Origin of the sequence: Cupriavidus sp. D384 (assembly GCF_001652915.1) — a bacterium.
Taxonomy (GTDB): domain Bacteria; phylum Pseudomonadota; class Gammaproteobacteria; order Burkholderiales; family Burkholderiaceae; genus Cupriavidus.
The window spans coordinates 1-56270 of the sequence record NZ_BBQI01000013.1 but is presented as its reverse complement, the minus strand read 5'-3'; the positions used below and the strand labels follow the sequence as shown (position 1 = coordinate 56270).

Below are 56270 nucleotides of genomic sequence, written 5' to 3'. Positions count from 1 at the left end.
TCCGCGCAAACAGGCGTGATGCGTTTCCGCCATGGCTGGTGACGGAAATCATTTCGCCGCCGCCTGTGCCAAACCGAAAGTAGTGAATCGTCCCGGCCGGCACATGGACAAATGTCCCAGCGCCGGCGGTCATCGCCGTGTCACCGTATCCGATTTCCACAACGCCCTTGATGACGTAGAACGATTCGTCCCAGTCGTGGCAGTGCGGTGGGGGTCCGCTGCCTTCGTGACCTTGCTGCAGGAAGACTTCGTAACCCTGTGTGGCGGCACTTGAAGCCAGGACCGTTATTCTCTCGCCTACGACGTTGAGGGCACGAGCATACTCGGCGGGGACGACCGCAAATGGCTCTGGCTTCATACTTTGCCTCCAGTCAGGTTTCACTGCCCCGGTCGAGTCGAGCCCGCGTTCGAACAAGTGTTGAATGGCGCGGGCTGGCATTTGCATTTGCCTTTGCCGTCGGCGTCGGAATCACTGGATCGTACGGGCAGACTGCATGACTGAGTGTAGGTGACACCCGTACCCATGGACAGGGCGCGAGCGCCGTCGGGTCGTCTCGAAAAACCTGGATCTCAATACTTGGTTTCCCGCTTTTCCTGGCGACCCTCTTGCTTTGTGTCGCGCTTGTCCTGCCTGCACTCGGCATTGCTCTTCTGGTTCTCAGCCCTGCAGTCGACCTTGCCAGAGCGTGCCTGCTGTTTGGCAGCCTGGTTTGCGTCCCGGCCTTGTTGACGCTGCTGCGATTGCTCGGTAGCGAGAGTAGCGCCAGCCATCACCAGCGGTACGGCAAAGCCGGCCAGCATCTTGCCTGCCCAACTCCAACGTCTGGATTTCACCATTTTCACGCTCCCTTGCTTGATTACGACTTTCCGCGAATGCCTGTTCGCGTGGCGCTGGGAGACGTTCCCAGACGCCGCTGCGATCACAGCAGACATTTAATATGAGGTTCGTATGGCACCCACTTCACCCATGGCTGGCTTCCTCCGGAAGTGACGCCTGCAGACCAGGCGATGCATCGGGGGATCGGGCTGACCAATTCTCCAGGCGGGCCAACCGGTACGCCGGCTCAGACCCAAGTCGAATCAAGCTCCTGCAGCAGATGTCCGGCAAGGATGTAGTCCCCGAGCCTGGCAGCCTTCTCTTCCAGGACCTCAAGTTCCTGCACGGGTAACGTTTTGAAGTCGAATTGACAGAACAGATTCCGCTGCCGAACCGTCAGTTTGGGGCGCCTCAAGCCTGCTGCGAGCGCCTCAGGGGATTTGACGGCAATGCTTTCGTGTCCGCGATACTCCACACGGATCCCCGCCTCTTCGCCCAGGCGCTTGAGCTCGGAGGTGTCTTGCCAACCCGTCTCATAGTCGAGATGAATGAGCCCAACCTCGGCAGCTTCGAGAAGATGAATGGCCTCGCCTTTCGTTGTCGCACGCGCTGTTGTCATGCTCTGTCCCCGGAATATGTCTCTGCATTGGCCCGTTAAAAATCTTTGCCGTCTTATGCTGCGGCCTGCAGGTATTTTTTGCCATACCTCCCCATGACTGCCCATCCGTCTTTTGGATGATCACGTCGATGCGAATGCACTTCTTGTTTCCATTTCGGTGGCGAAATTGGGTTCCAGTTCGGATAGGGTGGCTGCTCAAATGGGCCCAGATGGCGCCATGGGTTGCGCCGACCCGACTCGGCCTATGGCTTTCAACTGTGGAAAGCGGTCGCTCCCGACGGCTCACTTCAGGTGAAGGCAGCGCTGCTTTCCGGGTTGAAGTTCGTCATGAAGTCGATATTGAGGGCGCGGATATGTTCCGTCATGAAATCGATGAACACGCGGATACGTGTGGGCAGGTGCTGGCGGCTCAGGAAGCAGATGTAGTGGCCACGGTCGTCAGGGGCGTGTCGCGCCAGCGCGATACTTAATTCATGCCGCGCAACATGGTCGCGGATCTGGTAGCCAGCCATCTGTGCAATCCCCCATCCCTCCAGCACGGCGTGCAGTACGAGGTCTGCATCGTTGAACGTCATGCGCGCCTTGGGCATGAACTTGCGCACGATGCCGTCGACCTTGAACTCCCATTCAAAGATGCGGCCGCTGGCAAAGCGGAAGTTGATACATTCGTGGCGCGAGAGGTCGTCAAGTGACTCCGGAAGTCCGTGTCTGGCGACATAGGAAGGGGCGGCGCAGAGTGCCATCTGCATCGGGATCAGTTGCTTGGCGATGATGCTGGAGTCCTCGATCCGTCCGTTGCGAAACGCGACGTCGATTTGCTCGGAGGCAAAGTCCGTCGGCCGGTCGTCGAGCAGGAGATCGACGGCGATCTCCGGGTATGCCTTGACGAACCGGTCAAGCAGCGGTGCCACGACCTTGCGTCCAAATCCCACGGTGGCGCTGACACGCACCAGCCCCCGCGGCGGCCCTTGACGCAACTCCAGCATGTCGTTCATGGCTTCCACGATATGCGTGACGCCCTGATGACAGTTCTCGAAGAAGCGCCGACCTTCGTGCGTGAGCTGTGTTGTGCGCGTGGTGCGCAGGAATAGTCGTGTGCTCAGTTGCGTTTCGAGCTTCTGAACGTTGCGGCTCACGGCCGATCGGCCTATGCCCAAGCGCTCGCCAGCCTTGGCAAAGCTGCCTTCGCTGGCCACGGCCATGAACGCCATGATCCCCGCGTAGCTCGCGGCGAAGCTCGTCGATAGCGCGTCCGCGCGATTCGGCAGGCTGAGCCGGAAACTGCGATCTGATTTGTCCGCCTGTTGCGTCGATTCCATTTTCTTCCCCCCAATGCACATCACTGCCGGCAGTTGGCCTTATCACGGCCTGCTGGCCGAACATTCATATTCGCCTCGGCAATCACCCCATCCGCAAGTCTTGCTCCGGCAGCCAGGTGCGCGACGGGGTGTTGCGTTCCAGACGTCTTCGCAATTGGCGATATACGTTCCGGTTCCACCAAACGCGTGGCGACGGCCGGAGGGGAGCCGGCGGTGGTTTCGCAGATTCACGGCTACCTTGCTGTGGCTCCGGACGCTGCCTGAGGCTCGCGGGGCAGGCGTACCTGAAAGCATGCGCCGCCTTCGGCGCGGCGTTCCGCGAGAATGGTGCCACCGTAGTCGGTCACGATGCGATGGCAGATCGCCAGTCCCATGCCCATCCCTTCAGCCTTGGTCGTGTAAAAAGCATCGAACAGGTGCGGCTCGGCGTCGGTAGAAAAGCCGCAGCCGCAATCGCTGACGGCCACGATGGCGTCGTGCGCATCGGCCGACAGATCGATGATCATTTGGCGACTTTGCCGTGGTGTATCCGTCATGGACTCCATCGCATTGACGATCAGATTGACAAGGAGCTGATGCAGTGCGGTACGGTCGGCCACGACGACGATGTCATCACCGGGCAGTCGTGGCACGACGTTTATCCCTTGTTGCTGTAGGTCGTCGTCAAGCCAGTGCAGCGTGTCGCGCAGGATCTTCGCGAGCAGAACGGGCTGACGAGGTCTTGCGGTTGGCGAAGCCAGTGCCTTGAGATCGGCCAGCATGATGCCGGCGCGCTGCGCGTCGGCCACGAGCCGTTCGAGCGAGGCTACCGCCGCGTGCAGGTCGGGCGGATCCTGTCGCAGCCAGCGCAGCGCCGACTGACCACGCGTCGCCGCCGATGCCACCGGCTGCACCACATCGTGGACGATCATGGCGACGCAACGTCCCAGCACAGCCAGCCGGTTGGTGTGCAGCGCATCGCGTGGCCCGGACCCGGCGGAAGATCCTGCCCCGGTGGCGGCTCGCGGCGTCGCTGCTGTGGACACTGGCTCGGCAACCATGGCTATACGGTCAGTGCGGCCTTGGCCAACTCCGCACGGCCGGCGGATAGCTGCAACGCGACACGGGCTACCCGTGCGCCCAGGTAGGCCGAGGTTTTCAGGTCTGCTGCCGTCGCGCCGACATCTGCTCCGACGTCAGCATCGGACTGTGCAGCGGCTCCGAGAAAATACCCGTGCCGATTCATGCTCTCTTCGCTCGACGTGGAATTGTCATGTCCCGGCGGCAGGCCAAGATTTATCCAGTGCATGCCGAGTTGGGCGGCAAAGATGGCGAGTTGTTGCAGCGTATTGAGCTTGTCGCCTGAGCGCGATGCGGCGTTGGTAAAGCCTGCGGCAAGCTTGTCCTTCCAGGCGCTCCGGGGCAGGACCGTTTGCGCCGATGCATCCATGAATGCCTTGAACGGCGCCGACGCGCTGCCCATGTACGTGGGCGCGCCGAAGATGATGGCATCCACGGATTCGAGCTGGCGCCAGTGAGCATTGATGTCCTCCACGGGGATCAGCGTGCTGCGCACCCCCATCACACTACCGGCGCCGGCGTGTACCGCTTCGGCCTGCCTGCGCGTGTGTCCAAAGCCGCTGTGGTACACCACCGCGACGCAAACTGCATGTGTCATCTCTTTTCTCGCTATCTGATTGGCTGCCGGCATTGCTGACGGCCCCATGGGCCGACCTCGACTTGATGTTAATGAGCGCTTAATCGACCGTAAATGACAGCGTTCCCGGTTTTTCTGCCAGACTGCCAGTCGTCGGGGTCACGTCACGCGAACGCCGTTCAGGATTGGTGCATTCATGGAAACGGCGCCGCCCTCAGGGAGGTCTTGTGACGCGTCCGACTACCTTCTAGACTTGCGGCCACATTGCCCTGTCGCTACGCCACTCGCCGGCAGGCGCCGTCGCGGGATGCCCAGCCTATGCCGGTGGGTTGTGGGATGGCCACAGGATGTGACATACAAAAGCCGAACGATGACAGCACTTCCAATGCTTGATCCCGTCCCGCAGCATTTGCCTGGCATGCATCAGGTACAGCCTTCGAGCAACGTGCCGCGCGGGTTTCGCCGTTGTTGTTCGCTTCGAGGGGGCGCCGGCGCCGGCATTTGCCAGCCAGAGGCGGCGTATTCCGGAACTGACGAGGGACAGGCATGCCGGGCCGAATTCGCCGCAGTGCAGCGGCGAATACTGGCCGTCGTGATGCAACGGGTGTGCAGGCTTGCGCGGGATTGTCCCTTTGACATAGCATCGCTCGACTACCGCAATACCTCTCATGCTTCAACATCAGCCGCCCACCGCCTCAGGAAACATTGAAGACATGCCGCGCAACATTCTGTTCGTGGCGTATCCAGATGTCAGCCTGCTTGACCTTGCCGGACCCCAGACTGTGTTCTGGGCCGCGTCCAACTACGCCCGGGCGCGGGGGTTGGCAGGATATCGGTGTCTGACGACGAGCTTCTCAGGCGGTATGGTTGCAACGGTGGAGGGCACGTCGATGAGTTCGGTGTCCCTGGCGTCGTTCGACCTGCGGGTCATCGATACCGTGATCGTGCCGGGATCGCCGACAATCCTCGAGGTGGCAAAGAACGAGACGGCGTTGATCGAATGGCTGGCCAACGCGTCGGGCAAGATCCGCCGCATGGCTTCGGTGTGCAGCGGTGCGTTCCTGTTGGCGTTCGCGGGCTTGCTGGATGGCAAGCGGGCTACCACTCATTGGGCCATGCTCGACCGATTCCACGAATTGTTCCCCACGGTGGACCTCGACCCCGAAGCCATTTTCGTGCAGCAGCAGAACCTCTGGACGTCGGCGGGCGTGACCACAGGCATTGACCTGGCCCTGGCCATGGTGGAAGCCGACTACGGGCACGAGGTGGCACTCAATTCCGCAAAGGAGCTGGCGGTCTACATGAAGCGACCCGGGGGCCAGCCGCAGTTGAGCGAGATGCTGATTTCCCAGAGCCGGCAAGTGCCCGTATTCGAGTCCCTGCACCTGTGGATCGTGCAGAATCTCTCCACACAGGAGTTGTCCGTCGAGCAGCTTGCCGAGTATGTCGGCATGAGTCCGCGCAACTTCGCGCGCGTGTACAAGGATAAGACCGGCCGCACGCCGGCCAAGGGTGTGGAGCATTTCAGGCTCGAAGCGGCACGGCGGCAGTTGCAGGACCCGGGCAGGCCCATCGACGTCATCGCGCGCGAGTGCGGGTTCGGCAGCGAAGATCGCATGCGTGTGACGTTCCAGCGCCACTTCGGACTGTCGCCGAGCGAATACCGGCTGAAGGTCAACCGTTAGGGATGCTCCCATTCGCTGGGCGGCTCACCCCCGAATCCGATTGATGCAAAACAGGAAACACCGTGGATCTGGCACCGGTCTGGTGCCAGATCCACGCCGCACCTAGCATGTTGGAACGTGGACAAGCGCCACTTACCTGCATGGAGATGCATCATGAAGATTGTTGTCATAGGCGGTACCGGCTTGATCGGCAAGAAGGTGGTGGCGCGGCTGTCCGCGCAGGGGCATGACGTGCTGGCCGCCTCGCCCGGCACCGGCGTCAATGCATTGACAGGCCAGGGGCTGGCACAGGCGCTCGTCGGGGCGGAAGTGGTGGTCGATGTCGCGAACTCGCCGTCATTCGAAGACCAGGCGGTGCTGCACTTCTTCGAGACATCGGGCCGGAACCTCGCGGCGGCCGAAAAGGAGGCCGGCGTGGCGCACCATGTTGCGCTATCCGTAGTCGGTACCGACAAGCTGGCGCAAAGCGGGTACTTCCGCGCCAAGATCGCGCAGGAAGCATTGATCCGGGCAGCCGGCATTCCCTACACCATCGTGCGGTCGACGCAGTTCCTCGAATTCCTTGGGGGCATTGCGCAGTCGGCGGGGCAGGTGGAAACAATCCGTCTCACACCGGCATTGATCCAGCCGATCGCCTCGGACGATGTGGCGCATGCGGTAGCCGATGCGGCGCTGGCCGCCCCGCTAAATGGCATGGTCGACATCGCCGGCCCGGAACGCTTCCGTCTGAGCGACCTTGTACAGCGGTATCTCCAAGCGATCGGGGACGTGCGTACCGTTGCTGCGGATCCGACCGCACTTTACTTCGGCGCCGAGCTCCAGGAAGGCACGCTCGTCCCGGAAGGCGAGGCGAGGCTCGGACGCATCCGTTTCGAGGAATGGATTGCTCAACACCTGCAAAAGTGAGCCGGAGGCGATGATGGATCACGAGAGGTTGCAGCCTCCATCGCTGACACTGCTCGACAGATACCGGGGTGAGGGATTCACCTCGCTCTATACAACAACCGTTACGGTGTCCGGAGGAGAGGCCGCGCATGGCCGGGCCTCTGGCACTGCCAGGTCTGACGATGGCAATCTGATCCTCGACCTGCGGTTGCCTGCGGCGTTGGGCGGTCCAGGTAACGGGACCAATCCAGAGCAGCTTTTCGCCGCGGGCTACGCGGCGTGCTTTCACGGGGCGCTCAGTCTTCTTGCACAGCGCGCGCAGGTGGACATGACGCAGACGACAGTTGCCGTCGTGGTGTCGTTCGGCCGGGATCCGGCCGACGGCGGATACGCGCTGATTGCCGAGATTCGCGTGCGTATGCCCGGCGTGGAGCGGAATCTGGCCGAAGAACTCGTGCGCAACACTGAGCGGCTTTGCCCGTACGCCAAGATGGCCCGGGCAGGCATTCACAGCATCGTGAGCGTGATCGACTGATTGCCGGCGGGCTCGTCGTGCCGATCGGTTGCGATTGGTGTCCGCGCGGCAACAGACTGGGCACCCTGGCGACACTAGCCGCACGCCGCACCGCGCACTACGATGACTTCCAAGCAGGACCGTGGCGAGATTGGTCGCCACGGCTCCCGCGAGCGCATCCCTTACTGCTTCCACCGGAGAGTCATATGTCACAACGCTTGAATTACTTCCAGCAATCGCCGGAGCTGACAAAGAAACTCGTCGAGCTTGGCGCCCTGTTCCAGAAGACCACGCTCGAACAGCACATCCGCGAACTGGTGGAGATCCGTGCATCACAACTGAACGGCTGTGCGTTTTGCGTCGATATGCATATCAAGCAGGCCAAGATTCACGGCGAGCGTGAGCTGCGCCTGCACCATGTGGCCATCTGGCGCGAATCGACGCTGTTCTCGCCGCGCGAACGCGCCGCGTTGGCGTGGACCGAAGTGCTGACGAACCTGCCGGCGCATGGCGTGCCGGACGAACTCTTCGAGCGCGTACGTACCCAGTTCTCGGAAAAGGAGTTGTCGGACCTGACCTTCCAGGTCGGTGCCATCAATGCCTGGAACCGGCTCAACGTCGCGTTTCAGATGGAGCCCGGATCTGCCGACAAGATGTTTGGCCTGGACAAGGCTGGTCTGGAGTGATGCGATGAAGCGCATTCTTTCCGCCGCTGCTGCACTGGCCGTTTCGTGTGTGCTGCAGCAACCAGCCGCTATCGCTGCGGCGCCTGAGGTGAGGGTTACGCCGCTGACGACCGAAGCACTGCCCGAGTATCCCGGCAAGGAAGTGCAGATGATCGTCGTGGAGTACGCGCCGGGCGGGTACGACCCTGTGCATCGACACGATGCGCATGGCTTCATCTATGTGCTGGAAGGCAGCATCATCATGGGTGTGAAGGGCGGCAAGGAAGTCACGCTCAAGCCCGGTGACACGTTCCATGAAGGCCCGAACGACATCCATACTGTCGGACGCAACGCCAGCAACACCAAGCCAGCAAGGTTCGTGGTCTTCTTGATCAAGAACCAGGGCGCACCGATCCTGACGCCGGTGAAGTAATCGGCGCCATCAAGCCGGCAGGGCGCCCAACGCTCTCACGCGTCCGCCGCGCTATCCGTTCTCCATTCCGACCAATCCGATCTGCCAGCGCCTGACAGCCAGGCGCTGGCGTCGATCGTCCTGTGCATCCGAGATTGCGAGGTGATCGCCATGAAGCGAATCATCTTGATCGGGGGCGGCAAATTCACAGAGATACTGGAGTCCATCGTGAACGTCATGACATCAAAACCTAGCCGCGGCTGCGACGCTGTCGAACCGGTGGTCTGTATTGTCGATGACGATTCGTCCATGAACGATGCCCTGGCTGACCTGCTGCGATCTGTTGGCATTCGATCCCGCGCGTTTCTGTCCGCCGACGCCTTCCTGGCTGCGCTAGCGGCGCCAGTGCCGGGTTGCGTGGTGATGGACGTGCGTCTGCGTGGCGCCAACGGATTGGACGTGCAGCGCGAGATGATCCGACTCGGCGTCTGCCTGCCCGTGGTGTTCATCACGGGCCATGGCGACATCGAGATGACCGTCCGTGCGATGAAGGCCGGCGCGCTCGACTTCCTGTCCAAGCCGTTTCGCGACCAGGACTTTATCGACGCCGTGACCGAAGCGATCGCCGTCGATCGCAGCAATCGTATGGCCCTGCAATGTGGCGACGATCTGCGGGCGCGCTTTGCTACATTGAGCGGTCGCGAGCGTGAGGTGATGGCGATGGCGGTATCTGGGCTGATGAACAAGCAGATTGCGAACCGTATTGGCATCAGCGAGGTGACCATCAAGATCCATCGCAGTCGCGCGATGCGCAAGATGGCCGCTCGCACGTTTGCGGATCTTGTGAAGATGGCCGTGGAACTCGATGTGGTGGCGGATGGCGCTGCGTTGATGCCGCCCGCCGGCCATTTACGTGCGATGCCAGTCGCGATGGCCCAGGTGATGACCGCCTATTGACGGACAGCGCTTGCCTGGCTTTGCCCACGGGCGGCAAGCTCCGCTGCGACAACGTCCACAAGCCCATTTGCGCGTGGGTACTCGTCGCCCGAATCCGTGCCGGCCAGCCGGGAGCGCAAAAAAGCTGCCGCAGTTTCAAGGAATCTGCGGCAGCTTCATACCTATGCCCGGTCGCCTTGCCAGCCGCGCCTACATGATCACGGCTGGTGCTCGACTATCAGTCAGTAGTCCCATTGCACTGGAACGAACCGGAAACCCGCACCATTCTTTGCAATGTGACCGATGGATGGGAAGGCGACATGTGCTGCGGCCAGCAGTGCACCGGTCTCCGCAGCCTCGTTGAGCAGCGCGATACGCACGTCCACGGCCACTTCCGGCTCGTGCTCGAAGCCATTCTGCCAATCGGGATTCTCGAAGCCTACTTCGAAAATGGCGTCGCCTACGAATGTCAGCCTCTCGCCCTTCGATGCAACGTCCACGACGCAGTGCCCAGGGGTGTGCCCACCCGTCACGCGCGCCGACACACCCGCTGCGACTTCCACCGTCTTTTCGAACAGCACAAGGTTCTTGCCGTAGAGTTCCACGAACGTGGCAGCCGCCTTGCGCAGGGCAGGAGGGACAGCTTCCGGCATGACCGTCTTGCTGAAGTCCGGGTTTTTCCAGAATTCGACCTCTGCGGCCGCTACGTGAATGCGTACGTCAGGACGGAGCCTGGCCTTGACACCGTCGACGTTCAGCCCGCCGACGTGATCCATGTGCATGTGCGTAATCACGATATCGGTGATCGTAGCCAGGTCAATGCCTGCAGATTCCAGTCGCATCACCGACCGACCGGCGCGCGAGAAGTATTCAAATCCGTCACCTACGCCCGAATCGATCAGGATCAGGCGTTCGCCGCTTCGCACGAGCGCGATATTCAGTGCCCAGTCGAACATGTCACGTTGCAGAAAGCGGCTATCGAACCATTCGTTTCGATCTGATTGGCTCACATTGGTGGACATCGTGCTGGTGGGCAGCGGCAGAATGCCATCGCTGATCAGCACCACATCTACGTCGCCAACACGCACAGCGTAGCGGGATGGCACGAGTTCGCCAGAACCTGCTTTGCCAAGGTTGACGGTAACCGGCTGCACATTGCGGGTCGTTTCGCTCATTTTCTGAAGTCCTTCGAATGGGTGGATAAGCCGCAGGGCGCGGCAGGCATGGTCCGGTTTATTGCGCGGACGTCTTCCCAGACGGTGGCACGTCTTGTGCAACCATCGTTGCAAAGGAGTGTAGGCAGGAGGGGCCAGTGCCAGTAGATTCGCGCCGGCGTTCAGTATGTTGACCGAACGGAAACAATCGACGTCGGGTGGCAGCAGGGGGGGATAGATCGCCTTGCGAGAGGATTACCTGGAGGACTCGCGGCCAATAGCCAGCGCAGCGAGGCGTCGCAACCCAATCGGCGGCGTGCTCGATGTGGTGCGCAGTCTTGCTGGTATCCGGAGTGTCCAGCCTAATCCTGGTCGTCTGACGCGAGGGAATTCATTGATGACTGGCCGGATCGGAACGCCGTAAATCGCCAGGATTTGTTGATTGCCGCACCGTTTCGCGCGCCAGCGAAAGTCGCCGTGCAGGTGCCGGCAGCGATGGGCTGAGTGGGGAGTGGGAACACCATGGCTCGATACAGACCCGCGTCCTTGATGGCCGATGCAACCGAACCGGCCTTGGACTGCGCGGAATCAGCGGAACACCGACATCCGGGATTGTCGGAGGACCTTACATTGAAGTCGGCACGCTTCTCCAGGGTCGTGCCGTTCTTCATCTTCATGGTTTGAGCAAAGCCCATCATCGCCATGTGATGGGCTTCTTTTTGTTGAAATCCGAGTTTGGAAGCCCAGGCAGATGACTGACTTCAGGCGTTGGAAAGACCCAGAGTGCCTGTTATGTGGGATAGCCCACATAGCCGTAGTGCCGGGGTGCGTAGAGTCCAAAGTCCGTGTCGTGCTACATGCAAGTCACACGCTGAATGCTTGACTCCTGATACATATCGGTCGTTGGCCGGTATCCACCCTTTATCCGGTTGACGACAATGGCAAGAAACATGGTGCTCGTGACGGGCGCGCGCGGCTTCCTTGGCGGTTTCGTACTGCGACACTATGTGCGCGCCGGCTGGGACGTGATCGGGTTGGGCCGCGATGCGGCACCCGGGGCCGAGCCGGTGCCGGCCAGTGTGGCGTGGCACGCCGGCGAGGTGACCCTGGAGACGCTGACGTCGCTGGGCTTGCGCCCCGACCTGATTGTCCATTGCGCGGGCAGCGGCTCGGTGCCCGGGTCGTTCAGCGACCCGGCCGGCGACCTGCGGGACACGGTGCATTCCACGGCGGCGGTACTGGAATTCGTCCGCCAGCATTGTCCCGGGTGCGTGGTGGTGTACCCGTCCAGCGCGGCGGTGTATGGCAACGCCGCCGGCGCCCCGGTGGATGAAGACTCGCCGGTATCGATCCACGCGCCGGGTTCGCCCTATGGCACGCACAAGCTCATGGCCGAACAACTCTGCCTGTCGTATGGGCGCCATTTTGGCCTGTCGGTCGCCATCGTTCGGCTTTTTTCGATCTATGGCGAAGGGCTGCGCAAGCAGCTGTTGTGGGACGCATGCCAGAAGATCGAACGGGGCGACCACGTCTATGGCGGCACCGGCGGCGAGTGCCGCGACTGGATGCACGCAGAGGATGCTGCGCGCCTGTTGGCCGCCGTGGCGCCTTACGCCGAACCAGAATGTCCGATCTTCAACGGTGCCAGTGGCGAGCCCACCACAGTGCGTGACGTGCTGAACCTGTTGTATCGCGAACTGGGCGTACACGCGGCGCCACGCTTCTCGCAGCGCGCCCGCCCCGGCGATCCAACGAGCCTGCAGGCCGATACCAGCCGCGCGCTCGCCATTGGCTGGACGCCATCGATCGACCTGGAGCATGGCATCGCCCGCTATGCCCGCTGGTACGGTCAGGCCCTGCGCCAGGCTGTCTGAGCCCGGCGCGGTCCATTCAGCCGGGCGCGGGGGGCGATGCAAGCTCCAGCGCGGTGTGCAGCGTATCGGCCAGCAGGTCGGCCTGCGCCTCGCTGAAGACCATTGGCGGGCGGATCTTGAGGATGTTGGCATGCGGGCCGGTGGCGTTCAGCAGCACACCTTCGCGCCGCATGGTATTGACCACGTGCTGCGCAAGCGCGGTGGCCGGCGTCTTCCGCGTATCGTCCACCAGCTCTACACCTACGAACAGGCCCGCACCACGTACGTCGCCAATGCGCGCGTCACGCGCGGCAAGCTGACGCAGACGCGTGCGCAGATGCTCGCCCACCTTGCGCACGTTGGCGCCGAGCTGCTCCCGTTCGATGACATCGAGCACGGCCATGCCCGCCGCTACGGATACCGGGTTGCCGCCGAACGTGTTGAAGTAGCGGCATTGGCGCGCAAACGGCGCCAGCACATCGGGGCGCACGGCTAGACCGGCCAGTGGATGACCGTTACCCATGGGCTTGCCCATGGTCACGATGTCAGGCACCACGCCGTGCCGCTGGAACCCCCAGAACGCATCGCCGGTACGACCCAGTCCGGGCTGCACCTCGTCGGCAATGAACAGGCCGCCTGCCGCACGTACGGCATCCACGGCATCGCGCAGGAACCCGGGTGGATCGGTGTAGATGCCGTCGCTGGAAAACACGGTGTCCACCAGCAAGGCCGCCGGACGCATGCCGTGCGCGCGCAAGTCGTCGATCGCGCCGCGCACGCCGTCTGCAAATGCCACGCCGATCTGGTCTGGCGCCACGCGATAGCTGTCGGGCGCCGGCACGGTACGCACATGCTGGCCGAGCGTGATGTACTGACCCAGAGACGGCGATGCTACCGCAATCGATTCGGTCACGCCATGATAGGCAAAGCGCGTCACGATGAGTCCATCATTCCCGGTGCATGCGCGCGCAATGCGCATGGCCAGGTCATTGGCTTCGCTGCCGGTGCAGGTGAACATGGCGTGCCCGAGATCGGCGGGCATCGTGGCCAGCAGCCGCTCCGCGTAGTCGAGCACGGCCCCATGCAGGTAGCGCGTATGCGTATTGAGGACAGCAGCCTGGCGCGCAATCGCCTCCACCACGTGGGGATGGCAATGACCTACGGCGGCCACGTTGTTGTAGGCGTCGAGATAGCGACGCCCGTCGGCGTCATGCAGCCATGCCCCTTCACCGCGTACGATATGCAGCGGTTCTTCGTAGAAAAGCCGATAGGCTGGACCGAGCAGTCGCGCTCGACGCGCCTGCAGGGTCTCGTTGCGGGAATCTTTGGACATGCGGGGTCCTCGGTCAGGCGCGCAGTCGCGCGAAGAGCGCCGCAATGGCGTGTTGGCGATCGATGGCATCGCAGGCGGCCAGCCGTGCCCACGAGATGGCGTTGTTGCGCAGCAGGTAGTCGGCATTGGCCGGTTCGCGCGCCGCGCGCCAGCCGCTGATGGCCACCACCATCAACAGGCGCGCCTGTATCAGGTCGAACAGCAGTTCCACTTCTTGCGGTTCCAGTGGCAACACTGCGTGATAGGCGGCCACAAATTGCGACAGCGCGTCGAGCGTGTCGCCATCGGCATCCACCTGATAGGCCGCAGCTACGGCAAGATCGTTGACCAGCGGCGCGTGCACCATGTCGCCAAAATCGAGAATGCCCGCGATGCGATCGTGATCGTGGGCGTCCACCAGCAGGTTGAAGATGTTGAAGTCGTTGTGGACGGGCTGTGTGCGCAAGGCCTGCAGGCGGGGCTTCACATGCGTGACGAATCGGTCCAGTGCCCGCTGCGCCAGCGCGTGCCGCGCAGGATCGGCGATGCTGTCCAGTAGCGGGGCGATGCTGTCGGCACGCTGGATGTCCCACGGCAATTCCAGCGCGCCGGCCGGATGATGGAAATCGCGCAGCGCCAGATCCAGCCGTGCCAGCATGGTTGCCAATGCCTTGGCCTGCGCGGCAGAGCGTCGGGCCTTGGGCAGCGGCTCGCCTTCCAGATAGCTGAACAGACGTGTCACTCGCATGCTGCCATCGGGCGCCTGGGCCAGCACCGAAGCCTCGCCAACGGTCGTCGGCAGGATGCGCTGCACCGGCAGGGTGGGGTCGCTGCGCGCGATATGCAGCAGTGCTTGCGTCTGGAAGTCCGCCACGAGCGGGGTCTCGGCCGGGTGGGAGATCTTGAGCATATAGCGCGGCTGCGCCGCACCGCCGCCCGGCGCCAGCAGGAAGTTGCGGTCGCGTTCGCCTGTCAGTGCGCGCAATTCGCCCGACATGCCCCAATGACGCGCCAGCAACGCGTGTGCCCATTCCAGCGGCGCGGCGGGCGACGTTGCATTCAGCACCGCGGATGCCGGGGCTTTTGCGCGACCACCCTCGGCGGGCGCCATGATGACCGCGCTCATGCCGCACTCACGAAGCCGCGCAGCGCGCTGGACAGGTTTGGCCCGAGATCCTCGGACAGATAACCGCCTTCCTGCACGAGGACGGTGGGAAGTCCGAGCCTGGCGATGGCGGCGGTAATGCGCGCAAAGCCCGGCGTGGTGACCGCCAGTGCCTGATACGGGTCGCGTTCATGGGCGTCCAGCCCGAGCGCGACGACCAGCGCACCGGGCGCGTAGGCGCGCAGAATGTCCATCACACGCGCCAGCGCCGCCAGGTAGGCTTCATCGCCAGTGCCCTTGGCAAGCGGCACGTTGATGTTGTAGCCCAGCCCTTCGCCATCGCCGCGCTCGTGCGCATGCCCCGTGAAGAATGGCGTGAATAGATGCGGATCCCCGTGCAGCGAAATGGTCAGCACGTCGCTGCGGTGGTAGAAGATGCCCTGGGTGCCGTTGCCGTGGTGCATGTCGATATCGAGGATCGCCACACGGTCATGCGCGCGCCGCAAGTGCTGTGCCGCAATCGCGCTGTTGTTGAGGTAACAGAAGCCATTGGCGCGATCCACGTAAGCATGATGGCCGGGCGGGCGGCACAACGCGTACGCGGCACGTTCGCCGCCCAACACCAGTTCGGCAGCATGCACGGCCGAGTTCGCGGCGCCCACCGCTGCCCGCCATGTGTGCGGGCCGATCGAGCACGCAGCGTCGCCCATGTGATAGCCAGCCTGGCCCACCACGCTATCGGGATAGGTGCAGGGCTGTCCCGGGAACGGATGAATGTTGGGCAGCACCTCCTCGGAAGCGTCGGGCAGCAGCTGCCAGCGGTCGTAGACGGTTTCCAGGAAGCGCAGGTATTCAGGCGTGTGGATGGCCGCACGGGGGCCGGGACCGTGGTCATCGGGCGCAATGACGTCGTAGCCGTCCGCCCGCACGGCGGCCAGCAGCCGCTCGGCGCGTTCGGGCTGCTCGTTGCTGCGCTTCATGCGGCCGCGCACGATGAACGCGCGGGGGTCGTGATCGATGTGCTCGTTGCTGTAGACGACTTTCACAGGACAGACTCCATGGTGGGCGCCTGGTTGGCACCATGCTTGGTCATGAAAACATTGCGGACGTGCTTCCAGCCGTCCTCGATATGAAATCGCAGGGCGGCGGTGGCGGCGTCGACATCCCGGGTGCGCAGCGCCACGGCAATTGGCCGGTGCGTTTCGGCCACCGCGCGGGGATCGTGATAGACGCTGTCGATCACTGCCACGACCATGCGGATCTCCGTCAGCATCTGGGAGAACACCCGGTGCAGGTACGCGTTGCCGGACAGCTCGCAGATGGCCGTATGAAACGCGAGGTCGCGCGCCACGCGCTCGATCTGCGGCAGCGATTCGGCGTCGCGCACCATGTCGTCGACCATCGCGATCAGCTGGTCCAGGCCCGCATCGGAGGCCTGTTTGCAGGCCAGTGACGCGGCCATCAGTTCCATGTTCAGCCGCACCTGGAACAGATCGTCGATTTCCCGGACCGTTACGGTGCGCACGGCAAAGCCGTGGCGCGGCTTGGCTACCAGCACGCCCTGGCGCTCCAGGCGTCGTGCGGCTTCACGCACGGGCGCGCGGCTTACGTTCATGCGCCGCGCGATGTCGGCCTCGACGATGCGGCTGCCTGGAGGCAGGCGGCCTTCGATAATCGCTTGTGTCAACTGCGCCTCGACGGCCGCAACCAGGTCGACGGCTTCGATCGACGCAAACGGAGAACTGGAAGACATGGCGTTGGAAGGGCTAGACATGAGATTTCCTCGAAAGGGATGCCGGCTGGCTGCGCAGGGCCAGGTAGCCGCCGGAGAGCATGATCATGCCGATGCCGGCCAGGGCGATACCGTCGGGCGGCCTGTGGAACACAAAAGTGCTGATCAGCACTGCCAGCAGCAGCTGGAAATAGTTTAGTGGCGCCAGCGTGGATGCGGTGACACGCCGGAATGCCGCCAGCAGCAACAGTTGCGCCACGCCGCTGCAAGCGCCGCCCGCCAATATCAACAGCAGCGTGGGCCACGGCGGCAAGGTTTGCGGCAGCATCAGCAACGCGGGAATGCCCGTAAGCAACAGACACACGAGTGCCGTCCAGCCGTACATCACCGCGCCTGAGACCTTGCCCGCGAGCTGGCGCGTCAGCAACTGGAACAAGGCATAGCAGACCGCCGAGATCACCATCAGCACGGTGCCCGCCAGCGGCAGGTTGCCGCCAGGCCGCACAATCAGCAGCATGCCGCCAAAGCCCGCCAGCACCGCGCACCACTGCGTGCGCCCCACGGCCTCGCCGAGCAGCGCTGGTGACAATGCCACCATCATCAACGGGGCCGTGAAGTAGATCGCGGTGGCTTCGGCCAGCGGCATGGTCACCAGCGCCGCCATGAAGCACGTCGCCACAATGCCGAGCGCCAGTCCGCGAACCAGCAGTCGCCCCTTGCATGGCGTGCGCCATATGCGAAGCTCGCCGGCCTGCACCAGCCACAGCATGGCGATGGTGCTGACGCTGATATAGCGCGTCAGGTTCATCAGCGGCGCGGGCACGTCCTGCAGCATCCATTTGCAGAACGCGTCGTAGCATGCAAAGCACACCAGCGCGCAGAAGAACAGCGCCACGCCCTGCCGGCGGGTGTTGACGGCTTGCGTGAGTGCGATGGCGGAAGCCGGCGACTGGCTCATGCATCCATCTCGCGCGTAAAGTCGGCCATGGCGCGGTCGAACCGCTCGAACAGGTCATCGATCTGGGACGGCGTGATGATCAGGGGCGGGCAGAACGCCAGCGTGTCGCCCATCGCACGCACGATCAGACCGTGCTGTTGTGCGAGCTGCGCCACACGTGGCCCCGCCTTGAGGGTCGGGTCGAACGACTGGCGCTCAGCCGGCTCGCGCGCCAGTTCCACGGCACCCAGCAGCCCCACGCCACGCACTTCGCCCACATGGCGATGGCCGGCAAACGCGCGCAGCGGTTGCTGGAAATGCGGCGCAATGGCCTGCACGTGCGCCAGGATCCGGTCGTCCTCATACACGCGCAGCGTTTCCAATGCCACGGCAGCGGTCACGGGATGCCCGGAGTAAGTGAAGCCATGCCCGAACGTGCCGATCTTGCCGCTGTTGGCAGCAATCGCCGCGTGGATCGTCTCCGACACCATCACTGCGGAGATCGGCATGTAACCGGACGAAAGCGCCTTCGCCGTGGTCAGGATGTCCGGCTGCATGCCGAATGTCGTGGAGCCGAACATCTCGCCCGTGCGGCAGAAGCCGCAGATCACTTCGTCGGCGATCAGCAGCACATCGTGCCGTCGCAACACCGCCTGAATCTCCTCGAAGTAGCCTTCGGGTGGCACGATGACGCCGCCAGCGCCCATGACCGGCTCCGCAATGAACGCCGCGACGGTCTCCGGGCCCTCGGAGACGATCTGCGCTTCGAGCTCGCGCGCCAGGCGGCGCGAATAGTCGCGCTCGCTTTCCCCGGACTGCGCACCGCGATAGTGGTGCGGGCATGCGGTGCGCAGGATGCGGTCGATCGGCAGATCGAAGTCCCGATGGTTGCTGGGCAGACCGCTCAGGCTGGCGGCGGCCACCGTCACACCGTGGTAGGCATTGCTGCGGGCAATGATCTTCTTCTTGAGCGGCTGGCCGATGGCATTGTGGTAATACCAGACCAGCTTCACGGCAGTGTCGTTGGCTTCGGAGCCGGAGTTGGCGAAGAACACCTTCGACATCGGCACCGGTGCCAGCGACAGCAGTTTCTCCGCCAGGCGGATGACGTTGGGGTTCGAGCGGTGATTGAACGTGTGGTAGTACGGCAGTTCGCGCAGGGCGGCCACACCGGCTTCGATCACGCGCGCATGGCTGAAGCCGAGCGATGCACACCACAGGCCCGACATGGCCTCGACATAGCGGCGGCCCTGGTCATCCTCGACGTGGATGCCGTCACCCCGCGTGATGACGAGCGGACCCACATCCGGGTGCGCAGCCAGGTTCGTGAATGGATGCAGATGCGCGGCGATATCCTCGCTGGCCAGGTCGGTGGGCAGGTCGCTGGGTTCGATGTGCGGAGGCAGGGCAGCGTTCATGTTGGGTGGGGGCTCAATATCCAAGTTTGGGGTTGACGACGGCGGTGGGATGTTCGCCGCGTTCCAGCGCGTCAAGGTTGTCACGCGTTTGCCGCGCAATCGCAATGGCTTCGGTGCGCGCCGCGATATGCGGCGTGACGACAATGCGCGGGTGGCGCCAGAAAGGATGGCCGGCTGGCAACGGCTCCTGGGCGAACGCATCGAGCGTGGCGGCACTGAGCGTGCCGTCTTCCAGCGCGCGCAGCAGATCGGCCTCTACCAGATGGCTGCCGCGCCCGACGTTGATGAGATGGGCGCCTTTGGGCAAGCGTCGAAACAACTCGGCATTCAGGAAGCCTTGCGTCTGCGGCGTCAGGGGCAGCAGGCATACGAGCGTGTCGCAACCCTGCAGGAAGGCGTCGAGCCCTTCGGGGCCGTGGAACGATTCAATGCCCTCGGGCAGGTCGGACTTGGCGGAACGGCTCCAGCCGCGTACGCGATAGCCGATGCCGCGCAATGCCTGGGCGCACGCCACGCCTAGCGTGCCGAGCCCCGCAATGCCTACGCAATGGCGGCCTGGTGGCACGATGGGCTGCTCTTGCCACTGCGAGGCGGCTGCGCTTTCCAGATAGTGGCCCATGGACCGCTGCCGGTGGATGACCGCCCATGTCACGTATGCGGTCATAGTGCCGGCCATGTCGGTGTCCACGATGCGGCACAGCGCTGGTGTCTGCGGTAGATGCGGGTCCGTGTGGAAATGGTCGATGCCAGCCCCCAGTGACTGTACGAGCTTGAGATGGGGCATGCTGGCCAGTACGTGTGGCGGGGGATACCAGCACACGGCAGCGTCCACATCGTCAAGCGCGCCGAGGTCTGCACCGAAGCGCAGGTCCACGTCTGGCATGACCTGACGGAAGGCGGACGCCAGGTACGACATGTCCAGCACACTGCTCAACAGCGCCACGCACCGGCGCTTTTCCGATGCGGTCACGGCGGGAAGGGCGCTCATGCGTAGCCTCCTGCGCGGGCCGCCATCGCTGGCGCGGGCGGTGCGTACGCCTCGGCACCGGGTGCCCACACTGCACCATGACGCTCGGCTTGATGCGCCACATCGGGTGTGTCTTGCGCAGGCTGCGCTTCGCGCGACAGCTTTGGAATGGCGTCGATCAGCTTGCGGGTGTAAGCGTGTTGTGGATCGCCGAGGACGCGTGCCGTGTCGCCATATTCCACCACTTCGCCACGTTGCATGACCGCGATCTGGTCACACATCTGTGCGGCCACGCGCAGGTCGTGAGTGATGAAGACCATCGCCAGCTTGAACTCCTCGCGCACCGTGGCGAACAATTCCAGCACCTGCGCCTGCACCGACACGTCCAGGGCGGAGACGGGTTCGTCTGCCACCAGCAGCTCCGGTTGCATCGCCAGCGCCCGGGCAATGCCGATGCGCTGGCGCTGGCCACCCGAGAACTCGTGCGGATACCGTTCGGCGGCCTCCGGTCCCAGTCCAACCAGTGCCAGCAGCGAAAGCGTTCGCGCCATGGCCTCGGCCCGTGGCACGCCCTGGGCAATCGGCCCGGAGGCAATGGCTGCGCCGATGCGGTGACGAGGATTCAGCGATGCATACGGATCCTGGAACACCATCTGGATCTTGCCGCCGGAGCGTTGCATCAGGCTGCCGCCCTGCGGCAGGTTGCGGCCGTTGAACACGATGCGGCCGCTGTCGAACGGGGCCAGGCCGGTGATGCAGCGGCCCAGCGTCGACTTGCCCGAACCCGATTCACCGACCAGTCCCAGCGTCTGGCCGCGCAGCAGTTCGAGATTGATGTTGCGCGCGGCTGGTACTTCGCGCCCGCGCCGGAACAGGCTGCCGCCGGTGCGGTAGGTCTTGCACAGGTCCTGCACCTGGAGCACGCGATGGTATTCGGCATTGGCGGCATCGACCTGCGGTTGACGAACCTCGCCGCCGGGGATGGCAGCCAGCAGCTTGCGCGTGTAGGGGTGCTGCGGCGCGCCGAGCACGCTGGCAGCCGGCCCGGCCTCCACCACCTGACCCGTTTGCATCACCACCACCTGATCGGCAATCTCGGAGACGACGCCGAAGTCATGCGTGATAAACAGCACCGCCATGCCACGCTTGCGCTGCAGGTCGCGAATCAGCGCCAGGATCTGCGCCTGCGTGGTCACGTCCAGTGCCGTGGTGGGTTCGTCGGCAATCAGCAACCTGGGTTGCAGGATCATCGCGCAGGCGATCATCACGCGCTGTCGCTGTCCGCCAGACAGGCGGAACGGAAAGCTGTCGTAGATCAGTTCCGGTTCGGGCAGCCCCACGTCGGCCAGCGCGGCCACGATACGCTGGCGCTTTTCCGCCGCACCGAGGTTCAGGTGCGCGTCGAACACTTCGGCCAGTTGCTCGCCGATGCGCATGACCGGATTCAGCGCTGTCATCGGCTCCTGAAAGACCATGGCGATCTGCTGGCCGCGCAGGCGACGCAGTTCCGGCTCGCCGAGCGTGAGCAGGTTCTGCCCATCGAGCAGGATTTCGCCGGCCACGGGTTCCACGTGCGGGCGCGGCAGCAGCCCCATCACGGCATTGGCGATCATCGACTTGCCCGAGCCGGATTCGCCGACCACGCACAGGGTCTGTCCAGCGTGCAGCGTCAGCGAGGCTTCGGTGACGGCCAGTGCGCGGTCGCCGCCCTCCGGCAGGCGGATGCTGAGCCCGCGGATATCGAGCACCGGCGCGGTGTCTTGCTTGGCGTTGTCAGTCATGTGGTTCACCGTCCCTTTCTGCGCAGGCGCGTGTTCAGCGCATCGTTGAGTCCTTCGCCGACCATGTTCAGCGCCAGCACCGTCAGCAGGATGGCCACACCGGGAAACACGGCCATCCACCACCCCTGGCGCAACACGGTGCGCGCGGAGCCCACCATGTAGCCCCAGCTCATGTGATTGGGGTCACCCAGGCCCAGGAAACTCAGGCTCGATTCCAGCAGAATGGCCGTTGCCACCATCAGCGATGCCATCACGACGATCGGCGACATGGCGTTGGGCAGAATCTGCGTCACGATGATCCGCAGGGTCGACTGTCCGGCCAGCTGTGCTGCTGCTACGAAATCGCGCTGGCGCAGGGTCAGGAACTCGCTGCGTACCAGGCGGGCCACGGGCGGCCAGGACACGATGGCAATAGCCACGACGATCGACAGGATCGAGGGCTCGAAGATCGCCACCAGGACCAGCGCCAGGGCAAAGCTTGGCACTGACTGGAAGATTTCCGTGAAGCGCATCAGCGCCGCATCGATCCAGCCGCCGAAGTAGCCGGACACTGCACCGAGCGTCACGCCAATCAGCAGCGAGACGAGCGTCGATACCAGGCCGATCAGCAGCGATACCCGCGCGCCGTGAATCACACCGGCCAGGATGTCGCGTCCCATGGTGTCGGTGCCCAGCGCGAAGCCGGCCTCCTGCATCGGATGCAGGAACGGTTGCTGCACCATGTCCCATGGGTCGTTGCCAGCCATCAGGGGCCCGAAGATCGCCAGTACCGCCACCGCGGCCATGACCGCCAGGCCCAGCACCGCAGCCTTGTTGTGGCAGAAGCGCTGCCAGAAGGATTGGTTGGTTTTCATGGTTGTCATTGCATCTCGATACGCGGATCGACCAGGGTGTAGACGAAGTCCGTGATCAGGTTGAACACCACGGCCATGGCGGCAGTGACCAGGAAGCAGCCCAGCAGCAGGTTGTAGTCCCGTTGCAGCAGGGCATCGAACATCAGGCGGCCAATGCCGGGCCACGCAAACACCGTTTCGGTCAGCACCGCACCACCGATCATCCCGCCGGCCTGGATGCCAGCCAGCGTCACCACTGGCAGCAGGGCATTGCGAAGAATGTGTGCGCGCTGGATGCGGCCCGGACGCAGCCCTTTGGCGCGCGCGGTCTTCACGAAATCCATCTGGGCCACTTCCAGCATCGATGCGCGCGTCATGCGGGCGTAGACCGCCATGTAGAACAGCGCCAGCGTGAGCGATGGCAGGATCAGGTGCTGCGCGATATCGGCCACGCGCGCCATGCCATGCAAGTCCGCGCCCACGGTGAAATAGCCGAAACCGGGCAGCCATTCGAGTTGCACCGAGAACAGCAGCACCGCCATCATCGCCAGCCAGTACAACGGGGTGGCATAGAACAGCAACGCGAACGTGGTGATGGCGTTGTCGGTCAGGCTGCCCGCGCGCCGGCTGGCCCACGCGCCCAGCGCCACGCCGAACAGCACCGACAGTACGAACGCTGTACCTGTCAGGAGCAGCGTGGCCGGCAAGCGTTGCACGATCAGGTCCAGCACCGGTTGCTGCTGCCGGTACGAGAAGCCGAGGTCCAGTTTCGCCACGTGGGATAGGTAGTTGCCAAGCTGCACCGGCAGTGGGTCATCGAGCCCGAACTGCGCGCGCAGCTGGGCCACGAACTGGGGATCGGAGGCGCCGGCTTCGCCGGCCATCACCGAGACCGGATCGCCGGGGGCGGCCCGGATCAGCAGGAAGTTGACGGTGGCTATGACCAGGATGGCAAACACACCCTGGACGAGCCGGCTGAACATGCGCTGGGTACGACTCATGACGGAACTCCAAACGAGGTACGGGGGGCTGGCGCCATCAGGCCATCCAGGCACGGCCAAGGCTGTCGTTGAGGCCGATGCCGGAGCTGATCGGGTTGTTCAGCCGCGCGCGGAACAGCGTCGGGAAGTTCAGCTCGTGCATCCACACCACGGGCATTTCGTCGAGCAGGATCTTCTGCACTGCCTTGTAGATCTCGGCGCGCTTGGCTGGATCGAGTTCGCGCGAGCCCGCCGCGAAGAGTTCGTCCACCTTCGGGTTGCGATAGCCTTCTACGTTGTTGAACGGCGACCCCTGGGCGATGTTGTCGGACGTGTAGTTGCGCGCGACGCCCAGCGCCGGATCGCCATACTGGTAGACGTACGTGAACGCCAGGTCGTAGTCCCACTTGTTCAGCCGTTCGATCCAGCCGGCTACGTCGGTCGGTGTCATCTCGATCTTGATGCCGGCCTGCTGCAGGTTCTGCCGCACGATTTCCGCCGAACGCGTCCATGTCTCGCCGTAGGGCAGCGGCAGCAAGCGCAGCGTTTCTCCCTTGTAGCCGGATTCGGACAGCAGCTGTTTGGCCTTGGCGAGATCGCGCGGATATTTGGCGACGTCGGTGCTGTAGAACTTGATGTGGCTGTTGAAGGGGCCGGTGGCGGTCTTCGCATAGCCTTGCCACGCGACCTTGGCGATAGCTTCGCGGTCGATCGCGAACGCCATCGCCTGGCGGAACTTCACGTTGCCCATCACGCCCTTGCGATGGTTGACCCACAGCCAGGAGTGCGGTGCGAAGAATTCCCAGCCTTTGGTCGAGGTCTGCACGCCCGGCAGCTTGGCCAGGCGCGGCACATCGAAATATTCGACCGTGCCGCCCGGTACCAGGTCCACCTTGCCCGATTCAAATGCGGCGGCCCGCGCTGCGGCATCGGGAATCACATGGAAATAGACCGCGTCGACCAGCGGCACGTCCGGCTCGTGGTACTGCTCGTTGCGCACGAGCTGGATGTACGAACCGCGCACCCATTCCTTGAACTTGAGCGGACCGGTGCCGATGGGCCGGGCATTGGCCGGGTTGGTCAGGAAGTCCGTACCGTCGTAAATATGCTTTGGCACCATCGGCATGGACCCCACCTCGAAGATATTGAGGAACGGGCCAAACGGATACTTGAGCTTGAACTCCACCGTGTACGGGTCCACGGCGCGGATCGAATCCACGACGGCCAGGTTGGCGCGCAGGCGGGCGTGGGTCTTGCGCAGGAAGACATCGGCGGAGAACACCACGTCGGCCGAAGTGAACGGCTTGCCGTCATGCCACGTCACGTTGCGCTTGAGCTTGAACGTATAGAGCGTGCCGTCCGGGCTGATGGTCCACGACGTGGCCAGCGAGGGGAGGGGCTCGATCTTTTCGGAATAGCGCAGCAGGCCTTCGTAGATGTTGCCCGAGATCAGTTGCGTGGGGCCGTTCTGCGTGATGCCGATCATCAGGCCGGACGGCTCCGGCTGCACCAGCGCGTTGATCACGCCGCCTTTCTTGCCTTGCGCGAGCACGTGGAATGGCACACCGGCCAGCGACAAGCCACCTGCGGCGGCACCCAACTTGATCAGTTCGCGACGATTCATGACAAATCTCTCCTGGGGGCAGAATTTCTGGTGATGCGAATTGGCAGGGCGAACGCGGCCCGCACCGCGCGACGGGCGCGGTGTTCTAATCGATCGATGAATTCAGGCGCCACGCGTCTTGCGGCGCCGTGTGGCTATGCGCGGTACGAGGCTTCCGTCTGCGGCGCCAGACGCTGCAGCAGGGCGCGCCATTCCCGTGCGTACGGGTCGGGGGCACCGGGCAGCCGATTGGTATCGCCACTTTCGTATTGGCGTGCCGTCCGTTCGCGGATTTCGGCGGGCACGACGTACTCGGGTTGGCCGGTTGACTGGATGGCGACCTGCACGCGGCAAGCGCGCTCCAGGTTGTGCATCAGGATGAAGGCTTCGGCCACGCTACGGCCCAGCGTGAGCAGGCCGTGATTGCGCAGGATCAGCGCGCGTTTCTGCGGGCCCAGATCGGCCACAAGCCGCTCGCGTTCATCGAGGTCGAGCGCGATGCCTTCGAAGTCGTGATAGGCCACGCGATCGTGGAACTGCAGCGCCCACTGGTTGGCCGGCTGCAACCCGCACGCCAGCGACGACACCGCAACGCCGGCCACGGTATGCGTGTGCAGCACGCACGCCGCGTCATGGCGGGCAGCGTGCACGGCGCTGTGGATGGTGAAGCCGGCGGGATTGACGTCGTATCCGGGCGGCGCGCTGATGATGTTGCCGTCGAGATCGATACAGACCAGTGAAGATGCCGTGATGTCGCGGAACAGCGTGCCGAATGGGTTGATCAGGAACCGGTCGTGTGTACCCGGCACGCGCGCTGAAATATGGGTGTAGATGCTGTCGTCCATGCCGTACAGCGCTACCAGCCGATACGCGGCGGCCAGGTCTTCACGGACTTGCCGTTCTGCGGACGGTATGGAATGGAGGGGAAGTGCGGAGACAGTGTTGCCCATAGGTTTCATGATCCTTGCTGGTTGGAAGGCACGACGCTCGGGGACATCTGGTTTCTGTCGGCTGTCGACAGTTGACATTGCAAAGTTATATGCAAGGAGCAGGCCACAGGCAAGGTAGGGACAACCCCGCAGGTCGCAAGCCTGAAGGGAAACCATTGATTTACTGAGGAATTATTTTTTGATGCCCGGCCGATTGGATGAAATCGGGCCAAACCACGCACCGCAGGCCGCGCGCAGTTGGTGCGCGTTTTTGATGCGAAAGCCCGATTCCCTGGTGCGCAACGTCAAAAAGGGTGCGGCAAAAATGCGGCGCATAGGCGACACCGGGCGCCGGAGCGTTACTTCAGACCGGCTTGGGCGCACTGCAGCAATAAGATGCTTTCATTGCTACGCCTGGGGTGCCGGACCATGGCTCCATGGTGGAGTGCAACCGTTCGGCCTGGAAGAAAACCGACGAACTCCCATTCGACCTCGCCGGCGAACAGCGCCATCCGGTCTCACTCGGGTTTTTCTGGGGCGTCCTGTGGCTTCAACCACGTACGCCGCGTCATCTCCGAATCCAGTACAAGCCGGCCATGCACCCGACCGTTCATACGGGTGACGAAATGCGTGCACTCTTCCATATGCGCCGACATCAGTGCACGTACCTTGTCGGTATCTCGCGCACGGGCCGCTTCCAGGATACGGCGGTGAAATGAAACATTCGCTGCGCCAAAGCGCTCATGCTCGCACGCTGGGGTTTCGTTTCCAAAAACAACGAGTTGCCGCAGCATTTCGTTGATCAGCTGGCAGCAAAAACGCAGCATCGGGTTTGGATTGGCTGCGGCGAGGATGTCATGGAACGTCAGGTCTTCCTGGCGTTGGTCGAGCATCTGCGATTCGGCTGCGGCCTTCGAGGCCGGATCGCATAGGTCGATGGTGCGTTCGAGCGCCCGGAAATCGTCTTCCGTCAGATGGGGAATCGCGCCTGCTGCGAGCTCCGGCTCGAGAAGCCTGCGAATGGTGTACACGTCCGAAATTCCCACATCCTTGAAGAACAGGTAGTTCTGCATGAGCTGGAACGTACGATCCAGCGGGACCTCGACAATCGTGCCGCCACCGGTAGGCCCCGTGGACACACTGATCAGGCCTTGCACCTCCAGAGACTTCAGTGCCTCCCGGATCGTGCTTTTGCTGACCGAGAACATCTGTTGAAGCTTGACCTCGTGCGGCAGCTTGTCACCGGGTCGGAGGTTGCGTTGGGTAATCAGCCTCTTCAGCTCTTCGGCAACCAGGTCCGCGCGCTTTTGCTTGCGGATGCCGATGGTGCCTTCCTTGGCCTCGCGAAACATCGTCGACATTGCCCAATCCTTGGTGAGTGCCGGACGCGTTTGGCGTGTCCGGATTTGCTGCGCGCCATTCTAACCAGCGTCGCCAGGCGTTCGCATGGCGAAGGCGTGGCAGTCCGAATCGGAGCGGCGTAAATGGGCAGCCCGCGCAATCGAGGCTGCGTAAACCCTGACCCCCGGTTCATTGACAAGCCGTTCTCGTCCTTCCTAAGATGATTCTATTCTATTTATCATCATAAATAGGATAAACAAGATCGACCTGCCTCTCGCTGTGTCGGCGCCAGGAGGCGGCACATGTGGAGTCTGTCCAGGTGGCATTCGGGCCACTCAAAGGGCTGCTTCACCGCACAATCCCCATCTACGAGGAGTGAGCCGTGAACCGTCGTGATGTGCTGAAGTTGGCTGCGCTGTCGGCAGTCCCAGGTGTAGTGACCTACTCACGCACCGCCCTTGCCGCAGGCGAAGCCATCGAGCTGGGGTGCCCGGTGCCGATGTCCGGCCCGTTTGCCGCAAACGGCAAGTTTGCGGATCTCGGGATGAAGCTTGCGGTGGAGCAGTACGGCAAGGTCCTTGGACGTCCGCTGCAGTACAGCGTCCTCGACACGGAAGGCAAGCCCGCCACGGCCGTCAGAAAGGTGCAGGAGCTGGCGCAGCAGAAATCGGCGCGCTATTTCGCCGGCGGGATTCTCTCCTCCGAATCGCTTGCCATGGGCAAGGAAGCGGAGAAGCTCGGCGGGGTCTTCGTGACGACTGCAGGCGCCGACGAGATTACGGGCAAGGACTGCAATCGTTCGACCTTCCGGTGGTCCGTGCCCACATATGGCGCGATCGAGCGTACCGTGCGTCCGCTGATCGACGCGATGCCTAAGGCAAAACGCTGGTACACGATCACGCCCCAGTACGTGTTTGGCGAAGGGCTCCTTGCTGCAGCAAAGGCCATCTTCAAGGAAAAGGGCATCGAGCACGTCGGCAACAGCTATCACGCGCTGACCGAGAAGGAATTCAGCGGATATCTCACCAACGCGCTGGCCGCCAAGCCGGATGTGCTGCTGATCCTTAATTTTGGCTCGCAATCCTCGGACACGCTTCGACAGGCCGTGAGCTTCGGCATGAAGAAGAACACGACGATCCTCGTCGCATGGGCGTCTGGGCTGGAGCAGTTCGAGTCGCTGGGCGCGGATCTCTGCGAAGGCGTCTACTTCGGTGCGCAGTACTGGCACGGTGTGGATACGCCCCTGAACCGCGATCTGGTGAAGCGCGCCAACGATAAATTCAAGGCCAATCCAAACTACAGCCTGGCAGGTTCGTATATCTGCACGAAGATACTGGTCGATGGGATGATCAAGGCTGGCACTGCCGATCCCAAGGCCGTCGTCGCCGCCCTGGAAGGGCTGAAATACGAGGGTCTGACCGGCCCCGAAGAAATTCGTGCCGGTGACCACCAGGTCCTCAAGAACTACTACCTCCTGAAAGGCAAAGCCAAGTCCCGCATGAAGGACAAGGATGACTTTGCCGAAGTCGTGAGCGTTGGGAAAGCATTCCTGCCGCTCGACCAGACGCAGTGCAAGATGGCATAAGCCGCCGCGCGAAGCTGCGGCGGTTCTGACCGCAGCCCCCCCAGTTCAATACGAGCCACCGGGCTGCGCCGCCGCAGTCTGGCGGCCGCACTCATTCGCTCGGTTTATGAACGTCTATCTGCTACAGGTGATCAATGGCGTCGGGATCGGCATGCTCTACTTCCTGCTGGCAGTGGGGCTATCGATTGTCTTTGGACTTCTGCGCTTTGTGAACTTTGCCCATGGTGCCTTCTATGCGCTGGGCGCCTATCTCTGCTTCCAGGCCCTCCAGTTCGGCCTGAACTTCTGGGCCGCGCTCGTACTGGCCCCGGTGCTCATCGGCGCGCTGGCATGGCTCACCGAGAAAGTCATGCTGCGCTACGTCTACGCGCAGCCCCACGAATTTCATATTCTCATTACCGTCGGACTGGCGCTGGCCATCCAGGAACTCATCATCGTCGGATGGGGGCCGCTTGGCGTGGACGTCCCGCCGCCAGACGTGCTGCAGGGCGTCGTGATGTGGGGCGACTTTGTCTACCCGAAGTACCGGCTCTTCGTGATCGGATTCACCGCGCTCCTGGCGATGGCCCTCTGGTGGCTGCTTGAGGGCACGCGCATTGGCAGTGCCGTTCGCGCCGGCAGCGAATCGACAGAAATGGTGTCGCTGTTGGGCATCAACGTGTTCCGGCTGTTCAGCCTGATGTTCGCGCTCGGCGCCGGCACCGCAGCCATTGCAGGTGTGCTGGCGGCGCCCATCCGCGGTGCCGAGCCGTTCATGGGTGTGGAGGCGTTGGGGGTGGCGTTCATCGTGGTCGTGGTGGGCGGCATGGGCAGTTTCGCCGGTGCACTGGTGGGCGGGCTCCTGGTCGGGGTGGTGCAGAGCCTGATGAGCACGCTCTGGCCGGAAGGTGCGCGGCTCATGATTTATGTGGCGATGGCTGCGGTACTGCTGCTGCGCCCGCATGGTCTGCTGGGGAGGGGATGATGATGGCGTCAGGCAAACAATGGCTAATCCGCTACCGCTACTGGTGGCTCGCGCTCGGTATCACCGTGTTGCTCCCCCTGATGATGCGTTCGGGGACGCTCGCGACCGAAGTGCTCATCTACGCCATGGCGGCCATGGCTTGCAATCTCCTGCTGGGATACACCGGCTTGCTGTCGTTTGGCCAGGGCATCTTCTTTGGGCTCGGCAGCTATGCGGTGGGCCTCGCATTGACGCGGTTTGGCGGCCTGCCGATGCCCGTCGCGCTCCTGGGCGCTGCCGTAACCGGTGCGCTGGCCGCGGGGTTGGTGGGATGGTTCTCCATTCGTCAGCGCGGTACCTACTTTGTGATGCTGACCCTGGCGTTCGCGCAGATGTTCTATTTCATCGCGTATACGGCGCCTGGTCTCACCGGTGGCGACAACGGCCTGCTCGATATTCCCCGGCCACCGATCGCCATTGGCGGGCATGCCCTGATCGACCTGACCTCGTCCTGGGGATTCTACGGCTTCGTGGCGGTGCTGTTCCTGATCGTCTTCGCCCTTGTCCTGCGCGTCACGGAGTCTGTCCTCGGTCGCACGCTACTGGCGATTCGCGACAACGAAGAGCGGGCACTGGCCGTGGGCTATAACGTCCGCGCCTTCAAGTTGTTGGCGTTCGTGATCTCTGGCGCGGTCACGGGTTTGGCCGGTGCGTTGCACGCCATGCTGACAGGGATTGCCCCGCTGGCAAACATCGACTACCACGCCAGTGAAATGATCCTGATCATGACGGTGATCGGCGGGACCAGCAACATCTTCGCCTCTGTCCTCGGCGCTGCATTCTATGTGCTGCTCGCGGACTGGCTGTCGACACTCTGGCCACGATGGCTGATGTTGCTGGGCTTCCTTCTCATTGCCGTCAGCCTGTTCATGCAACGCGGGCTGTGGGGTCTCGGCGCATCTGTCGCTATGCGCCTGCGAGGCGTGCGGAGCGCGGCGGCCACCCAGGAGGAGCGCGCATGACTACACCGATCCTTGAGGCGACGGGTATCGTCAAGCAGTATGGGAAGTTCATGGCGCTGGGCGGCGTAGATCTTCGCGTGATGCCAGGGACCATCCATTCGGTGATTGGCCCAAATGGCGCTGGCAAGACAACGCTCTTCCACATGCTCACCGGAACCCGACCTGTCAGTGCCGGGCGGATCGTGTTCGAGGGCAAGGATGTCACGGCCGAGTCCGATTATCAGCGGGTGCAGCGCGGCATCGCGAGATCCTTCCAGGTGACGAGTCTGTTTCCCAACCTGTCCGTCCGGGAAAACCTGCGGCTGGCCGCGCTCGGTACGGCGCCCAGGAAGGCCATGAGCGGCTGGCGCTTGCCGACTGGTGAACTGGCCTGCACCGAAGTCGTGGACCAGGTGCTGGACCGGCTCGAGCTTTCGCACGTGGCAAATGCCGCTGCCGGCGTGCTTTCGCATGGTCAGCAACGTCGCCTGGAAGTGGGCATGGCGCTGGCAGCGCGCCCGCGTGCGGTGTTTCTCGATGAGCCAACTTCCGGGATGGGTGTGGACGACCTGGGCGCCATGAAGCGACTGATTCGCGGTCTGGTGCAGGACCATACCGTTGTACTCATCGAACACAACATGGATATCGTGATGGACATCTCCGACACCATCACCGTGATGCAGCAGGGCAAGGTCCTGATGGAAGGGGCGCCCGCCCACGTGCGCGGCGACCCACGTGTGCGCGCCGCCTATCTCGGCAATATGATCACCGGGGGCAAGGCATGATGCTCGATGTACAGGATATTCACGGCTACTACGGCAAGAGCCATGTGCTGCAGGGCGTCTCGCTGGCCATCGGCGATGGGGAACTGGTCACGCTACTGGGCCGGAATGGCGCCGGTAAGTCGACGACGCTGAAAGCCATTGCCGGGATCGTGGCCCCGCGCGGTGGGCGCGTGCTGTTTCGGGGCAAGGACGTGGCGGGCATGGCGCCGTTTCGCATTGCGTCGCAAGGCCTGTGTTTCGTGCCGGAGCATCGCGGCATTTTCAAGTTGCTGACCGTCGAGGAGAACCTGAAGCTCGCGGCGAAGAAGGCGTCTCCCTGGCAGCTTGACGATGTGTACCGGATCTTCCCCCGTCTTCGCGAGCGACGCAGCAATGGCGGCGCACAGCTTTCCGGGGGAGAGCAGCAGATGCTGGCGATCGGACGCGCGCTGATGAATCACCCGCGCCTGCTCATGCTCGATGAGCCGGTGGAAGGCCTGGCGCCGGTCATCGTCGAAGAGATCGTCGCGCAACTCAAGGTCATCAAGGCTGCGGGGGTTCCCATTCTCCTCGTGGAGCAGAACCTGGAAGTCTGCATGCAACTGGCCGATCGTCATGTCGTCATCGAACAGGGCAAGGTGGTCTACACCGGCAGCAACGAAGCGTTCCGCCAGGACGATGCCGTCAAGGACAAGTACCTCGGCGTCGGTCTCGCGGTTTGATCTGTTATCGCACTGGAGACAGCATGGGCAACACGCAAGCAAGCCGCTGCGACGACACCTCCGCGCGCGCGGGAGAAGCGTTACGCATCGACGGGAGCCGGTTGTGGGACTCGTTGATGCGTCTGGCCGAGATCGGCGCGACGCCCAAAGGGGGCGTCTGTCGCCTCGCGCTGACCGAACTGGATCGGCAGGGCCGGGATTTCTTCGTGCGGGAAGCCAAGGCGGCAGGGTGCACGGTGCGCATTGACGCCATCGGCAACATCTTTGCGCGCAGGGCAGGGCGCAACGACAGCCTGCCACCTGTCATGACGGGCAGCCACATCGATACGCAGCCGACTGGCGGCAAGTTTGACGGGAACTATGGCGTGCTCGCCGGCATTGAAGTCCTCCGAACCCTCAATGATCATGGGATTGTCACGCACGCGCCGCTGGAGGTGGTCGTCTGGACGAACGAAGAGGGCTCGCGCTTTGTGCCCGTCATGATGGGGTCTGGCGCGTACATCGGCGAGTTCGAGCTTGCGGGCCTGCTTGCGCAGACCGATCGGGATGGCATCTTGGTGGGAGAGGCACTCAAGGCCATCGGGTATGAAGGTTCGGCACCCCTGGGTGAGGGTAAGCCCCGTGCGTACTTCGAGGCCCATATTGAACAAGGGCCGGTGCTCGAAGCAAACGAGACCACCATCGGCGTGGTTACCGGCGCGCTTGGGCAACGATGGTACGACGTCACGGTAACGGGGATGGAGGCCCACGCGGGGCCGACACCTATGGCGCTTCGCAAGGATGCGCTGCTTGCTGCCGCAGAGCTTGTAGGCATTGTCAACCGTATTGCGCTGGACCATCCGCCACATGGACGTGGCACCGTGGGCTGCCTGAGCGTTCACCCCGATTCGCGCAATGTCATCCCTGGGCGTGTCAGCATGACGGTGGATCTCCGGGCCTCGGACGACGGGCGCCTGTCCGCCATGCACGATGACTTCTTGACCCGGACCCAGGAATTGGCGACACGCCATGGCGTTTCCATCGACGTCCGGCAGGTCGTCTACTTTCCGCCACAACCGTTCGATACTGACCTGGTCCATGCGGTGCGTACGGGGGCTGCGGCACTGGGTCTATCGGAGATGGACGTGATCAGTGGCGCGGGTCATGACGCGGTCTATCTCGCGCGTGTTGCACCGACTGCGATGATCTTCGTGCCATGCAAGGACGGCATCAGCCATAACGAAATCGAGGACGCGAAGCCCCAGCATCTGGAAGCGGGAGCCAACGTGCTGCTGCACGCCATGCTCGATGTCGCAAACCAGCCATCGTCGACCTCACGTCGATAAGCCGAGGAACCCATGAAGATTCTGATTGCCAGGCTGAACCACGAAACGAACACGTTTTCACCGGTAGCCACGCCGCTGGAGTCCTTCCATCCGCGCTACGGGACCGAAGGTTACAGGGCTGCGAAAGGAACCCGCACCGCAGCCGGCGCGTTCATTGAACTTGCCGAGGCAGCGGGCGCGGAGATCGTGGTACCGGTCATTGCCGGTGCAAATCCCAGCGGACGCGTGGCGGCTGCGGCCTATACGCACTTGACGGATGCCATCGTCGCGGCAGCACCAGGCTGCGACGCGGTCATGCTGGATCTCCACGGCGCAATGGTGGCTGAGAACAGCGATGACGGCGAGGGTGAGTTGCTCGCGCGTCTGCGCCAGGTCTTGCCCGACGCGCCGCTTGCCGTGGCGCTGGATCTCCACGGCAATATCACCCAATCGCTGATCGATCACGCAGACATCGCAGTCAGCTTCAAGACATATCCCCACGTCGATATGTACGAAACGGGGGAGCATGCCGGCCGCCTGCTCCTGGACATGGTGGCAAGACGGATACGCCCGGTCATGGCGTGGCGTCGGCCGCCGCTCATCACGCATACCCTGAGGAGTCGAACCGACGAAGGGGCCATGGAGCGGGCAGTATCCCGGGCGAAGGAAGCCGAGCGGGACGGCATGTTGGCGGTCTCCGTGCTGGCCGGCTTTGGCCTGGCCGACATTCCGGCACCGTGCCTGAGCGTGATCGTGGTCGGCAACGGCGATCAGAAAGCGGCGGAGGCCGTAGCCGATCGCATCGCCGCGCAGATCTGGGAAGATCGGGCGGACTTTTCGTATGAGTCCGATCCGCTCGCCGTATCCGTCGCCACGGCTGCCCAGGCTGCCAATGCGACTGCAGAACATCGTCCCGTACTGCTGCTGGATCACGGCGACAATTGCATGTCGGGCGGAACGTGCGACAACATGGCGGTCCTTCATGAAGCCTTGGCTCAAGGCCTGGAGGACATTGCGGTTGGGCCCGTGTGTGATCCCGAAGCCGTGGCAGAACTCATCGCAGCGGGCGTTGGAACGAACGTCACGCTCAAGGTGGGCGACAAGGTGGCAATGCCCCAACTCAACCTGTTCCCGCAATCCAGAACGCTTTCCGGCACTGTTGCCGCAATCAGCGACGGCGAGTACGTCATCTCGGGCCCCACCTATACGGGCCAGAGGATCCGCATGGGGCGTACTGCCTTGCTCGATACAGGAGCGGCGAAAGTCGTCATCACCGAAACGCCCCAGGAGCATTGGGATCTTGGCATCTTTACGAATGTCGGGATCGACCCGCTCGCAGCCCGATTTCTGCTGCTGAAGTCGCGTATGTACTGCCGACCGGTCTTCGTCCCTATCGCCAAGGCAGTTGTGGAGTGCGATGGCGAAGGCGTGACCAGTTCCCGCTACGAGAGATTCCCGTTCCGCAACGTATCCCGGCCCGTGTTTCCGTTGGACAAGGATGCGGCATGGCCAGCCCAGGACGATTCCACCGCGTGACGGGGCGGTAATCGTCCCGTCCGTCGGGCACTCTGTGCTCCTGGACGCCCCGACCAGCCTCGATGCCTATCATCCCCATGTTCTTGTTGCATAACCGGCAGTATCGTGGTGAGCGTAATACTCTCTTTGCATGACACCCACGCCGAGGATGTCAGCTCCATACACTACGCATGTTGCTGAGGGAGACAAGTCATGGCCGACACACCGTTTCGTATCGAACACGACCTCATTGGGGATAGAAAAGTGCCGTCGGATGCCTACTATGGCGTCCACACCCTTCGTGCGGTTGAAAATTTTCCTATCACCGGAACGCCCATTTCCATCTACCCAGAGTTAATCAAGGCGCTCGCGGCAATCAAGCAGGCGGCGGCCCTTGCCAACCACGAGTTGGGACTCCTGGATGACCCACGATGCAATGCCATCGTCGATGCCTGCAAGGAAATCATCGCTGGTCATTTGCATGACCAATTCGTTGTGGACGTGATTCAAGGCGGTGCGGGCACCTCGACAAACATGAATGCCAACGAGGTGATCGCCAATCGCGCCTTGGAACTGCTGGGCCACAATAAGGGCGAATACGCTCATCTTCATCCGAACGAGCACGTCAACATTGGCCAGAGCACCAACGATGTCTATCCGAGTGCGCTGAAGGTGGCGACCTGGTTTGGTATCGCCGGACTGATTGAGGCGATGGCCACGCTGCGCAGCGCATTCGAGGCCAAGGCGACAGAGTTTGCGCACATTATCAAGATGGGGCGTACCCAACTGCAGGACGCCGTGCCGATGACGCTGGGCCAGGAGTTCAGCACGTACGCGGTGATGTTAGGTGAGGATGAGCAGCGCTTGCGTGAGGCGTCAATGCTTATCTGCGAGATCAACCTGGGTGCCACCGCGATCGGCACCGGCATCACCGCGCACCCGTCATACGCACCGTTGGTATTGCAGCGGCTCCGGGACATTACGCACATCCCTTTGCAGACGGCCCCAAATCTAATTGAAGCAACGCAGGACTGCGGCGCCTTCGTGCAACTGTCCGGGGTGCTCAAGCGTGTAGCGGTGAAGCTATCGAAGACTTGTAACGACCTGCGGCTGCTGTCGAGCGGGCCACGGGCAGGGCTCAACGAAATTAACCTGCCCCCGATGCAGGCTGGATCCAGCATCATGCCTGGAAAGGTAAACCCGGTCATTCCAGAGGTCGTCAATCAGATCGCCTTCGAGGTGATTGGCAACGACGTCACCGTGACCTTCGCGGCAGAGGCAGGTCAACTACAACTCAATGCGTTCGAGCCGATTATTGCCCACAGCCTCTTCAAGAGCGTAAGTCACCTCCGGAATGGTTGCTTGACGCTTGCTGAGCGTTGCGTCAAGGGGATTACCGCCAACGAAGAAAGGCTTCGCGCGATCGTGGAAAATTCCATCGGTATCGTGACAGCGCTGAACCCATACATCGGATACGCCAATGCGACCGCCGTTGCGCAGGAAGCCCATGCCACGGGCGGTAGCGTCTATGAAATCGTGCTGCAAAAGGGCTTGTTATCGAAGGAGGAGTTGGACCGAATCCTTCGACCTGAAACACTGACGCAGCCGGTACCACTCGGAAATAAGGATCCGTCGCGCTGAACGGTCGCCGGCGCCGGAGTGCATGACGGCGCAGGCCTTTCATTAGGATGAGAATCAAACGCGCTTTGCCGCGCGTGCTTGCCTTTGCGGACTATTTTCTCGGCCTGGGGAAGATCCTCAATATGGAGGAAGGGCATTGGAGGCACCCGGATGTGTTTGTCCGGGGACAGCCTGCCCTGTAGGGAGTAACATCCGAAAGCAAGACATAGCTGTACCGCTACGGCGGCCGGTTGAACGAGCGCATTGGGGAACCCCTTTATGTCCGACACACGGAGATCGTGCACTGGCCGCGCGTTGTTTCGCGGTATGGTGACTGGCTTGGCCGTTGGCCTGCTTGCCACGGCGATGGCGGGATGCGAAGGCGTTCCCCGGGACACCACCGCGACGCCGCCTCCGCCGCGTGAGTCATTCACTCGCGGCGACGAAGTCTATCCTGCGCCCAACACGGTACGCGACGAGCGGCCAGCCGCGCGCACGCCGTAGTCGTCCATATGCACATCAGGCGATAGTCGCCCCCAATACCTCACCCAGCCAGTCGCCGAATTTACGCACGCGTGCCGGAACGTTGCGGCGATGGGGGTAAAGCAGGTTGATTGGCATCGGCGCAGGCGGATATTGTTTCATCACTTCGACGAGCAAGCCGGAGCGCAGATCGGGCGTGGCAGTCGCCATGGGGATTTGCGCAACCCCGAAACCAGCCCGACATGCGGCGCTGTACGCGGCGCTGTTGTTGACCGTCATCCGATGCTTCATGGTCGCGCTGACAACTTTGACACCATCCCAGTATTCGAAGCCAACCGGCGTACTCGATGGGTTGGGCATGTAGTTGACGAGCCAGTGGTCGTCGAGATCGGCGAGGCTTTCGGGCGTTCCATGGGCTTGCACGTATTCGCGGCTGGCGACGTTGACGAGGGGCAATCGCCCAAGTGGCCGGCACGCCAGGGTTTCGTCCACCACGCTGCCTGCGCGCACCACGCAGTCGAACCCGTCGGCAACCACATCGACCCGCCGGTCAGTGCTCGACACCTCGATCTGCAATTCGGGATGGTGCTCCATAAACTTCGGCAATGTCGCCATGACCACGCCGGTTGCCATGCCCAGGGGCATGTCCACACGCAGCAGCCCCTGCAACGGCTGGTTGTGAGTGCTGAACAGCTGGGCCAGCTCCTCAAAGTCGCCCAACAGCCGCTCGGTGCGTCCTAGCAGTTCCTCTCCCTCCCGTGTCAGCACCACGCGCCGCGTTGTCCGCTGGAGCAGTCGGGCGCCGAGTTGCTGTTCGAGGCGAAGGATCGAGGTGGATACGGTGGACCGGGGCACCTGGAGCCGCAGCGCGGCCTGTGTGAAGCTGGCTAACTGGGCGACCAGCACGAACACTCGCAGGTCGGAGGTGGAGGGAAGGGCAGTCTGCATGGTATTGGTCGAAAAAATCGACCAGATATGTCGATAATTGACGATTTATCTGAGCTTATTCGACCAGTAGAGTAGCTGGACCCGACCGATTTTCCAACTATCCCGGAGCCAGACATGAACGCATCGTCCTCTACCAACCAACGCATCGCCCTGATCACCGGTGCCAGTCGCGGCCTCGGCAAGTCGGCCGCCCTGCACCTGGCCGCCAACGGCTGGGATGTGGTCATTACCTACGCGGAACGTGTCGACGCCGCTCGCGAGACAGTCGAAGCGGTACGGCAAGCTGGCCGCAAGGCCGTCGCCCTGCAACTCGATACCGGCAGGAGCGATACCTTTCGGGCGTTCGCCCAGACCTTGCAGGCCACGCTGGCACGCGAATTCGAGTGTGATCGATTCCATGCTCTGGTCAACAATGCCGGCAATGGCTCGAACGTACCTTTCATGGAGACGACTGAGGCGGAGTTCGACAACCTGATGAACATCCATCTGAAGGGCGTGTTCTTCCTGACCCAGGCGCTGGTCCCGTTGCTCGCCGATGGCGGGCGGATCCTCAATGTCTCCAGCGGACTGGCTCGCTTCTGCGCGCCGGGCAAGGCGACTTACGCGACGATGAAGGGGGGCGTTGAAGTGTTGTCACGATACATGGCAAGCGAACTGGCCCCACGTGGCATCAGGGTGAACACCCTCGCTCCCGGGGCCATCGCAACCGACTTCGGAAACGGCGCGGTGCGCGACAATCCGCAGGTCAATGCGGCAGTGGCAGGCGTCACCGCGCTGGGCCGCGTTGGCCAGCCCGACGATATTGGCGGCGCCGTGGTTGCACTGCTGTCGCCGGATATGGGTTGGATGACCGGTGAACGGGTAGAGGTATCGGGCGGCATGCACCTCTGATCGACCGCCGCTTCGTCGGCTTTATTGGGGCGTTCTGCCGAGGTGATGGTGGTCTGTTTCGTACGCAGACTACAGCGCGCGGAATCAGCGCGCGCTGTAGTAGGCAGACCGGAGCCGTCGCAAAGGGTTGCGCCGTTCGCTACTGTTGCTATATGATTCATATACGTTTCGTATATGAACAAAGCATGGGTATCGTAAACATCGATGACGAGCTGCACGATCAGCTTCGCAAAGCGAGCGGCGTTACGTGCCGGTCTATCAACGCTCAGGCAGCGTTCTGGATGAAGATTGGCATGCTCTGCGAAATGAATCCTACGCAGAGCTTCAATGAAATTGTCTCGCGCGAGCTGAAGGCCGCAGGTGTTGCCACCGAGGGTTTGAGGGTGGCTTCGAAGTGATAAAGCAGCCCGAGGAGATTGCCCTGATGGCCGAATCAGGCCGGCTGCTTGCGGATGTGTTTGCCTGCCTGGATCGGCTGAATCTGATTGGCATGTCGACCATGCAGGTCAACGACCTCGTCGATCGCTTTATTGTGGAGGAGCTCCACGCTCGTCCGGCTAGCAAGGGCCAGTACGGCTATGCCTACGCCCTCAATGCGTCCCGCAATAACGTGGTCTGCCACGGCGTTCCATCCACGACCGACGTGCTGCAGGACGGGGACATCGTGAACTTCGATATTACGCTGGAGAAGAATGGCTATATCGCAGATTCCAGCAAGACCTACCTTGTAGGCGATGTCTCGCCGCTGGCCCGGCAGCTTGTCCGGGTAACGTATGAAGCGATGTGGAAGGGCATCAAGGCGGTTCGTCCAGGCGCAAGACTGGGTGATATCGGACATGCCATCGAGCGACATGCTCGGCGCCATGGATACGCTGTCGTACGCGAATACTGCGGACACGGCATTGGTCGAGAAATGCACGAGGCCCCGGAGGTCCTGCATTGGGGGCGGCCGAACACCGGCTTGGCGTTGCGAGAGGGCATGGTGTTCACCATCGAGCCGATGGTCAACCAGGGGCGGCACGCGGTCCATACCGAAGACGATGGCTGGACCGTCGTCACACGTGATGGAAGACTGTCTGCCCAGTTCGAACACACCGTGGCGGTGACGCGAAACGGCGTTCGCGTCTTGACGCTCCGCGCAGACGAGAAGACGCCAAGCTGATGCACGGACAAGAGCGCACTCCTCGGGGCAAATACACATTCGTTCGATGGCCCGCCGGTGGCACGGTCCGCACGTAAACGCTTTGCGGGATTCGGTCCGGGGTGGGCGGCGTTCGCGCGATTGAGCATCACCGCAGCAGAAAGCAGGAGGAGACATGCTACACAGCGCAGCGGCATCGACCTTGGTCCTGGTGGACTTTCAGCAGCGCCTGATGCCAAGCATTTTTGGCGGTGACCGGGTGGTGGCGGAAGCCTTGCGGCTGGCTCGTATTGCTCGGTTACTCCAGGTGCCAACTATCGGCACCGAGCAGAACCCAGAAGGCCTGGGCGAAAGCCTCCCCGAGATCAGGCAACTCTGCGCACGGACGCTTGCCAAGCATCACTTTGATGGTTGCGAAGACGGACTGGCCGATGCCTTGGCGGAGGACCGGCGAACAGTCATCGTCGCAGGTTGCGAAGCGCATGTTTGCGTTCTGCAAACCGCAATGGGACTGCTGAGTCGCGGTCTCGCCCTCACCATCGTCGTCGATGCCATAGGTTCCCGCACGGAACGGAATCTGAATACGGCAATGGAGCGACTTGCCAAAGCCGGCGCGACACTCGCCACCGTGGAGATGATTGCGTTCGAATGGATGAGAAGCAGCAGCCATCCGCAGTTCCGGGACGTCCTCAAGCTAATTCGATAGAACCACCTCTAATGATGCGGGAGCGGTCGTTGTTCCGTTGGTCGCATGAGAGTTGATCGACTAGCATGGGGATACACCCACTCGCCGATCCCACGGACGGGAGGTCGCTTGTGATGGTTACGATGCGTCAGGAGGTAAAGGGTATGTTGGCCACAAGGATTGAGATGTGCGACCACGACGGCGACGGCGTGCTGACCATCCGGGACGACGGCGCCTCGTTTTCAGGTGTCGCCCTCGAGCTTTCGAATCTTTTCGGTGAAGACATAGTCGCTGATCTGGACAAGCAGCAGTTGCTCAGTTGGTGTGAGACGGTCGCTGCTCATCTACGCAAGCAGGGCGTTGAGCCCACGCACAGTGGAACGGAAGGCTACGTCCACAAAACGCCCCTGAGCCGGCCGAAAGAGGACCCCGGCGTCGAAGCGCTTGTGCAGACGGCGGCAACCTGACGCTTCGTCAGGTCCAGGCCGGTGCATGGTGATTCGTAGCCAGCATGCTCATTTTCTAGGCAGCCCGAAGGCCTGGGTGCCTGAAGCGGCAGGAAAGCCAGATTACGCGATGTTATCCACAGAAACTGTGGATATCCCAGTGTTCCGTGTGCGTGTGCGAAGACGTCAGGTTATGGGGACGATTGAAGACAGGGTGCGCGATTCCCTGAAACAGGGATCCGAGCCATCCTCGCCAAAAAGAGCCGTGATAGTGCGCCTGCAGACCCGCACAGGCTCATGACTCAACAGCACGCTTCAGCCCATGCGTCATGTAAGTCCGCCCTGGTCGGCATGGTCTGGTCGTGGGCGGTGGAACTTGCCCCGCGCGGGATGATGACCGCGTAACACCACCGCCGTCCGCTCACGTGGCGTCGACTTGCATCAACGCGCTGACATGGGCCACTGTGCTCGTGGCCAAGGCGTCCAGGCTATAGCCCCCTTCCAGGATCGAAACAATGCGGCCGTCGCACGTCTGGTCGGCAATCTGCATCAGTTCCCTGGTGATCCAATGGAAGTCGCTGTCCTCCAGGTTCATGCCAGCAAGGGGATCCAGGCGGTGCGCGTCGAATCCAGCGGAAACAATCAGGATTTCGGGGGCGAACGCCCTTAGCGCGGGAAGTACAAGGTCAGAAATCGCAGCACGGAACTGCGCCGAGTCGCAGCCGCGTGGCAATGGAACGTTGACGATATTGTGGTTCACCCCAGTCTCGGCCCGGGCTCCCGTACCGGGATAGAAAGGTGACTGGTGGCTGGACGCGTAGAACAGCTCCGGACGGTCGAAGAATGCTGCCTGGGTGCCATTGCCGTGATGCACATCGAAATCGACCACCGCGACGCGTTCGAGTTTGTGCACCTCATAGGCATAGGCTGCAGCGATCGCCGCCTGGTTGAAAATGCAAAAGCCCATCGCCTTCGCAGGTTCGGCGTGATGGCCGCACGGCCGCGTCGCGCAGAACACGTTGCGCGCCTGGCCATCCATCACCGCATCGACACCCGCACAAGCCGCGCCGACGCAGCGCATGACGGCTTCCCACGAGCCCGGCGACATGACCGTATCGCCAGCGTCCAGCGGCACGTAGCCATGGGTGGGGGCGCTTTGCTCGATCTCGTCGATGTAGTACCCATCGTGAATCAATTGCAACTGCTCGACGGTGCCCATTGGCGCATCGCGCCATTCCAGCGAAGCGAAGTCCGGCGTTCGCAACGCCTGCACGACGGCTTTCAGGCGTTCAGGGGACTCGGGGTGGTGGGGGCCGGGGCGGTGTTCGAGGCACGCGGCATGGGTATAAACAATCGTAGTTGTCATATTCGGCTGTACTCGGTTTCAACCGGCGACTTTCCCTACATCGCATCTCGGTGCGTACGTGGTCGTCACGATAGCCCCGTCTGATATGTAATATATCAGAAGAAAGTCCGCTCGGTTGGGGCCTTGTTTGCAGCCTCTGCCAGCGTTGTGCCAGCATCGGCGCCGCCAACTACAAATGTCTCTGGTGTTCCTGCATTGACGTTGCGCGGCCGCCAACAGCATGGGCAGCCACGCAATCGATCCTTACCGTGGATTGCCGGGAAGCGTGCTCAATGCGCACCGAGTTCACGACGGGCGCGACGCGAATAGTAGGCAAAGGTTGCCTCGAACCGCTTTTGCGTGCTCACCCAGCGCTGTGCTTCACGGCCCAGTTCCGGGGAAATCGGCTGAATCTCGCCGGCGGCCATCGCCAGTAGCTGAAGTCGGGCAGCCCGCTCGAACATCACGCCCAGCACACAGGCTTCTTCCACCGAAGCCCCGGCAACCAGCAGGCCGTGGTGCGAGAGCAGGATCGCCTTCTTGTCGCCAAGCGCCGAGGAGATGATCTCTCCCTCCTCATTGCCCACCGGAATGCCAGGCCATTTTTCGAGGAAAGCCGTCTGATCGTAGAGCACGCACGTGTCCATGTGCGAGATGGTCAGCGGCACTTCCAGCATCGCCAGCGCGGAGGCATGGGGCGCGTGGGAATGCACGATGCAGTTCAAGTCCGGGCGGGCGCGGTAGAGCCACGAATGGAAGCGGTTGGCGGGGTTGGGCATGCCGCTGCCGGACAGCACTTCAAGGTCTTCGTTCACGAGCAGCAGGTTGTCCGACGTGATTTCGTCAAAACCCAGGCCAAGGCGCTGGGTGTAGTACGTGCCAGGCGCTTCGGCCCGCGCCGTGATTTGGCCCGAGAGGCCGGAGTCGTGGCCAAAAGCGAACAGGATCCGGCAGGTTTCCGCGACCGCTTCGCGCAGCGGCATCTTGTCAGCCCGGAGTTCGGTCTGCATCTTCTGGAGCGAGGCGGAAACGATCTCGTCCTTGCTCAGTTGCATAGTGTCAGCCATGGTGTGTCCTTCTGGGATGTGCTGGAGAGTGTTGGGGATGGGTGTGTGTTTTATTTTGCGCGATCGCCTGCGCCAAGCAACGCGGACCATCGTTGATTTTCTTCCGCGATCAGGGTGCGGAATTGTTCAGGTGTAGACCCGAGCGGCTCCGTGCCTTGCGCCACCAAAGTTGCCTTGAATTTCGGATTCGCCATTGCCGTGGCTACCGCGGTATTGAGCTTTTTCACGATGGCCGGATCGAGCCCTGCTGGGCCGATGAGGCCGGCGACCGAGCCTGACACCACGGTCGGGAAACCCAGTTCGGCCGTCGACGGCACCTGGGGCGCGGTAGACAGCCGCCGCGGGTTTGCCACGGCCAAGGCGCGAAGCTTGCCTGAGGTCACGAACGGCATGACCTGAGGCGTCGCCTCGAAGGTCATGTTTACCTGCCCCGCGACGACATTGGTAACCGACTCCGCGCCGCTCTTGAATGGCACATGGAGGAATTCGACCTTTGCCACGTCCTGCAGCACGCGCATCCCCTGATAGGGCGAACTACCGACGCCTGCGGTGCCGACGCTGACGGCGTCCGGCTTGCGCTGGGCCAGCTTGACCAGATCGGGGAGGGTCTTTGCCGGAACGTCCGCATTCACCACCACCAGATGCGGTGTCGAACCCACCAGCGAGATGTAGGTGAAGTCTTTTGCGCTGTCGAAGTTGACCTTGACGTCGGTATGCGGGTTGACGGCCAGGATGCCGACGGTCGTGAACATCAGCGTGTAGCCGTCCGGCCGGGCACGCCGCACAAAGTCCGCCGCAATATTCCCGCCCGCACCGGGACGGTTCTCCACGACGATCGATTGACCGAGTTGCTCGGAAAGCGCCTTGCCCGTGGCGCGGGCCACGAGGTCGGTGATGCCGCCCGCGCCAAACGGGACGACCAGGGTGATGGCTTTGTCTGGATACTCTGCCGCGTGAGCGACAAGGGGAAGGCTTGACAACAGTGCAGCAGATAGAGCGACCACGGACAGGTCGCGACAGCGGGGGCGGCAGGGACTCACTTGCATTCTCCTTGGGGGCGTTTTTTGAAGCAGGGATGGAAACAAGTGTGTCTAGCATGACACCAAAGTGTCATGTGTGCAACCAAGTTGTCGGGGGCGCGTACGGGCCGTACAATCGCGGGCCATGGAAGCGCCTGTCCAGGCGCATGAAACTTGCGGTTCTGGGGATGACGAAAAAGCAAGAAGTGAGCGCGGAGCCTGCGGCAACCGGCATCGCCGAGCGGCTGGCAGAACTGAGGAAGCTGAACGGCCTGACACTTGAGGAATTGGCGCAGCGCGCGTCGCTGACCAAGAGCTATCTATCCAAGCTGGAACGCGGGCTGTCGTCGCCGACCATCGGCACCGTGCTCAAGCTCGCTGAAGCGCTCTCGGTAACGGTCGATCAATTGATCTCCAAGGCATCGCGGGCCAACGAGATCCTGCTCGTGAAAGCGGGCGACCGGATTCCGTTCAGTCCATCGGCCGAGCGGCAGGGCTACACCTATGAGGCGATAGCGACGGAACGGCCGGACAAGGCCATGCAGCCGTTCATCATGCTGCCGCCATTCGCACTGGCCGAAGACCAGCCGATGGCCAGCCATGCCGGCGAAGAGCTGATCTTCGTGGTATCCGGGCAGATGGAAGTGCTGTTTGACGATCGCACCGTGCGGATGAGCGCCGGCGACTCGCTCTACTTCAATGCGTCCATTCCGCACAGATCGCGCTCGGTGGGAAAGGTCCAGGCGCAGGCGCTCGTCGTCGTCAGCGATCGCAAGAAGACCTGATTCCGCTGGTGTTGCAGCTGCGAAGCGGGTCGCGTGACGAGGCGTCAATTCTGAGCGCCCCTGTCGTGAGGGATACCCCGCCTCAAAGGAAAAGCCCCGCAAAATGCGGGGCCTGCAAGGGATGACTCGGTGCCTGCCGCCTGGCAGACCGCGGATCTTATTGCCGGGGCAAGCCGTAGAACCTGCCGACGACATCTGCGGGCGCGCCGGAACGCAATACCTGATCGGCGTATTGCCTGGCTGACCGGACGCGTGCAAATCCATCGACAAAGACCGCAACGAGGTTGGCATCGAAATGCGTGCCGCTGCCTTGCTCCAGGATCCCGCATGCCGCTTCTTCGGTCATGCCCGGGTGATAGCACCGGTCCTCGGTCATGGCGTCAAAGGCATCGGCAATCGCCACCACACGCACCGCCAACGGCAGCTCGCCACCGGCCAGGCCTTGTGGATACCCCATGCCGTCATATCGCTCGTGATGGCAGCGCGCCATCAATGCCGCGAACTGCAGAAGCTCGTCGGTGCTTCCCGCAAGGATGTCCGCGCCGATGCTGGAGTGTCGCTCCATTTCCGTCCGTTCCTGGGGGTCCAGACGGCCAGGCTTCAGGAGGACCGAATCGGCAATCGCCAATTTGCCGATGTCGTGGACCGGCGTGGCTAGGCGGATTATCTCCTGCTCTTGCGGGTCCAATCCGGCCAGCCCGGCCAGGCATTCGGCCACCAGCGCCGTGCGGATGACATGGGATACGGCGCCGTCGTAGCGCACCGCACTGGCCGTGGCAAGACTTGCCAACGTGAGTACTGCATTGCTGCTCATATTGCTGCGGGGGCGAAAAGGAGGGCATTTTGCCATTGCCCCCGCATGCGGTCGATGCATTCCGCAGGTAGCGGAGCCCAGCGAGTGCGTCAAACGGAGACGTGCTCCAGGGGCGCCACATCGGCACCCTGGATGCCATGCCGCACCAACGCCTGTGCAACAAGCCCCTGGCTTTTCGCGGACTCGACGAAGTCTGCAAGAAACCGGGCGGCGTGTTCACCGCGTGACTTGGGGGTACCCATGGCCTGGCGGATGACCATGAATCGTTCGTCCAGTAGTCGATATCCGGGGATGCCGGCGATATCCGCTTCCAATTGCTGCTTGACACCGGCTGCGACGTCGAATTGCTCGTCAAGAAACATCTTGACGACGGTGGGCGAGGTGGGCGCCCGCACGATCGCCGCTTGCTGCAACTCGCGCGAGAGATACAGATCGTAGGCACTGCCTTTGCCGACAACGACGCTGGTACCGGCCTGATCCACATCGGCATTGGTGCGAACGGGAGAATCCTCGCGCACCAGGTAATAGCCTTCAATCAGGACGTACGGTGCCGTGAATGCGATGGCGGCGCCGCGCTTGGGATCGATGGCAAAGAAGCCAACGTCCGCTTGCTCGTTGGTCACGACGTCGACAGATTTGCCGGCGGCATCGACCACGACGAGTTCGAGATCGACACCCAGGCGTTCAGCCAGTGCATTCGCCAGATCTACCGAGACGCCGCCTGCGCTGCCATCGGCTTTCCGGTGAGCCAGAATCGGGTTGCCGAGGTTGATCGACGCGCGCAGCACGCCCGTCGGCGCGAATGCATCCAGAATGGCTTTGTCTACAGTCATGGGCTTGTTTATCGCTTCCTAAGGTTCAAGAATTTCTGTGATCTTCGCCAGTGCAGCCAGCGTATGGCCGAGATGTTCGCGCAAGGCCCGGGAGGCCTCACCATTGCGCCCGGCTTCGAGCAGTTCGATGATGTGAAGGTGCTGTTTCGCGTGTTCCTCGTAACGAACGCGATCTTTCATGGAGCGATAGGACAGCAGTCGCCGGACGCGGTTGACGCGGCGAATGGCGTCGATAAAGAACGGATTGCCGGAAGCTTCTACCAGGGACTCATGGAACCGGACGCCACGGTCGTGCAGCTGATCGGCGGTGTCGGTCTCGATGCCGCCCTCAAGCAAATGAATCTCGGCTGCGCGCAGACGTTCAATGACGGCGGCGTCAAGCCGGTACCCAGGCTCCATCAATGCGGCAGGCTCCAGGGCGAGCCGCATGCGATACGATTGCAGCAGCGAGTCAGGCGTGGTCAGCATGGTGGAAAACGACCAGCCATAACCTGGCTTTCGCTCGCCCCAACCCTCCTGCGTAATCCGCGTGAGCACCGCGCTGAGCTGGGTGCTCGTCAATTCGTACCGGAGCTTGATCGCCTGCTCCGACACTTCGGTGGGCAATTCGCCCTTGAGCAGGTCGTCCGCGATCTGGAAATAGGCGGCGCTTACGGCGTCCGGCTTCGTGATGCCGAGCTGGGCGGCCAGGTCCGATGCGGGGGCGGTCAGCGACTGCGCCAGGAAAAACCCGCGATTCTTCTCGCGCGTCAGGATCCCTTTCTCATGGAGCAAAGCCAACGCGTCGTTGACCGGTGTCCGGGATACGCGCAGCTTGTCCGCCAGCATCTGGGCGCGCATATGCGCGCCGACCGGCATCTTTTCGGCTTGAATCAGTTCGACGATCTGCGTCGCGATGGATCTGTCGTGGTTCATGGTCTGGCGCCGGCCAACGCGCACTGCAAACGCGGACGAGGCTTATGCCGTCGGGGCGTCCGTATCAAGCTGGGCCAGCGTCTTCTGGAGAATCGATGGAATGACGCCTCCGCGTTGCAGCAATTCGACCTCAAGGCGGGTCTCTACAGCCGCAGTGGCTTCAAATGCTTCCACGGTCCCATCCCGGCGGACGATACGCACCGGCACCTTGCCCCGAGGCCTGAGTGCCTGCGCATTCGCGCCCACATGGATCCTGTCGCCTTGCTGGATCGCCAGGGTCTGGGGATTGACGCCGGCGGGCAGACGCAGCGGCAGAATGCCCATGCCGATCAGGTTGGAACGGTGGATTCTCTCGAAGCTTACCGCAATCACCGAACGGATCCCGAGCAGGCGCTGCCCCTTGGCCGCCCAGTCCCGGGACGAGCCGGTGCCATAGCGCTCGCCGGCAATCAGGACAACAGACTCGCCTTCGGCGTGGTAGCGCTGGGCCACTTCGAAGATCGGCGCCACCTCGCCACTCGGGACGTGCACGGTATTGGCCGTCGGCGCGCCAGGCTTGAGCAGGTTCACGAGCGTCTTGTTATAGAAGGCCGCGCGGATCATGACCTCCCAGTTGCCGCGCCGCGAAGCGAACACGTTCAGGTCGTTACGGTTGTCGCCGCGACTGACCAGGAAGTCGGCCACGAAGCTGTCTTTCGGGATGGCGCTTGCCGGGGAGATGTGGTCGGTTGTCACGTCATCGCCAAGCACCAGCAAGGGCCACGCTTCGTATTCGCCCAGTTGCGAGCCCTGATCCAGCGCGGCAAATGGCGGGCGTCGCAACGCTGTCGAGGCTGGATTCCAGGGGTAGCGCGCGGCATTGGGAGAGGGAAGGGCCGCCCACACGGGATTCTTTGATGCTATCGCGAAGGCCCGACGATAGTCTTCCGGGTTGGCGCCTGCCGCGAGCGACTCGGCGATTTCTTCACGGGTCGGCCACAAATCCTTGAGGTAAACGTCCGATCCATCGGGTGCGGTCTGCACCGGCTGCGTGCCGAGGTCGCGTTCGGCGTCGCCAGCGAGGGCAAACGCCACCACGAGTGGCGGCGACATGATGAAGCCCAGATTCAGGTCCGGATGAATGCGGCCAGGAAAATTGCGATTGCCAGAGAGCATGGCGACCGGCCATGCCGTTCCTTGCGAGATGGCCTCGCGAATCGCCGGGGTCAGCGGCCCCGAGTTGCCAATGCAAGTGGTGCACCCGAAGCCGACAATGTCGAAGCCGACCGCCGACAGGTCATCGAGCAATCCACTGCGCTGCAGGTAGTCGGCCGCTGCAGGCGATCCCGGAGCCAGCGACGTCTTGATCCACGGTGCGACGGTGAGTCCGCGTGCCCGGGCCTTTCGGGCGACCAGGCCAGCCGCCACCAGGAGCGCGGGATCGGACGTGTTGGTGCAACTCGTGATCGCAGCGATCCCAACTGGATAGCGTGGCATGTCCGGGTGTGGTGCATCGGTCGTGACTGGAAACTCCGCCAGCGCCTTGGCCGTGTCCGTATAGGACAGCAGGTCTTGCGGCCGACGTGGACCGGCGATATGCATGCCGATGTTGGCGAGGTCGATCTCGATCGTGTGCGTGTAGCGAGGCGTGGCCTCCGGGTCGAACCACAAGCCAGCTTTCTGGGCGTACGCGCGGGTCAGCTCGATGGCGGCAGGCGAGCGTCCTGTCGATGCCAGGTAGATGAGCGTTTGCGCATCAATGGGAAAGTAGCCGGTGGTGGCGCCGTACTCGGGCGCCATGTTGGCCACCACCGACCGGTCGCCGGCGGTCAAGGTCGAGACCCCGGGACCAAAAAACTCAACGAATTCCCCCGAGACACCGATTGCCCGAAGCCGTTGGGTGACCGTCAGGGCGAGGTCCGTAGCCAGTACGCCAGGCTGTAGCGCGTGGGTCAGTCGCACGCCGATGACATCGGGAATGCGCTGCATCACCGGCATGCCGAACATCACGGTTTGCGCTTCCAGGCCGCCAACGCCCCACCCGAGCACCCCGATGCCGTTGATCATCGGCGTATGGCTGTCCGTGCCGATCAGCGTGTCGGGTACCGCCCATACCTGGCCGTCCCGCTCCTGCGTCGTGACCACGGTAGCGAGCTGCTCCAGGTTGATCGTATGCATGATGCCGGTGCCCGGAGGGTGAATCCGCACCCCTTGCAAGGCCTTCGACGCCCAGCGCAGGAAGCTGTAGCGCTCCGCATTGCGCTGGCTTTCGATCTTCAGGTTTTCGATCGCGGCCTCTGGCCGTGCAAACGCTTCCACCGCCAGCGAGTGATCAACCGATGAGTCGACGGGCAATACCGGATTGAGCAACGTCGGGTCCGCGCCGGCTTCCGCGAGCGCGTCGCGCATGGCCGCAATGTCCACCAGGGCGGGGGTGCTGGTCGTGTCGTGCATCAACACGCGGCCCGGCTGGAATGCAATTTCCGATTCGCTGCTGCCTGTCTCCAGCCACGCGACGATGCCCTGGATGGCCTCCGAGCGCTCTTCGCCCGCCATGTTCCGGGTCACGTTTTCCAGCAGCAGCCGCAAGACGACGGGCAGGCGCGCCAGCGTATCGCCCAGCATGCCAGGCAGGTCGACATAGCGGTAAGAGCCGTTAGCGGCACTTAACTGGCCTTCGGCGGGGGTGTAGGTGTTTTCCATAGGCTTTACTTTGCATGTGTTTACGTCAAAATGCAATCAAGTGGAAACCCCAATCATCCACAGATAACGAGGAGACATCTCTGTGAACGCATCCCCTGAGCGTGCCGATCCGGCACTCAATGTCCAACGCCGCCGTCTTCTCGGCGGGGCCGTTGTCATGTCTGCGGTATCGGCGGTTGGATGGCCCGTATCGACGGCAGTCGCCGCAGGCATCGGGGGCAAGACATCCCTGAAAGGAAAGAAGATGTACGCATACGTAGGCTCGAGAACCACCCGTGAACGCAACGCCCGAGGTGACGGCATCAGCGTGTTCCGTGTGGACACCGAAACGGGCGCGCTGGAACTCACCCAGCTTGTGAAAGACCTTGTCAATCCTTCGTTCCTGGCGCTGAGCGCGAACGGGGAGCGCCTGTACACGGTACATGGCGACTTGAGCGATATCAGCGCCTTCGCTGTGGACAAAACCAGCGGGAAACTGGAATTCATCAATCGCCAGGGCACGCAGGGCAAGAACCCGGTGCACCTGGCCATCGACCCGACCGGCAAGTTCATCGTCGTGTCGAACCATATCGGCGCCAGCCTGGCGGTGCTGCCGTTGCAAGCCGACGGATCCCTGGGAGAACTGACGCAACTGGTCAAGCTCGATGGCCCGATTGGTCCGCATCGCGTGGAGCAGAAGCAGGCCAAGCCCCACTTCAACCCGTTTGACCCGAGTGGTCAGTTCGTGGTGGTGCCGGACAAGGGGCTGGACCGTACATTCACGTTCCGCTTTGCCGGCGGCAAGCTGACGCCGGCCGAGCCTGCTTTCGTCGAGTCGCGCGAAACCGCCGGCCCGCGCCATATCGTCTTTCATCCGAACGGGAAGTTCGGCTACGTCGTCAACGAACTGGATTCGACGGTGACCACGTATGCCTACGATGCGGGAACCGGCGCGTTGAAGCCGCTGCAGATTGTTTCAAGCCTGCCCGACACCTTTACGGGCAACAGCCGGGCTTCGGAGATCGAAGTGGATCGCACGGGTCGCTTTGTCTATGCGTCGAACCGCGGCTACGACAGTATCGCCGTGTTCCAGATCGACCCTGCTACGGGCCACCTGCGCCTTGTCGAGGCGGCGCCATCGCAAGGCAAGACACCGCGCTTCTTTGCGTCGGCGCCCAACGGCCGACACATGTATGTGTTGAACGAGGATAGCGATTCGATCGTCGCGATGCACATCGATCAAGCTACCGGGCGCCTCAAGCCCACCGGCTTCAGCGTGCAATCGGGCAGCCCCGTCTGCATGGTCTTCTCCGCCTGATCGGCACTCACCGGTAGCGCACGCCATGCAGCAAACCAACGCCCGCCCCGAAGTCGACGAACGCGCCACGGTCAGAAAGATCACCTGGCGCATCATCCCGTTTGTCTTTGTCCTCTACATCATTTCGTATCTGGATCGCGCCAATATCGGTTACGCGGCCCTCCAGATGAACAAGGAACTGGCGCTGTCCAGCGAAGCCTTTGGCTTTGTCTCGGGCATCTTCTTTATCGGCTATTTTCTGTTCGAGGTGCCCAGCAACGTGATGCTGAACCGCTTCGGCGCGCGGCGGTGGATCGCGAGAATCCTGGCGTCGTGGGGTGCCATCGCCGTGGTCAGCGCATTCGTGCAGAACGCGCAGCAACTTTACGTGCTGCGCTTTCTCCTGGGCGTGGCCGAGGCGGGTTTCTTTCCCGGCATCATCGTCTACCTGACTTACTGGTTCCGGGCAAAGGAGCTGGCAACAACCGTGGCGATGTTCACGGCGGCGATCCCGGTGTCGTACATCATCGGTGCACCGCTTAGCACCTGGATCATGGATAACGTGCATTGGCTTGCGTGGAGCGGATGGCGCTGGATGCTGTTGCTCGAAGGCGCCCCGGCCGTGATCGGTGGCGCGCTCTGCTACCTGTACCTGACCGATCGTCCTGCCGATGCCCGCTGGCTGACGGCCGATGAGAAGCAATGGCTGACGGACGAACTGGAGCGCGACCGCAAGGCGCGTCCGCAGGCAGTGCACCTGAGCACGCTCAAGGTCATGCAGAGCCCCAAGGTGCTGTACCTGGCGTTCATCTACTTTGTCTACCAGTGCGGCAGCCTGGGGGTCGGCTACTGGATGCCGCAGATCATTGCCGGGTTCTCTTCCTCGCTCACGCATACACAGGTGGGCGTGATCGCGATGGCGCCGTACCTGTTTGCCACGGTGATGATGATCCTATGGTCGCGCAGTTCCGATCGCCGCAATGAACGCCGGCTTCACTCGGCGCTGCCCCTGGCCGTGGCGGCCGTCTCGCTGGTTGGTGCGGGCATGGTCGGCAATCCCTATGCCGCCATTGCGTTGATCAGCCTGAGCCTGGCGGGCCTCTACGCGTTCAAGTCTCCGTTCTGGGCATTGCCCACGCTGTTCCTGAGTCGCTCGACAGCGGCCGTCTCGATCGCCGTGATCAATTCGATCGGAAACCTCGGGGGATTCGCCGGACCGTTTGCGATTGGCTACATCAAGGGCCAGACGCATAGTGCCTCGACAGGCCTGTTGTTCCTCGCGGGTTTGCTCGTGATCTCGTTCCTCATGACCTTCTTCATCCGTATCACCGAGCACCGCGAAGAAGACCTTGCGCCGGCGCCTATTCGTCACCGTACGAGCCACCGCCAATAGTCACCCCGTCAAGCCCGGCAGCAGGAAGCCGAGGTGGATTCCAGAAGGCGCGCTGGCCAGGCACGAATGGCTGAAGCACTGCTGCGCTTTATCGCCGCCCGGTCGACTTGCGTCGGATCCATTCCGCAAACGCCTCATCTTCAATGCGGTAGTCGCCAATCCCAAGGCGGGTGACCGCATTGGCTGCCTGCAGGCGACGAAGCGCCTGCGCGACGGTATTCTTGGTCGCGGTCTTCTCAAGCAGTTCAGAAAGCCTGGCCAGGCCGGCGACGCCGTGGAGATCCGATTCGCCTCGGGCGATCAGCGTAATGATTGCCTGATCGGCGGGAATAAGCGTAGACCACTGCTTGAGAAAGTGCTCGTCGGAGAATACCGAAGCTTTGGTGTGCGCCAACGCGCTGGCTTCACCCTGCACCTGATAGAGCATGTACCGCTCGACGAACCGCTTGAAGAACTCGGGCGTATGGTGCAGTTCGGAAAACGCGTGCTTGCCTTGCTGCAACGTGAGCGTCTTCCGGGCCATGGTGTTCAGGAGCTTGACGGTGAACGCGACAAATTCGTCCCCCAGCAGAGGAAAAGGCTCGAGCGCCGCCCAGTTGTAGAACGGCTCCGAAGCGCGTGCAAACATCTCGCGTAGCGTTGTCTCGGAACTGCCGGCAAAGATCACCTTGATGCGTTCCTTGCGGATGTCCAGGGCAGCGCGCAACGCGTGTGCAAAGTCCGCATGGCTGGCGCTTGCGAGGACTTGCGCTTCGTCGATGACCAGTAGCAGCGGGCGCTTCTGCTTGTCCAGCTGTTTCAGGACTTCGCGGAGCGCCATCGAACGGTCGGAGGGGGCGGCGAGGTCGGCTTCCAGGGATCCTTCCGCGCCCCCTGGCAGCTTTGCGCCGACCTTGACCTTGCGAACGGGCTTTGCCAGCCTGGCCACGATGGCCTTCACGCCCTGCGGCTCCAAAGCCTCCGCCAGCGCTGCAACCAGGGCGGCGTCCGGTGACGAACGGTTATCCCAGAGATTCGTATAGGCGACGAGATAACCGCGTTCCACCGCGGCGGGCAACAAGTCGCGGCGCAGGAACTCGGTTTTTCCCATCCGACGTCGCGCAAACAGACCGCGGGCCGACGAGAGCTTCAGATCGAAAGCCTGAAGATAGGTGTGGGCGAGATCCGGACGGGGAAAGTGCCAGGGATCCGAATCCGCGGTTTCATGAGGTTTCATCGAAAATGAAAGGTTTCACGAGTGATGAAACCGGATGATACCGCATTGGGAGGCAGTTGCCGAGCCACTCAGGATCGCGATTCGCGCATGCCGCTCACGGCGGCCTGGTGTGCGACACTTGCGCAACAAGATAGTCCAGTTGCAAATGAGCGCCACCACCGTCGACATCCTCATCTACCCCGGCTTCAAAGCGATCGAAGCGGTGGGTGCCATCAACGTCTTCGATTACGCGAACACAAGGTTGCGGCAGTTGAACCGGCCCGCCTTCTACGACCTGCGGCTGGTTGCCGCGAGGGCGGAGGCGGTTCAGTCGGATACCCTCATCTCGTTGCAACCTGACAAGACGCTCAGTCCGCTCGCGATACCTGACGTGGCGGTAGTCGTGGGTTCCCGCGACATCCTGGGCGCACTGGAGTCGGCAGCGCCGATCGTGGAGTGGTTCCGGGATTGTGGCCGTCGCGCCAGAAAGGTCGTGGGTCTGTGCTCGGCGAGCTTCTTTCTGGCAGAAGCCGGGTTGCTGAGCGGCCGGCGCGCCGCGACCCATTGGAGTGTGGCGGAGCTGATGCAGCAGCGCTATCCGGACATCGAGGTCGATGCGGATGCAATTTTTGTCAGGGATGGTGATATATGGACGTCGGCAGGTGTCACCGCTGTCTTCGACCTGATGCTAGCAATGGTGGAGGACGACTTGGGGCGCGACATCGCCCTTGCAGTGGCGCGTGACCTGGTCGTCTACCTTAAGCGTCCTGGCGGCCAATCCCAGTTCAGCTCGCATTTACAGAGTCAAATGACGAGCAATCCCACGATCCGTCAGATTCAGGCATATATCAACGACGCCCCGGATGCGGATTTGTCCATCGCAGCCCTGGCTGAGCGCGCGGCAATGAGCTTGAGGAATTTTTCTCGCGTATTCCAGCGTGAGGTGGGCCAGTCGCCGTCGGACTATGTGGAGCAATGCCGGATCGCCGCCGCCAGACGCGTGCTGGAAGAGACCGGTTTCCCCCTCAAGCGGGTGGCGGCCCAATGTGGTTTCGCTTCGGAGGTTACGCTTCGCCGCGCGTTTCAAAGGCGGTTCGGCATATCTCCGAGTGCCTATCGGGAGCGTTTCGCGGGCACCGGCGTACAAAACGGTACCGAAGCCTGACGCGCTGTGCCCGACGCCGGCGGTAGCCAGTCGTCGGGCAGCCTGTGAACGAATAGGCCGTCTCAGTACAGGACCACGGAGCGGATCGACTCGCCGCGCTTCATCAGGTCGAAGCCCTCGTTGATGCGGTCGAGCGGCAGCGTGTGGGTGATCAGGTCGTCGATGTTGAGCTTGCCTTCCATGTACCAGTCGACGATCTTGGGCACGTCGGTGCGGCCGCGTGCGCCGCCGAATGCCGAACCCTTCCACTCGCGGCCTGTCACCAGCTGGAACGGACGCGTCGAGATCTCCGCGCCGGCC

Annotated in this window: 54 protein-coding genes and 1 pseudogene (1 of these 55 running past the window's edge); 24 read left to right on the top strand and 31 right to left on the bottom strand. The window is 62.6% G+C overall.

From position 1 onward, the window contains the following. From A9J21_RS06905 to A9J21_RS06880, 6 genes are all read right to left on the bottom strand, one after another. Positions 1 to 358, bottom strand: partial view of a cupin domain-containing protein gene (locus A9J21_RS06905; protein WP_066733256.1) — the 5' portion only. The gene continues 86 nt to the left of window position 1, outside the view; only the first 358 of its 444 coding nucleotides appear in the window; the start codon lies at positions 356 to 358; its stop codon lies beyond the left edge, outside the window. 212 nt (positions 359 to 570) lie between these two features. Next, positions 571 to 837 (bottom strand): hypothetical protein, encoded by a 267-nt coding sequence (locus A9J21_RS06900; RefSeq protein ID WP_066733215.1) that lies wholly within the window; start codon positions 835 to 837, stop codon positions 571 to 573. Positions 838 to 1064: 227 nt separating this feature from the next. Continuing rightward, positions 1065 to 1436 (bottom strand): PHA-granule associated protein 4, encoded by a 372-nt coding sequence (locus A9J21_RS06895; protein WP_066733212.1) that lies wholly within the window; start codon positions 1434 to 1436, stop codon positions 1065 to 1067. Between the two features lie 287 nt (positions 1437 to 1723). Continuing rightward, entirely contained in the window at positions 1724 to 2755 is a 1032-nt protein-coding gene (locus tag A9J21_RS06890; protein ID WP_066733211.1) for a LysR family transcriptional regulator, read from the bottom strand. 233 nt (positions 2756 to 2988) lie between these two features. Beyond that, positions 2989 to 3666 (bottom strand): sensor histidine kinase, encoded by a 678-nt coding sequence (locus A9J21_RS06885; RefSeq protein ID WP_066733210.1) that lies wholly within the window; start codon positions 3664 to 3666, stop codon positions 2989 to 2991. Between the two features lie 131 nt (positions 3667 to 3797). Further along, a complete protein-coding gene (locus A9J21_RS06880) occupies positions 3798 to 4445 on the bottom strand; it encodes a flavodoxin family protein (protein WP_404851350.1) in 648 nt (215 codons plus the stop codon). A gap of 614 nt (positions 4446 to 5059) precedes the next feature. On the opposite strand from A9J21_RS06880, the gene A9J21_RS06875 reads away from it, so the two are divergent. The 6 genes from A9J21_RS06875 to A9J21_RS06845 all read left to right on the top strand — a co-directional run bounded on the left by A9J21_RS06875 (position 5060) and on the right by A9J21_RS06845 (position 9509). Then, positions 5060 to 6076, top strand: a complete 1017-nt coding sequence (locus A9J21_RS06875; RefSeq protein WP_066733208.1) for a GlxA family transcriptional regulator — start codon at positions 5060 to 5062, stop codon at positions 6074 to 6076. A gap of 153 nt (positions 6077 to 6229) precedes the next feature. Beyond that, the gene (locus tag A9J21_RS06870; protein ID WP_066733207.1) at positions 6230 to 6982 is read left to right on the top strand and encodes an SDR family oxidoreductase; all 753 of its coding nucleotides are present in this window, start codon (positions 6230 to 6232) and stop codon (positions 6980 to 6982) included. A 13-nt stretch (positions 6983 to 6995) separates the two neighbouring features. Next, positions 6996 to 7496: an Ohr family peroxiredoxin gene (locus A9J21_RS06865; protein ID WP_066733252.1), complete on the top strand. Its 501-nt coding sequence runs from the start codon at positions 6996 to 6998 to the stop codon at positions 7494 to 7496. A gap of 185 nt (positions 7497 to 7681) precedes the next feature. Further along, positions 7682 to 8161, top strand: coding sequence for a carboxymuconolactone decarboxylase family protein (locus tag A9J21_RS06860; protein ID WP_066733205.1), 480 nt, complete (start codon positions 7682 to 7684; stop codon positions 8159 to 8161). A 4-nt stretch (positions 8162 to 8165) separates the two neighbouring features. Then, complete coding sequence (locus tag A9J21_RS06855; RefSeq protein WP_066733203.1) at positions 8166 to 8573, top strand: cupin domain-containing protein; 408 nt, start codon at positions 8166 to 8168, stop codon at positions 8571 to 8573. Positions 8574 to 8723: 150 nt separating this feature from the next. Further along, entirely contained in the window at positions 8724 to 9509 is a 786-nt protein-coding gene (locus A9J21_RS06845) for a response regulator transcription factor (RefSeq protein WP_231906839.1), read from the top strand. 221 nt (positions 9510 to 9730) lie between these two features. On the opposite strand, the gene A9J21_RS06840 is transcribed toward A9J21_RS06845, so the two are convergent. Both A9J21_RS06840 and A9J21_RS32250 read right to left on the bottom strand, forming a co-directional pair. Next, positions 9731 to 10663, bottom strand: coding sequence for an MBL fold metallo-hydrolase (locus tag A9J21_RS06840; RefSeq protein ID WP_066733193.1), 933 nt, complete (start codon positions 10661 to 10663; stop codon positions 9731 to 9733). 341 nt (positions 10664 to 11004) lie between these two features. Beyond that, complete coding sequence (locus A9J21_RS32250) at positions 11005 to 11346, bottom strand: hypothetical protein (protein ID WP_066733191.1); 342 nt, start codon at positions 11344 to 11346, stop codon at positions 11005 to 11007. 246 nt (positions 11347 to 11592) lie between these two features. Here A9J21_RS32250 and A9J21_RS06830 point away from each other — a divergent pair, with 246 nt between their 5' ends. Continuing rightward, a complete protein-coding gene (locus A9J21_RS06830) occupies positions 11593 to 12516 on the top strand; it encodes an NAD(P)-dependent oxidoreductase (protein WP_197497468.1) in 924 nt (307 codons plus the stop codon). A 16-nt stretch (positions 12517 to 12532) separates the two neighbouring features. Here the strand turns inward: A9J21_RS06830 and A9J21_RS06825 are convergent, their stop codons facing one another. The 13 genes from A9J21_RS06825 to A9J21_RS06765 all read right to left on the bottom strand — a co-directional run bounded on the left by A9J21_RS06825 (position 12533) and on the right by A9J21_RS06765 (position 27453). Further along, the gene (locus tag A9J21_RS06825) at positions 12533 to 13828 is read right to left on the bottom strand and encodes an aspartate aminotransferase family protein (RefSeq protein WP_066733187.1); all 1296 of its coding nucleotides are present in this window, start codon (positions 13826 to 13828) and stop codon (positions 12533 to 12535) included. Positions 13829 to 13841: 13 nt separating this feature from the next. Beyond that, entirely contained in the window at positions 13842 to 14933 is a 1092-nt protein-coding gene (locus tag A9J21_RS06820) for a phosphotransferase (RefSeq protein ID WP_231906838.1), read from the bottom strand. After that, positions 14930 to 15958: a histone deacetylase family protein gene (locus A9J21_RS06815; protein WP_066733186.1), complete on the bottom strand. Its 1029-nt coding sequence runs from the start codon at positions 15956 to 15958 to the stop codon at positions 14930 to 14932. Before A9J21_RS06815 ends, A9J21_RS06820 begins: the two co-directional genes overlap by 4 nt. After that, positions 15955 to 16686 carry a GntR family transcriptional regulator gene (locus A9J21_RS06810; protein WP_066733185.1) on the bottom strand — a complete coding sequence of 244 codons (732 nt, stop codon included), beginning with the start codon at positions 16684 to 16686 and terminating at the stop codon, positions 15955 to 15957. Before A9J21_RS06810 ends, A9J21_RS06815 begins: the two co-directional genes overlap by 4 nt. Then, a complete protein-coding gene (locus tag A9J21_RS06805) occupies positions 16679 to 17602 on the bottom strand; it encodes a DMT family transporter (RefSeq protein ID WP_066733184.1) in 924 nt (307 codons plus the stop codon). Before A9J21_RS06805 ends, A9J21_RS06810 begins: the two co-directional genes overlap by 8 nt. Further along, the gene (locus tag A9J21_RS06800) at positions 17599 to 18999 is read right to left on the bottom strand and encodes an aspartate aminotransferase family protein (RefSeq protein ID WP_066733183.1); all 1401 of its coding nucleotides are present in this window, start codon (positions 18997 to 18999) and stop codon (positions 17599 to 17601) included. Before A9J21_RS06800 ends, A9J21_RS06805 begins: the two co-directional genes overlap by 4 nt. Positions 19000 to 19012: 13 nt before the next feature. Beyond that, positions 19013 to 19987, bottom strand: a complete 975-nt coding sequence (locus tag A9J21_RS06795) for a glyoxylate/hydroxypyruvate reductase A (protein WP_066733182.1) — start codon at positions 19985 to 19987, stop codon at positions 19013 to 19015. Continuing rightward, on the bottom strand, positions 19984 to 21747 hold the full coding sequence (locus A9J21_RS06790) for an ABC transporter ATP-binding protein (protein WP_066733250.1): 1764 nt from the start codon (positions 21745 to 21747) through the stop codon (positions 19984 to 19986). Before A9J21_RS06790 ends, A9J21_RS06795 begins: the two co-directional genes overlap by 4 nt. Before the next feature lie 5 nt (positions 21748 to 21752). Further along, positions 21753 to 22601: an ABC transporter permease gene (locus A9J21_RS06785; RefSeq protein ID WP_404851349.1), complete on the bottom strand. Its 849-nt coding sequence runs from the start codon at positions 22599 to 22601 to the stop codon at positions 21753 to 21755. A gap of 5 nt (positions 22602 to 22606) precedes the next feature. Continuing rightward, positions 22607 to 23581 carry an ABC transporter permease gene (locus tag A9J21_RS06780; RefSeq protein WP_066733179.1) on the bottom strand — a complete coding sequence of 325 codons (975 nt, stop codon included), beginning with the start codon at positions 23579 to 23581 and terminating at the stop codon, positions 22607 to 22609. Between the two features lie 37 nt (positions 23582 to 23618). Continuing rightward, entirely contained in the window at positions 23619 to 25184 is a 1566-nt protein-coding gene (locus tag A9J21_RS06775) for an ABC transporter substrate-binding protein (protein ID WP_066733177.1), read from the bottom strand. Between the two features lie 134 nt (positions 25185 to 25318). Beyond that, the gene (locus A9J21_RS06770) at positions 25319 to 26113 is read right to left on the bottom strand and encodes a class II aldolase/adducin family protein (RefSeq protein ID WP_197497467.1); all 795 of its coding nucleotides are present in this window, start codon (positions 26111 to 26113) and stop codon (positions 25319 to 25321) included. A 497-nt stretch (positions 26114 to 26610) separates the two neighbouring features. Then, complete coding sequence (locus tag A9J21_RS06765; protein WP_066733173.1) at positions 26611 to 27453, bottom strand: FadR/GntR family transcriptional regulator; 843 nt, start codon at positions 27451 to 27453, stop codon at positions 26611 to 26613. A gap of 362 nt (positions 27454 to 27815) precedes the next feature. Between A9J21_RS06765 and A9J21_RS06760 the strand changes: the two genes are divergently transcribed. The 8 genes from A9J21_RS06760 (at position 27816) to aspA (ending at position 36908) form a co-directional block, all read left to right on the top strand. Next, positions 27816 to 29018, top strand: coding sequence for an ABC transporter substrate-binding protein (locus A9J21_RS06760; RefSeq protein WP_066733171.1), 1203 nt, complete (start codon positions 27816 to 27818; stop codon positions 29016 to 29018). 106 nt (positions 29019 to 29124) lie between these two features. Further along, positions 29125 to 29982, top strand: a complete 858-nt coding sequence (locus A9J21_RS06755; protein ID WP_066733169.1) for a branched-chain amino acid ABC transporter permease — start codon at positions 29125 to 29127, stop codon at positions 29980 to 29982. A 2-nt stretch (positions 29983 to 29984) separates the two neighbouring features. Beyond that, a complete protein-coding gene (locus tag A9J21_RS06750; protein ID WP_066733247.1) occupies positions 29985 to 30983 on the top strand; it encodes a branched-chain amino acid ABC transporter permease in 999 nt (332 codons plus the stop codon). Continuing rightward, entirely contained in the window at positions 30980 to 31747 is a 768-nt protein-coding gene (locus tag A9J21_RS06745) for an ABC transporter ATP-binding protein (RefSeq protein ID WP_066733164.1), read from the top strand. Before A9J21_RS06750 ends, A9J21_RS06745 begins: the two co-directional genes overlap by 4 nt. Further along, positions 31744 to 32448 carry an ABC transporter ATP-binding protein gene (locus tag A9J21_RS06740; protein WP_066733162.1) on the top strand — a complete coding sequence of 235 codons (705 nt, stop codon included), beginning with the start codon at positions 31744 to 31746 and terminating at the stop codon, positions 32446 to 32448. The genes A9J21_RS06745 and A9J21_RS06740 overlap by 4 nt, the downstream gene beginning before the upstream one ends. Before the next feature lie 23 nt (positions 32449 to 32471). Then, the gene (locus A9J21_RS06735; RefSeq protein ID WP_066733160.1) at positions 32472 to 33773 is read left to right on the top strand and encodes a Zn-dependent hydrolase; all 1302 of its coding nucleotides are present in this window, start codon (positions 32472 to 32474) and stop codon (positions 33771 to 33773) included. Between the two features lie 12 nt (positions 33774 to 33785). Next, entirely contained in the window at positions 33786 to 35288 is a 1503-nt protein-coding gene (locus A9J21_RS06730) for a M81 family metallopeptidase (RefSeq protein ID WP_066733158.1), read from the top strand. Between the two features lie 192 nt (positions 35289 to 35480). After that, entirely contained in the window at positions 35481 to 36908 is a 1428-nt protein-coding gene (gene aspA, locus A9J21_RS06725; RefSeq protein ID WP_066733157.1) for an aspartate ammonia-lyase, read from the top strand. Positions 36909 to 37406: 498 nt separating this feature from the next. Here aspA and A9J21_RS06720 read toward each other — a convergent pair whose 3' ends face one another. Further along, entirely contained in the window at positions 37407 to 38318 is a 912-nt protein-coding gene (locus A9J21_RS06720) for a LysR family transcriptional regulator (RefSeq protein WP_066733156.1), read from the bottom strand. A gap of 114 nt (positions 38319 to 38432) precedes the next feature. Between A9J21_RS06720 and A9J21_RS06715 the strand changes: the two genes are divergently transcribed. From A9J21_RS06715 to A9J21_RS06695, 5 genes are all read left to right on the top strand, one after another. Continuing rightward, positions 38433 to 39209: an SDR family NAD(P)-dependent oxidoreductase gene (locus A9J21_RS06715; protein WP_066733155.1), complete on the top strand. Its 777-nt coding sequence runs from the start codon at positions 38433 to 38435 to the stop codon at positions 39207 to 39209. A 185-nt stretch (positions 39210 to 39394) separates the two neighbouring features. Beyond that, entirely contained in the window at positions 39395 to 39607 is a 213-nt protein-coding gene (locus A9J21_RS06710; RefSeq protein WP_066733152.1) for a ParD-like family protein, read from the top strand. Further along, on the top strand, positions 39604 to 40371 hold the full coding sequence (map, locus tag A9J21_RS06705) for a type I methionyl aminopeptidase (protein WP_066733150.1): 768 nt from the start codon (positions 39604 to 39606) through the stop codon (positions 40369 to 40371). Before A9J21_RS06710 ends, map begins: the two co-directional genes overlap by 4 nt. A 154-nt stretch (positions 40372 to 40525) precedes the next feature. After that, positions 40526 to 41056 carry an isochorismatase family protein gene (locus A9J21_RS06700; RefSeq protein WP_066733147.1) on the top strand — a complete coding sequence of 177 codons (531 nt, stop codon included), beginning with the start codon at positions 40526 to 40528 and terminating at the stop codon, positions 41054 to 41056. A gap of 65 nt (positions 41057 to 41121) precedes the next feature. Beyond that, the gene (locus A9J21_RS06695; RefSeq protein WP_066733145.1) at positions 41122 to 41502 is read left to right on the top strand and encodes a hypothetical protein; all 381 of its coding nucleotides are present in this window, start codon (positions 41122 to 41124) and stop codon (positions 41500 to 41502) included. 400 nt (positions 41503 to 41902) lie between these two features. Here A9J21_RS06695 and A9J21_RS06690 read toward each other — a convergent pair whose 3' ends face one another. The 3 genes from A9J21_RS06690 to A9J21_RS06680 all read right to left on the bottom strand — a co-directional run bounded on the left by A9J21_RS06690 (position 41903) and on the right by A9J21_RS06680 (position 44897). After that, the gene (locus A9J21_RS06690; protein WP_066733141.1) at positions 41903 to 42847 is read right to left on the bottom strand and encodes a histone deacetylase family protein; all 945 of its coding nucleotides are present in this window, start codon (positions 42845 to 42847) and stop codon (positions 41903 to 41905) included. Positions 42848 to 43116: 269 nt separating this feature from the next. After that, a complete protein-coding gene (locus tag A9J21_RS06685; RefSeq protein ID WP_066733139.1) occupies positions 43117 to 43893 on the bottom strand; it encodes an aldolase in 777 nt (258 codons plus the stop codon). Positions 43894 to 43943: 50 nt separating this feature from the next. Further along, entirely contained in the window at positions 43944 to 44897 is a 954-nt protein-coding gene (locus A9J21_RS06680; RefSeq protein ID WP_231906837.1) for a tripartite tricarboxylate transporter substrate binding protein, read from the bottom strand. 182 nt (positions 44898 to 45079) lie between these two features. On the opposite strand from A9J21_RS06680, the gene A9J21_RS06675 reads away from it, so the two are divergent. After that, entirely contained in the window at positions 45080 to 45697 is a 618-nt protein-coding gene (locus A9J21_RS06675) for a helix-turn-helix domain-containing protein (protein ID WP_231906836.1), read from the top strand. A gap of 157 nt (positions 45698 to 45854) precedes the next feature. On the opposite strand, the gene A9J21_RS06670 is transcribed toward A9J21_RS06675, so the two are convergent. From A9J21_RS06670 to acnA, 4 genes are read right to left on the bottom strand one after another with little or no spacing between them, the layout of a single operon-like run. After that, positions 45855 to 46547: an HD-GYP domain-containing protein gene (locus A9J21_RS06670; protein ID WP_231906835.1), complete on the bottom strand. Its 693-nt coding sequence runs from the start codon at positions 46545 to 46547 to the stop codon at positions 45855 to 45857. A 53-nt stretch (positions 46548 to 46600) separates the two neighbouring features. Further along, positions 46601 to 47344 carry an ABC transporter substrate-binding protein gene (locus A9J21_RS06665; protein ID WP_066733131.1) on the bottom strand — a complete coding sequence of 248 codons (744 nt, stop codon included), beginning with the start codon at positions 47342 to 47344 and terminating at the stop codon, positions 46601 to 46603. Between the two features lie 18 nt (positions 47345 to 47362). Beyond that, positions 47363 to 48259 carry a GntR family transcriptional regulator gene (locus A9J21_RS06660; protein WP_066733130.1) on the bottom strand — a complete coding sequence of 299 codons (897 nt, stop codon included), beginning with the start codon at positions 48257 to 48259 and terminating at the stop codon, positions 47363 to 47365. Between the two features lie 42 nt (positions 48260 to 48301). Further along, positions 48302 to 50941 carry an aconitate hydratase AcnA gene (gene acnA, locus A9J21_RS06655; protein WP_066733129.1) on the bottom strand — a complete coding sequence of 880 codons (2640 nt, stop codon included), beginning with the start codon at positions 50939 to 50941 and terminating at the stop codon, positions 48302 to 48304. A 244-nt stretch (positions 50942 to 51185) separates the two neighbouring features. Here acnA and A9J21_RS06650 point away from each other — a divergent pair, with 244 nt between their 5' ends. Together A9J21_RS06650 and A9J21_RS06645 are read left to right on the top strand one after the other, a co-directional pair. Further along, positions 51186 to 52238, top strand: coding sequence for a lactonase family protein (locus A9J21_RS06650; protein ID WP_066733128.1), 1053 nt, complete (start codon positions 51186 to 51188; stop codon positions 52236 to 52238). Between the two features lie 25 nt (positions 52239 to 52263). After that, positions 52264 to 53610 (top strand): MFS transporter, encoded by a 1347-nt coding sequence (locus A9J21_RS06645; RefSeq protein ID WP_066733127.1) that lies wholly within the window; start codon positions 52264 to 52266, stop codon positions 53608 to 53610. Positions 53611 to 53698: 88 nt separating this feature from the next. On the opposite strand, the gene A9J21_RS06640 is transcribed toward A9J21_RS06645, so the two are convergent. Continuing rightward, on the bottom strand, positions 53699 to 54826 hold the full coding sequence (locus tag A9J21_RS06640; protein WP_066733126.1) for an ATP-binding protein: 1128 nt from the start codon (positions 54824 to 54826) through the stop codon (positions 53699 to 53701). A 145-nt stretch (positions 54827 to 54971) separates the two neighbouring features. Here A9J21_RS06640 and A9J21_RS06635 point away from each other — a divergent pair, with 145 nt between their 5' ends. Further along, positions 54972 to 55970, top strand: coding sequence for a GlxA family transcriptional regulator (locus A9J21_RS06635; protein ID WP_066733238.1), 999 nt, complete (start codon positions 54972 to 54974; stop codon positions 55968 to 55970). A 62-nt stretch (positions 55971 to 56032) separates the two neighbouring features. On the opposite strand, the pseudogene A9J21_RS06630 reads toward A9J21_RS06635, so the two are convergent. Next, positions 56033 to 56270, bottom strand: a pseudogene (locus A9J21_RS06630) (S-(hydroxymethyl)glutathione dehydrogenase); the annotation flags it as partial.

What these genes read in the sequence shown, in the direction of transcription:
- A9J21_RS06900 (WP_066733215.1), bottom strand. Translation starts at nt 837, where the DNA reads ATGGTGAAATCCAGACGTTGGAGTTGGGCAGGCAAGATGCTGGCCGGC.
- A9J21_RS06895 (WP_066733212.1), bottom strand. Translation starts at nt 1,436, where the DNA reads ATGACAACAGCGCGTGCGACAACGAAAGGCGAGGCCATTCATCTTCTC.
- A9J21_RS06890 (WP_066733211.1), bottom strand. Translation starts at nt 2,755, where the DNA reads ATGGAATCGACGCAACAGGCGGACAAATCAGATCGCAGTTTCCGGCTC.
- A9J21_RS06885 (WP_066733210.1), bottom strand. Translation starts at nt 3,666, where the DNA reads ATGATCGTCCACGATGTGGTGCAGCCGGTGGCATCGGCGGCGACGCGT.
- A9J21_RS06880 (WP_404851350.1), bottom strand. Translation starts at nt 4,445, where the DNA reads ATGCCGGCAGCCAATCAGATAGCGAGAAAAGAGATGACACATGCAGTT.
- A9J21_RS06875 (WP_066733208.1), top strand. Translation starts at nt 5,060, where the DNA reads ATGCTTCAACATCAGCCGCCCACCGCCTCAGGAAACATTGAAGACATG.
- A9J21_RS06870 (WP_066733207.1), top strand. Translation starts at nt 6,230, where the DNA reads ATGAAGATTGTTGTCATAGGCGGTACCGGCTTGATCGGCAAGAAGGTG.
- A9J21_RS06865 (WP_066733252.1), top strand. Translation starts at nt 6,996, where the DNA reads ATGGATCACGAGAGGTTGCAGCCTCCATCGCTGACACTGCTCGACAGA.
- A9J21_RS06860 (WP_066733205.1), top strand. Translation starts at nt 7,682, where the DNA reads ATGTCACAACGCTTGAATTACTTCCAGCAATCGCCGGAGCTGACAAAG.
- A9J21_RS06855 (WP_066733203.1), top strand. Translation starts at nt 8,166, where the DNA reads ATGAAGCGCATTCTTTCCGCCGCTGCTGCACTGGCCGTTTCGTGTGTG.
- A9J21_RS06845 (WP_231906839.1), top strand. Translation starts at nt 8,724, where the DNA reads ATGAAGCGAATCATCTTGATCGGGGGCGGCAAATTCACAGAGATACTG.
- A9J21_RS06840 (WP_066733193.1), bottom strand. Translation starts at nt 10,663, where the DNA reads ATGAGCGAAACGACCCGCAATGTGCAGCCGGTTACCGTCAACCTTGGC.
- A9J21_RS32250 (WP_066733191.1), bottom strand. Translation starts at nt 11,346, where the DNA reads ATGGCGATGATGGGCTTTGCTCAAACCATGAAGATGAAGAACGGCACG.
- A9J21_RS06830 (WP_197497468.1), top strand. Translation starts at nt 11,593, where the DNA reads ATGGTGCTCGTGACGGGCGCGCGCGGCTTCCTTGGCGGTTTCGTACTG.
- A9J21_RS06825 (WP_066733187.1), bottom strand. Translation starts at nt 13,828, where the DNA reads ATGTCCAAAGATTCCCGCAACGAGACCCTGCAGGCGCGTCGAGCGCGA.
- A9J21_RS06820 (WP_231906838.1), bottom strand. Translation starts at nt 14,933, where the DNA reads ATGAGCGCGGTCATCATGGCGCCCGCCGAGGGTGGTCGCGCAAAAGCC.
- A9J21_RS06810 (WP_066733185.1), bottom strand. Translation starts at nt 16,686, where the DNA reads ATGTCTAGCCCTTCCAACGCCATGTCTTCCAGTTCTCCGTTTGCGTCG.
- A9J21_RS06805 (WP_066733184.1), bottom strand. Translation starts at nt 17,602, where the DNA reads ATGAGCCAGTCGCCGGCTTCCGCCATCGCACTCACGCAAGCCGTCAAC.
- A9J21_RS06800 (WP_066733183.1), bottom strand. Translation starts at nt 18,999, where the DNA reads ATGAACGCTGCCCTGCCTCCGCACATCGAACCCAGCGACCTGCCCACC.
- A9J21_RS06795 (WP_066733182.1), bottom strand. Translation starts at nt 19,987, where the DNA reads ATGAGCGCCCTTCCCGCCGTGACCGCATCGGAAAAGCGCCGGTGCGTG.
- A9J21_RS06790 (WP_066733250.1), bottom strand. Translation starts at nt 21,747, where the DNA reads ATGACTGACAACGCCAAGCAAGACACCGCGCCGGTGCTCGATATCCGC.
- A9J21_RS06785 (WP_404851349.1), bottom strand. Translation starts at nt 22,601, where the DNA reads ATGAAAACCAACCAATCCTTCTGGCAGCGCTTCTGCCACAACAAGGCT.
- A9J21_RS06780 (WP_066733179.1), bottom strand. Translation starts at nt 23,581, where the DNA reads ATGAGTCGTACCCAGCGCATGTTCAGCCGGCTCGTCCAGGGTGTGTTT.
- A9J21_RS06775 (WP_066733177.1), bottom strand. Translation starts at nt 25,184, where the DNA reads ATGAATCGTCGCGAACTGATCAAGTTGGGTGCCGCCGCAGGTGGCTTG.
- A9J21_RS06770 (WP_197497467.1), bottom strand. Translation starts at nt 26,113, where the DNA reads ATGGGCAACACTGTCTCCGCACTTCCCCTCCATTCCATACCGTCCGCA.
- A9J21_RS06765 (WP_066733173.1), bottom strand. Translation starts at nt 27,453, where the DNA reads ATGTCGACGATGTTTCGCGAGGCCAAGGAAGGCACCATCGGCATCCGC.
- A9J21_RS06755 (WP_066733169.1), top strand. Translation starts at nt 29,125, where the DNA reads ATGAACGTCTATCTGCTACAGGTGATCAATGGCGTCGGGATCGGCATG.
- A9J21_RS06750 (WP_066733247.1), top strand. Translation starts at nt 29,985, where the DNA reads ATGGCGTCAGGCAAACAATGGCTAATCCGCTACCGCTACTGGTGGCTC.
- A9J21_RS06745 (WP_066733164.1), top strand. Translation starts at nt 30,980, where the DNA reads ATGACTACACCGATCCTTGAGGCGACGGGTATCGTCAAGCAGTATGGG.
- A9J21_RS06740 (WP_066733162.1), top strand. Translation starts at nt 31,744, where the DNA reads ATGATGCTCGATGTACAGGATATTCACGGCTACTACGGCAAGAGCCAT.
- A9J21_RS06735 (WP_066733160.1), top strand. Translation starts at nt 32,472, where the DNA reads ATGGGCAACACGCAAGCAAGCCGCTGCGACGACACCTCCGCGCGCGCG.
- A9J21_RS06730 (WP_066733158.1), top strand. Translation starts at nt 33,786, where the DNA reads ATGAAGATTCTGATTGCCAGGCTGAACCACGAAACGAACACGTTTTCA.
- aspA (WP_066733157.1), top strand. Translation starts at nt 35,481, where the DNA reads ATGGCCGACACACCGTTTCGTATCGAACACGACCTCATTGGGGATAGA.
- A9J21_RS06720 (WP_066733156.1), bottom strand. Translation starts at nt 38,318, where the DNA reads ATGCAGACTGCCCTTCCCTCCACCTCCGACCTGCGAGTGTTCGTGCTG.
- A9J21_RS06715 (WP_066733155.1), top strand. Translation starts at nt 38,433, where the DNA reads ATGAACGCATCGTCCTCTACCAACCAACGCATCGCCCTGATCACCGGT.
- A9J21_RS06710 (WP_066733152.1), top strand. Translation starts at nt 39,395, where the DNA reads ATGGGTATCGTAAACATCGATGACGAGCTGCACGATCAGCTTCGCAAA.
- A9J21_RS06700 (WP_066733147.1), top strand. Translation starts at nt 40,526, where the DNA reads ATGCTACACAGCGCAGCGGCATCGACCTTGGTCCTGGTGGACTTTCAG.
- A9J21_RS06695 (WP_066733145.1), top strand. Translation starts at nt 41,122, where the DNA reads ATGGGGATACACCCACTCGCCGATCCCACGGACGGGAGGTCGCTTGTG.
- A9J21_RS06690 (WP_066733141.1), bottom strand. Translation starts at nt 42,847, where the DNA reads ATGACAACTACGATTGTTTATACCCATGCCGCGTGCCTCGAACACCGC.
- A9J21_RS06685 (WP_066733139.1), bottom strand. Translation starts at nt 43,893, where the DNA reads ATGGCTGACACTATGCAACTGAGCAAGGACGAGATCGTTTCCGCCTCG.
- A9J21_RS06675 (WP_231906836.1), top strand. Translation starts at nt 45,080, where the DNA reads ATGAAACTTGCGGTTCTGGGGATGACGAAAAAGCAAGAAGTGAGCGCG.
- A9J21_RS06670 (WP_231906835.1), bottom strand. Translation starts at nt 46,547, where the DNA reads ATGGCAAAATGCCCTCCTTTTCGCCCCCGCAGCAATATGAGCAGCAAT.
- A9J21_RS06665 (WP_066733131.1), bottom strand. Translation starts at nt 47,344, where the DNA reads ATGACTGTAGACAAAGCCATTCTGGATGCATTCGCGCCGACGGGCGTG.
- A9J21_RS06660 (WP_066733130.1), bottom strand. Translation starts at nt 48,259, where the DNA reads ATGAACCACGACAGATCCATCGCGACGCAGATCGTCGAACTGATTCAA.
- acnA (WP_066733129.1), bottom strand. Translation starts at nt 50,941, where the DNA reads ATGGAAAACACCTACACCCCCGCCGAAGGCCAGTTAAGTGCCGCTAAC.
- A9J21_RS06650 (WP_066733128.1), top strand. Translation starts at nt 51,186, where the DNA reads ATGTACGCATACGTAGGCTCGAGAACCACCCGTGAACGCAACGCCCGA.
- A9J21_RS06645 (WP_066733127.1), top strand. Translation starts at nt 52,264, where the DNA reads ATGCAGCAAACCAACGCCCGCCCCGAAGTCGACGAACGCGCCACGGTC.
- A9J21_RS06640 (WP_066733126.1), bottom strand. Translation starts at nt 54,826, where the DNA reads ATGAAACCTCATGAAACCGCGGATTCGGATCCCTGGCACTTTCCCCGT.
- A9J21_RS06635 (WP_066733238.1), top strand. Translation starts at nt 54,972, where the DNA reads ATGAGCGCCACCACCGTCGACATCCTCATCTACCCCGGCTTCAAAGCG.